General features: G+C 38.0%; 48 protein-coding genes and 4 pseudogenes (1 of these 52 cut by a window edge). 35 read left to right on the forward strand and 17 right to left on the reverse strand.

What is annotated here, in order from left to right; all coding sequences use genetic code 11:
* Both AZF08_RS11805 and hemQ read right to left on the reverse strand, forming a co-directional pair.
* Positions 1 to 992 (reverse strand): annotated as a pseudogene (locus AZF08_RS11805) (serine hydrolase); it reaches 288 nt to the left of the window's first position.
* Between the two features lie 194 nt (positions 993 to 1,186).
* A complete protein-coding gene (gene hemQ / locus AZF08_RS11810) occupies positions 1,187 to 1,930 on the reverse strand; it encodes a hydrogen peroxide-dependent heme synthase (RefSeq protein WP_033673425.1) in 744 nt (247 codons plus the stop codon).
* Positions 1,931 to 2,396: 466 nt separating this feature from the next.
* On the opposite strand from hemQ, the gene pta reads away from it, so the two are divergent.
* On the forward strand, positions 2,397 to 3,368 hold the full coding sequence (pta, locus tag AZF08_RS11815; RefSeq protein ID WP_033673423.1) for a phosphate acetyltransferase: 972 nt from the start codon (positions 2,397 to 2,399) through the stop codon (positions 3,366 to 3,368).
* A gap of 33 nt (positions 3,369 to 3,401) precedes the next feature.
* Here the strand turns inward: pta and AZF08_RS11820 are convergent, their stop codons facing one another.
* Together AZF08_RS11820 and AZF08_RS11825 are read right to left on the reverse strand one after the other, a co-directional pair.
* Entirely contained in the window at positions 3,402 to 4,247 is an 846-nt protein-coding gene (locus AZF08_RS11820; protein ID WP_033673422.1) for a lipoate--protein ligase family protein, read from the reverse strand.
* Between the two features lie 75 nt (positions 4,248 to 4,322).
* Positions 4,323 to 4,997 (reverse strand): RsfA family transcriptional regulator, encoded by a 675-nt coding sequence (locus AZF08_RS11825; RefSeq protein WP_033673421.1) that lies wholly within the window; start codon positions 4,995 to 4,997, stop codon positions 4,323 to 4,325.
* 301 nt (positions 4,998 to 5,298) lie between these two features.
* Here AZF08_RS11825 and AZF08_RS11830 point away from each other — a divergent pair, with 301 nt between their 5' ends.
* The 6 genes from AZF08_RS11830 (at position 5,299) to AZF08_RS11860 (ending at position 12,346) form a co-directional block, all read left to right on the forward strand.
* Complete coding sequence (locus AZF08_RS11830) at positions 5,299 to 5,523, forward strand: DUF1450 domain-containing protein (protein WP_033673420.1); 225 nt, start codon at positions 5,299 to 5,301, stop codon at positions 5,521 to 5,523.
* A 332-nt stretch (positions 5,524 to 5,855) separates the two neighbouring features.
* Positions 5,856 to 6,914: a FecCD family ABC transporter permease gene (locus tag AZF08_RS11835; RefSeq protein WP_033673419.1), complete on the forward strand. Its 1,059-nt coding sequence runs from the start codon at positions 5,856 to 5,858 to the stop codon at positions 6,912 to 6,914.
* On the forward strand, positions 6,911 to 7,927 hold the full coding sequence (locus AZF08_RS11840; RefSeq protein WP_033673418.1) for a FecCD family ABC transporter permease: 1,017 nt from the start codon (positions 6,911 to 6,913) through the stop codon (positions 7,925 to 7,927). Before AZF08_RS11835 ends, AZF08_RS11840 begins: the two co-directional genes overlap by 4 nt.
* A 15-nt stretch (positions 7,928 to 7,942) precedes the next feature.
* Positions 7,943 to 8,755: an ABC transporter ATP-binding protein gene (locus AZF08_RS11845; RefSeq protein WP_033673417.1), complete on the forward strand. Its 813-nt coding sequence runs from the start codon at positions 7,943 to 7,945 to the stop codon at positions 8,753 to 8,755.
* Positions 8,756 to 8,956: 201 nt separating this feature from the next.
* The gene (locus AZF08_RS11850; RefSeq protein ID WP_033673416.1) at positions 8,957 to 9,898 is read left to right on the forward strand and encodes an ABC transporter substrate-binding protein; all 942 of its coding nucleotides are present in this window, start codon (positions 8,957 to 8,959) and stop codon (positions 9,896 to 9,898) included.
* Between the two features lie 1,143 nt (positions 9,899 to 11,041).
* Positions 11,042 to 12,346, forward strand: coding sequence for an HD domain-containing protein (locus AZF08_RS11860; RefSeq protein WP_033673414.1), 1,305 nt, complete (start codon positions 11,042 to 11,044; stop codon positions 12,344 to 12,346).
* Positions 12,347 to 12,387: 41 nt separating this feature from the next.
* Here AZF08_RS11860 and AZF08_RS11865 read toward each other — a convergent pair whose 3' ends face one another.
* Positions 12,388 to 12,573 carry a 2-hydroxymuconate tautomerase gene (locus AZF08_RS11865; protein WP_001147171.1) on the reverse strand — a complete coding sequence of 62 codons (186 nt, stop codon included), beginning with the start codon at positions 12,571 to 12,573 and terminating at the stop codon, positions 12,388 to 12,390.
* Between the two features lie 111 nt (positions 12,574 to 12,684).
* On the opposite strand from AZF08_RS11865, the gene AZF08_RS11870 reads away from it, so the two are divergent.
* On the forward strand, positions 12,685 to 13,359 hold the full coding sequence (locus AZF08_RS11870; RefSeq protein ID WP_033673413.1) for a site-2 protease family protein: 675 nt from the start codon (positions 12,685 to 12,687) through the stop codon (positions 13,357 to 13,359).
* Positions 13,360 to 13,385: 26 nt separating this feature from the next.
* The gene (locus tag AZF08_RS11875; RefSeq protein ID WP_033673412.1) at positions 13,386 to 13,895 is read left to right on the forward strand and encodes a YwhD family protein; all 510 of its coding nucleotides are present in this window, start codon (positions 13,386 to 13,388) and stop codon (positions 13,893 to 13,895) included.
* Positions 13,896 to 13,935: 40 nt separating this feature from the next.
* Here AZF08_RS11875 and AZF08_RS11880 read toward each other — a convergent pair whose 3' ends face one another.
* Both AZF08_RS11880 and AZF08_RS11885 read right to left on the reverse strand, forming a co-directional pair.
* Positions 13,936 to 15,987 carry a transglycosylase domain-containing protein gene (locus AZF08_RS11880; RefSeq protein ID WP_033673411.1) on the reverse strand — a complete coding sequence of 684 codons (2,052 nt, stop codon included), beginning with the start codon at positions 15,985 to 15,987 and terminating at the stop codon, positions 13,936 to 13,938.
* Positions 15,988 to 16,081: 94 nt separating this feature from the next.
* On the reverse strand, positions 16,082 to 16,807 hold the full coding sequence (locus AZF08_RS11885; protein ID WP_033673409.1) for a glycerophosphodiester phosphodiesterase: 726 nt from the start codon (positions 16,805 to 16,807) through the stop codon (positions 16,082 to 16,084).
* Positions 16,808 to 16,958: 151 nt separating this feature from the next.
* Between AZF08_RS11885 and AZF08_RS11890 the strand changes: the two genes are divergently transcribed.
* From AZF08_RS11890 to speB, 4 genes are all read left to right on the forward strand, one after another.
* On the forward strand, positions 16,959 to 17,366 hold the full coding sequence (locus AZF08_RS11890) for a MerR family transcriptional regulator (RefSeq protein WP_033673407.1): 408 nt from the start codon (positions 16,959 to 16,961) through the stop codon (positions 17,364 to 17,366).
* A gap of 5 nt (positions 17,367 to 17,371) precedes the next feature.
* Positions 17,372 to 18,535 carry an MFS transporter gene (locus AZF08_RS11895; protein WP_033673406.1) on the forward strand — a complete coding sequence of 388 codons (1,164 nt, stop codon included), beginning with the start codon at positions 17,372 to 17,374 and terminating at the stop codon, positions 18,533 to 18,535.
* 186 nt (positions 18,536 to 18,721) lie between these two features.
* Positions 18,722 to 19,549 (forward strand): polyamine aminopropyltransferase, encoded by an 828-nt coding sequence (gene speE / locus AZF08_RS11900; protein WP_033673404.1) that lies wholly within the window; start codon positions 18,722 to 18,724, stop codon positions 19,547 to 19,549.
* Positions 19,550 to 19,913: 364 nt separating this feature from the next.
* The gene (speB, locus tag AZF08_RS11905) at positions 19,914 to 20,786 is read left to right on the forward strand and encodes an agmatinase (protein ID WP_033673403.1); all 873 of its coding nucleotides are present in this window, start codon (positions 19,914 to 19,916) and stop codon (positions 20,784 to 20,786) included.
* 243 nt (positions 20,787 to 21,029) lie between these two features.
* On the opposite strand, the gene AZF08_RS11910 is transcribed toward speB, so the two are convergent.
* Entirely contained in the window at positions 21,030 to 22,067 is a 1,038-nt protein-coding gene (locus AZF08_RS11910; protein ID WP_033673401.1) for a PTS sugar transporter subunit IIC, read from the reverse strand.
* Positions 22,068 to 22,300: 233 nt separating this feature from the next.
* Here AZF08_RS11910 and AZF08_RS11915 point away from each other — a divergent pair, with 233 nt between their 5' ends.
* Complete coding sequence (locus tag AZF08_RS11915; RefSeq protein WP_033673400.1) at positions 22,301 to 22,663, forward strand: YxeA family protein; 363 nt, start codon at positions 22,301 to 22,303, stop codon at positions 22,661 to 22,663.
* A 26-nt stretch (positions 22,664 to 22,689) separates the two neighbouring features.
* On the opposite strand, the gene AZF08_RS11920 is transcribed toward AZF08_RS11915, so the two are convergent.
* Positions 22,690 to 23,676 (reverse strand): S66 family peptidase, encoded by a 987-nt coding sequence (locus AZF08_RS11920; RefSeq protein WP_033673399.1) that lies wholly within the window; start codon positions 23,674 to 23,676, stop codon positions 22,690 to 22,692.
* Between the two features lie 203 nt (positions 23,677 to 23,879).
* On the opposite strand from AZF08_RS11920, the gene AZF08_RS11925 reads away from it, so the two are divergent.
* The gene (locus tag AZF08_RS11925) at positions 23,880 to 24,317 is read left to right on the forward strand and encodes a DUF1934 domain-containing protein (RefSeq protein ID WP_033673398.1); all 438 of its coding nucleotides are present in this window, start codon (positions 23,880 to 23,882) and stop codon (positions 24,315 to 24,317) included.
* A complete protein-coding gene (gene argS, locus AZF08_RS11930; protein ID WP_033673397.1) occupies positions 24,317 to 25,987 on the forward strand; it encodes an arginine--tRNA ligase in 1,671 nt (556 codons plus the stop codon). Before AZF08_RS11925 ends, argS begins: the two co-directional genes overlap by 1 nt.
* 275 nt (positions 25,988 to 26,262) lie before the next feature.
* Here the strand turns inward: argS and AZF08_RS11935 are convergent, their stop codons facing one another.
* From AZF08_RS11935 to map, 3 genes and pseudogenes are all read right to left on the reverse strand, one after another.
* Positions 26,263 to 26,640, reverse strand: coding sequence for a hypothetical protein (locus AZF08_RS11935; RefSeq protein WP_033673395.1), 378 nt, complete (start codon positions 26,638 to 26,640; stop codon positions 26,263 to 26,265).
* A gap of 147 nt (positions 26,641 to 26,787) precedes the next feature.
* Positions 26,788 to 28,188, reverse strand: a complete 1,401-nt coding sequence (locus tag AZF08_RS11940) for a M28 family metallopeptidase (RefSeq protein ID WP_033673394.1) — start codon at positions 28,186 to 28,188, stop codon at positions 26,788 to 26,790.
* Between the two features lie 488 nt (positions 28,189 to 28,676).
* Positions 28,677 to 29,469 (reverse strand): annotated as a pseudogene (gene map / locus AZF08_RS11945) (type I methionyl aminopeptidase).
* Positions 29,470 to 29,663: 194 nt separating this feature from the next.
* On the opposite strand from map, the pseudogene AZF08_RS11950 reads away from it, so the two are divergent.
* Both AZF08_RS11950 and AZF08_RS11955 read left to right on the forward strand, forming a co-directional pair.
* A pseudogene (locus tag AZF08_RS11950) lies at positions 29,664 to 29,945 on the forward strand (ATP-binding cassette domain-containing protein); the annotation flags it as partial.
* 71 nt (positions 29,946 to 30,016) lie between these two features.
* Positions 30,017 to 30,619, forward strand: coding sequence for a response regulator transcription factor (locus AZF08_RS11955; RefSeq protein WP_033673391.1), 603 nt, complete (start codon positions 30,017 to 30,019; stop codon positions 30,617 to 30,619).
* 42 nt (positions 30,620 to 30,661) lie between these two features.
* On the opposite strand, the gene AZF08_RS11960 is transcribed toward AZF08_RS11955, so the two are convergent.
* On the reverse strand, positions 30,662 to 32,422 hold the full coding sequence (locus AZF08_RS11960; protein WP_033673390.1) for a M4 family metallopeptidase: 1,761 nt from the start codon (positions 32,420 to 32,422) through the stop codon (positions 30,662 to 30,664).
* A gap of 167 nt (positions 32,423 to 32,589) precedes the next feature.
* Here AZF08_RS11960 and AZF08_RS11965 point away from each other — a divergent pair, with 167 nt between their 5' ends.
* Positions 32,590 to 33,444, forward strand: coding sequence for a helix-turn-helix domain-containing protein (locus tag AZF08_RS11965; protein WP_033673389.1), 855 nt, complete (start codon positions 32,590 to 32,592; stop codon positions 33,442 to 33,444).
* A gap of 99 nt (positions 33,445 to 33,543) precedes the next feature.
* Positions 33,544 to 33,690, forward strand: a complete 147-nt coding sequence (locus AZF08_RS11970; protein WP_033673388.1) for a quorum-sensing peptide PapR — start codon at positions 33,544 to 33,546, stop codon at positions 33,688 to 33,690.
* Between the two features lie 18 nt (positions 33,691 to 33,708).
* Here AZF08_RS11970 and AZF08_RS11975 read toward each other — a convergent pair whose 3' ends face one another.
* The 3 genes from AZF08_RS11975 to cls all read right to left on the reverse strand — a co-directional run bounded on the left by AZF08_RS11975 (position 33,709) and on the right by cls (position 38,649).
* Complete coding sequence (locus AZF08_RS11975; RefSeq protein WP_033673386.1) at positions 33,709 to 36,393, reverse strand: DUF4084 domain-containing protein; 2,685 nt, start codon at positions 36,391 to 36,393, stop codon at positions 33,709 to 33,711.
* Between the two features lie 78 nt (positions 36,394 to 36,471).
* Positions 36,472 to 37,425, reverse strand: coding sequence for a UV DNA damage repair endonuclease UvsE (gene uvsE / locus AZF08_RS11980; RefSeq protein ID WP_033673383.1), 954 nt, complete (start codon positions 37,423 to 37,425; stop codon positions 36,472 to 36,474).
* Positions 37,426 to 37,455: 30 nt separating this feature from the next.
* Positions 37,456 to 38,649: a cardiolipin synthase gene (gene cls / locus AZF08_RS11985; RefSeq protein ID WP_033673382.1), complete on the reverse strand. Its 1,194-nt coding sequence runs from the start codon at positions 38,647 to 38,649 to the stop codon at positions 37,456 to 37,458.
* 256 nt (positions 38,650 to 38,905) lie between these two features.
* Between cls and AZF08_RS11990 the strand changes: the two genes are divergently transcribed.
* The 8 genes and pseudogenes from AZF08_RS11990 to pyrG all read left to right on the forward strand — a co-directional run bounded on the left by AZF08_RS11990 (position 38,906) and on the right by pyrG (position 49,038).
* A complete protein-coding gene (locus tag AZF08_RS11990) occupies positions 38,906 to 41,017 on the forward strand; it encodes a heterodisulfide reductase-related iron-sulfur binding cluster (RefSeq protein ID WP_033673381.1) in 2,112 nt (703 codons plus the stop codon).
* Between the two features lie 9 nt (positions 41,018 to 41,026).
* Positions 41,027 to 42,311, forward strand: a pseudogene (locus AZF08_RS11995) (acetyl-CoA C-acetyltransferase).
* A gap of 18 nt (positions 42,312 to 42,329) precedes the next feature.
* Positions 42,330 to 43,181 carry a 3-hydroxybutyryl-CoA dehydrogenase gene (locus AZF08_RS12000; RefSeq protein ID WP_033673379.1) on the forward strand — a complete coding sequence of 284 codons (852 nt, stop codon included), beginning with the start codon at positions 42,330 to 42,332 and terminating at the stop codon, positions 43,179 to 43,181.
* A gap of 90 nt (positions 43,182 to 43,271) precedes the next feature.
* Entirely contained in the window at positions 43,272 to 44,402 is a 1,131-nt protein-coding gene (locus AZF08_RS12005) for an acyl-CoA dehydrogenase (RefSeq protein ID WP_033673378.1), read from the forward strand.
* 26 nt (positions 44,403 to 44,428) lie between these two features.
* Positions 44,429 to 45,568: an acyl-CoA dehydrogenase AcdA gene (gene acdA, locus AZF08_RS12010; protein WP_033673377.1), complete on the forward strand. Its 1,140-nt coding sequence runs from the start codon at positions 44,429 to 44,431 to the stop codon at positions 45,566 to 45,568.
* 76 nt (positions 45,569 to 45,644) lie between these two features.
* Positions 45,645 to 46,274 carry a TetR/AcrR family transcriptional regulator gene (locus AZF08_RS12015; protein ID WP_033673375.1) on the forward strand — a complete coding sequence of 210 codons (630 nt, stop codon included), beginning with the start codon at positions 45,645 to 45,647 and terminating at the stop codon, positions 46,272 to 46,274.
* Positions 46,275 to 46,645: 371 nt separating this feature from the next.
* Positions 46,646 to 47,173, forward strand: coding sequence for a DNA-directed RNA polymerase subunit delta (gene rpoE, locus AZF08_RS12020; protein WP_033673374.1), 528 nt, complete (start codon positions 46,646 to 46,648; stop codon positions 47,171 to 47,173).
* A 257-nt stretch (positions 47,174 to 47,430) separates the two neighbouring features.
* Entirely contained in the window at positions 47,431 to 49,038 is a 1,608-nt protein-coding gene (pyrG, locus tag AZF08_RS12025) for a CTP synthase (RefSeq protein WP_033673373.1), read from the forward strand.
* Positions 49,039 to 49,074: 36 nt separating this feature from the next.
* Here pyrG and AZF08_RS12030 read toward each other — a convergent pair whose 3' ends face one another.
* On the reverse strand, positions 49,075 to 49,602 hold the full coding sequence (locus AZF08_RS12030) for a DUF2529 domain-containing protein (RefSeq protein ID WP_033673372.1): 528 nt from the start codon (positions 49,600 to 49,602) through the stop codon (positions 49,075 to 49,077).
* 204 nt (positions 49,603 to 49,806) lie between these two features.
* On the opposite strand from AZF08_RS12030, the gene spo0F reads away from it, so the two are divergent.
* The 7 genes from spo0F (at position 49,807) to AZF08_RS12065 (ending at position 57,283) form a co-directional block, all read left to right on the forward strand.
* The gene (gene spo0F, locus AZF08_RS12035) at positions 49,807 to 50,175 is read left to right on the forward strand and encodes a sporulation initiation phosphotransferase Spo0F (RefSeq protein WP_033673371.1); all 369 of its coding nucleotides are present in this window, start codon (positions 49,807 to 49,809) and stop codon (positions 50,173 to 50,175) included.
* A 211-nt stretch (positions 50,176 to 50,386) separates the two neighbouring features.
* Complete coding sequence (locus tag AZF08_RS12040) at positions 50,387 to 51,244, forward strand: class II fructose-bisphosphate aldolase (RefSeq protein ID WP_033673369.1); 858 nt, start codon at positions 50,387 to 50,389, stop codon at positions 51,242 to 51,244.
* Between the two features lie 366 nt (positions 51,245 to 51,610).
* Positions 51,611 to 52,900 carry a UDP-N-acetylglucosamine 1-carboxyvinyltransferase gene (gene murA / locus AZF08_RS12045; RefSeq protein WP_033673368.1) on the forward strand — a complete coding sequence of 430 codons (1,290 nt, stop codon included), beginning with the start codon at positions 51,611 to 51,613 and terminating at the stop codon, positions 52,898 to 52,900.
* A gap of 342 nt (positions 52,901 to 53,242) precedes the next feature.
* Positions 53,243 to 54,208 (forward strand): class II fructose-bisphosphatase, encoded by a 966-nt coding sequence (gene glpX, locus AZF08_RS12050; RefSeq protein WP_033673367.1) that lies wholly within the window; start codon positions 53,243 to 53,245, stop codon positions 54,206 to 54,208.
* Between the two features lie 494 nt (positions 54,209 to 54,702).
* Entirely contained in the window at positions 54,703 to 55,974 is a 1,272-nt protein-coding gene (gene rho, locus AZF08_RS12055) for a transcription termination factor Rho (protein ID WP_033673365.1), read from the forward strand.
* Positions 55,975 to 56,342: 368 nt separating this feature from the next.
* Positions 56,343 to 56,588, forward strand: coding sequence for a type B 50S ribosomal protein L31 (locus AZF08_RS12060; protein ID WP_000643436.1), 246 nt, complete (start codon positions 56,343 to 56,345; stop codon positions 56,586 to 56,588).
* Positions 56,589 to 56,698: 110 nt separating this feature from the next.
* Positions 56,699 to 57,283 (forward strand): thymidine kinase, encoded by a 585-nt coding sequence (locus AZF08_RS12065; protein WP_033673364.1) that lies wholly within the window; start codon positions 56,699 to 56,701, stop codon positions 57,281 to 57,283.
* Positions 57,284 to 57,671 lie beyond the last annotated feature (388 nt).

Raw genomic sequence — 57,671 nt, forward strand, 5'->3', positions numbered from 1 at the left:
TTTTTCTGGTGTCACAGTTACAGTATCTTCTTTTCCTTTTATAACAGAAATATTGTTATTTTTATCTGTTTTTAATTTCTGTTTTTCGAAATTATTAAAACCGTAATCAATTAACTCGCGAGATTCTGTGAAACGCTCGTCCATTGACTTCGTTTTAATAATAACGGAAATAAGGCGTAAATCGCCGCGTTTTGCTGTAATGGTAAATCCATATCCAGCTGTATCAGAACTTCCTGTTTTTAAACCGTCTGTTCCTTCATAAGCAAAGGCAGCACCTGGTAGCATCCAGTTCCAGTTTTCCATACGGATTGGCATTGGATGATTATCTGGGAAGTTTCTAAATCGTTGCTTTGTGTCTTCTAACATCTCTGGGTATTTTGTGATGAGTGTTTTTGATAAAATCCCCATGTCACGAGCTGATAAAGAATTCTCTCCGTTTGGATCTGTTCCTTCAGGATGCTTTCCTTTTAAATCAGCATTATTTAATCCAGTTGCGTTCACAAATTTATATTTTTTTAACCCTAATTTTTTTGCGTGTTCATTTGCAAGATTTAAGAAGTTCTTTTCACTTCCTGCAAGAAGTTCAGCCAGTGCAATACTGGATCCATTTGCAGAGAAGATAACAATAGAATGATATAATTCTTTAACTGTATATTGGCGACCTTTTTCGAAAGGGACATTAGAAAATTCATTATTACGAGAAACTTCATAAGCGTAATCAGAGATGTTTACTTTTGTATCCCATGTGATTTTTCCTTCTTTAATTGCTTCCAAAATGGAGTAAATAACAATAAGTTTTGACATACTAGCAATGGCTAGCAACTCATCTGAATTTTGCTCATGTAGTACTTTTCCTGTATCTGCATCAAAAAGAATAGCAGCGGCTGCTTCTATGTGTATTTTTTTTCTTCTTCATGGGATATTGTTGCTCCTAAGGAAGAAAATGACAATAGAAACACTAGTAAAATAGATAAAATTTTCCTCATATAAATTATCACCTTCGCATCGTTATTAGCATATAGCTTGTACTATTTTAGCATAAGTTTGAATATAGAAAGGTTAAAATTTAATAGAAAGTTTGACAAGATTTTATCTATCTTTGTTTAAATTTGACGAAAATAGAGTGTTTTTGAAGAGTTTTTGCGGATTATGAAGAAAAAGGAACGAATTTCGTTCCTTTTTTGTATTATACATATAAAAATTTTGCTACTTTTTCGCTCGGTAAAATGTTTCCAACGAAGAATGTTCCAAATTCACCGTAACGAGCACTTACTTCATCAAAACGCATTTCATATACAAGCTTTTTAAACTGAAGAATGTCGTCAGCGAATAATGTTACACCCCATTCGTAATCATCAAAGCCGACAGATCCCGTAATAACTTGTCGTACTTTACCTGCGTATTGACGACCAATTTTGCCGTGACTGTACATCAGTTTCTTACGTTCTTCCATCGGAAGCATGTACCAGTTGTCATCACCTTGACGACGCTTGTCCATTGGATAGAAGCAAATATGATTTGCTGCTGGTAATTCAGGGTATAAGCGTGCTAGGACTTGTGGGTTTTTGTATGGATCTTCATCAGCTGGAAGGTAGTTACTTAGTTCAACAACAGATACGTAAGAGTATGCAGGAACCATATATTCAGCTAATGTTGTTTTATTTAATTCTGTTTCAATTTCATTTAATTCTTCCATTGTTGGACGTAAGATCATAAACATAATATCAGCCTTTTGACCAACGACTGTATACATTGCGTGGCTACCTTGTTTTGCAGACGCTGCTTTGTTCCATTTCTCAATGACGTTTAAAAATTCAAACATTGCTTGGCCGCGTTCATCACTAGATAATGTTTTCCATGCTGCCCAGTCGATAGAACGTAAATCATGTAAACAATACCAACCATCTAACGTTTTTGCTGCTTCACTCATTCTATTCACCTCAGTTAATGATATTTTACACGTTAACTATAGCATATATAGTTTTAAATTCATCTATGTAAAGCTTGTGCGCATAAAATTGTCACATTTAAAAGAAAAGATTTTACGTCGGTTTTTCAATTTGTGCTTATATAAAATTAAACTTCCATCATCAAACATGTTTTTTATTTTCGCATACAAATTCCGGCTATGAAAACCAAAAGAGCCCTGCACTCATTTTCTCCCTTTGTTTTCACTTGGCATGGGGCAGAAAAAGGAATTGACCGTCTCTATGCATAATCGGATGATCTCTCTCATCTAAAAAAGAGGTTTTTATAATAGATTAACCATGCTGAATTTTATGAAAATATAATCATTTTCATTTTACCTATTTTTTAGAAGCTATAAGTTTAAAATATAGATGAAAAGAAGTATTCTTAAAGATAGAGTTTTTTAACATTAGTAGGAGGGTTTATTCGTGAGCGATTTATTTACAGCAGTAAAAGAAAAAGTTCAAGGAAAAGGCATTTCTATCGTACTTCCTGAAGGAACTGATGAGAGAATTTTAGGCGCTGCAGAGCGTTTAGCAAAAGAAGAGTTAGTAAAACCAATTTTAGTTGGTAATAAAGAAGAGATTAACGCAAAAGCTGCTAGCATGAACTTAACACTAGCAGGCGTTGATGTTTACGATCCAGCTACATACGAAGAAATGGATGCAATGGTAGCATCTTTCGTTGAACGCCGTAAAGGTAAAGCAACTGAAGAAGACGCTCGCAAAATCCTTAAAGACGAAAACTACTTCGGTACAATGCTTGTATACATGGGAAAAGCACACGGCTTAGTAAGTGGTGCAGCTCATTCTACAGCTGACACAGTTCGTCCAGCACTTCAAATCATTAAAACAAAACCAGGCGTTACAAAAACTTCAGGCGTATTCATCATGGTACGTGAAGATGAGAAATATGTATTCGCTGACTGCGCAATCAACATTGCACCAAACAGCCAAGATTTAGCTGAAATTGGTATTGAAAGTGCGAAAACTGCTGAGTTATTCGGCATCGACCCACGCGTTGCAATGTTAAGCTTCTCTACAAAAGGTTCTGCGAAATCTCCAGAAACAGAAAAAGTTGTAGAAGCAACTCGTATCGCAAAAGAAATGGCTCCTGAATTAACATTAGACGGTGAATTCCAATTTGATGCTGCATTCGTACCATCTGTAGCTGAGAAGAAAGCACCAGGTTCTGTTATTAAAGGTGATGCTAACGTATTCGTATTCCCAAGCTTAGAAGCTGGTAATATTGGCTACAAAATTGCACAACGCTTAGGTAACTTTGAAGCAGTAGGACCGATCTTACAAGGCTTAAACATGCCAGTAAACGATTTATCCCGCGGTTGTAACGAAGAAGAAGTGTACAAGTTAGCTTTAATTACAGCAGCTCAAGCAATATAAGTGAAAAGCCCCGCTATTGTAGCGGGGCTTTTGTTATTTCTCAAGACCAAGTGCTTTGTTGTTACGTTCAATAATGCGTTCTAAGTTCATTTCATATAACGGTACTTCATCAATTGTTAACTGTGATGGTGTTAATTGCGGTGCAAAATGCTGCAATGTTTTTAATAGCCGCATCATTAAATCTTGAACCGTAATTGTTTCTCCGAGTAGTTCTGATAAAGAAGCCATTGTACTTGGAACAATTTCAGGATACGTAAATCTTGTTTCTTCTCCTTGAATTGCTAAGTTGTAAAAATCGCGAACAAGTGCCGCACGATCGAAGCCACTGCCTGTAGCACATAAATAAATTTGTACAGCAACACCTCCGCGAATGCGGCGCTGTGAGATACCTGCGAATTTCTGATCTCGAATGCTTAAATCATAGCTACCAGGACAATAAGAGCCAACGATTTCTTTTGCTTCAATACTAACATCGTAATCCTTTAACATTTCCTTAATTAAATGCCACATCGTATCGTATCCAAGATCGATATCAATTCCTTTTTCCGTTTCTTGAAATAGAAGAGATACATTTAAGACCCCTTCATCGAGTACGACTGCAAGGCCGCCTGAGTTACGAACAATAACATTAAAGTCATGCTTTTTTAAAAAGGAAACTCCTTCGTGTAAATGAGGGAGACGAGAGTCTTGAATGCCAAGAACAATTGTATTGTGATGAACCCACGAACGCATTGTTGCAGCTGACTTACCATTTCCAATTGTCGTGCATAATGTGTCATCCATTGCGAATGACTGCAAGGCATGGAAGGTCCTGCCTAAACTAGACTGATCAACAATACGCCACTCTGGTTGAGATAAAATCGAACGGGAATTGCTCATGTAACTAACCCCTTATCTATAAAATGACAATCTTTATTATAACAAAATAAAAAGGATGCGGTTATCGCATCCTTTTTATTCTGCAATCTTTTCTAAATTACCGTTTCGATCCATGCGAAAAGATGTTTGTGCACGCTCTTCATCATCCATTAATGCCAATTTACGAGCACGGTTCATAATATTCATGAGTGTTTCGTAATCTTCTTGTACTGTATTAGATTGTTGTTCTAGTTTTTCTAGCTTCTTTTCTAATTCTTCATTGCGAAGTATTTGTGCTTTCATTTCTTGTTTCAATCTCGTATTCTCGTTTTCCAGTGCTGTTACCTTTATATTTGAAGATCCAATTGTTTGTAAAAAGTAAATGACATCTTGCATTGTTATAGACGTTTTAGAAACAATTGGCTTTGAATATTGAAAGGCTGTTGTCTGTGTAACTGGTTCCTCATCGATATCGACGGTAATGGCTGCTGAAGCTGGCGGTGTATAAAGTAGGCGTTTTTTCGCTTGATCCCCGCCGGCAGCACGCATTTTATCCTTTCGATGTTTTTTTGCTAGCTGAAGAGCTTGTTCATAGCTATAACGAACAACAGCATTCCAACGAAAACCACAAGCAGCTGATGTGCGATTTAATTGATCTCCAACTTCTTCAAAGGCATTTAATTGTGTACTTCCTTCTCGAACATGGCGGAGTACGGTTTCAGCAAGTAATAAATCGTCCTCGTCTGTCCAAGCATCTTGTCTCACTTTCATAGATTCAACTCCCTTTCTTTTTATAAACTTCCTATTTTTATAATGGGCAAAAAAAATCGCTTTTATACAAAGCTTTTAAAAATATGGTAGATTTCAATGGAGAAAGGGAAAATTTACATGTATGGATGATGCATAGAAGTGGAAGAGTGACTAGGAAAAACACTTATTTTATAAGGGATTAAACGGGTGAAGAGCTACAGAGGAAAACTTGCATCAACCCTCAAAGAGCGGTAAAATACCATTTAGTGTTTACTTTTAAATGTACTTGTGAAAAGTTTAAATAGAGGAAGTGTTATATAAAATGGGAAATGAATTTCGTGTGTGTGATGATTGTCAGGCAACGAATATTAAGACGTTAATACCAAAGCTCAAAAAGGTAGATTCATGTGCGAGTATCGAGGTTGGATGTCAATCTTATTGTGGACCAGGTCGTAAAAAGTCGTTTGCTTTTGTGAATAATCGTCCAGTTGCAGCGCCAAATGAAGATGAATTAATTAAAAAAATTGAAATGAAACTAAATAAATAAGAAAAAGGAGAGTGAACATTTTACTCTTCTTTTTTATTTTATTTAAAAATAAAATTATTCTGAAATAAGAAGGGGGAGAAAGGAAGATAACAGCATCGATAAGGAATATATGAATGAATAAACTTCATATTATGAGATCGGTTTCGCAGCAACTACATTAGTTTTATATTGCAAAATAATGGTTGACAGTCTTTTGTGACGATAGGTAGAATAGAAGGTGTGATTCTGAGAATCATTATCAAAAAGGTATACTAACCTAATTTTATTTTGTTATTTCTTGAGAATAAATCTCATTATATTAAATATATGTTGTTGGTTAGGATGGTTGAGGGATGGAAGCAAGCACGAGGAGTATAAAGCAACAAGAAGAAGTAAATGTAAAAGAGATTAAGAGCAGGCCACTCATTGCTTCTATTATTTTAATAGCTGGCACAATTCTTTTGGCTTTAAGTATGGCACTCTCCATTTCGTTTGGCGCAGCAGATATTAGTTTGAAGACTGTATGGCAAGCTGTTTTTCAGTTTGATGGTTCTATAACCCATCACAATGTCATTCAAGAACTGCGTATGCCTAGGGCGATTGGCGGTGTTGTTGCCGGTGCCTTTTTAGCGGTATCCGGTGCGATTATGCAAGGGATGACACGGAATCCGCTTGCATCTCCATCATTAATGGGGATTACAGATGGAGCTGTATTTGGAATTGCAATTATGTATGCATTTTTCCCGAATTCACCGTATTTAATGTTTGTTATTGCTTCTTTTGCTGGCGCAGCGTTGGGGGCAAGCATTGTATATGGTATTGGTGCCTCTTCACCGGGTGGATTAACGCCTGTGAAACTAGCATTAGCTGGCGCAGCAATTAGTGCTCTACTCGGGGCTATTTCATCTGGTATTGCTTTGTATTTCAATCTTGCTCAAGAGGTGAGTATGTGGAATGCAGGCGGTGTTGCTGGCGTGAAATGGCAAAGTATTGATATGTTATTGCCTATCGGGCTTGTTTGTCTTGTTATAGCGATTATGATGTCGAGATACATTACAATTTTAAGTTTCGGTGAGGAAATTGCGATTGGACTTGGACAAAATACAACGTTAATTAAATTTATTGGAACAGTACTTGTTCTTGTGTTAACAGGTTCCGCAGTATCTATGGCAGGATCAGTTGGATTTGTGGGGCTAGTTATCCCTCATATGACACGTTTTCTTGTCGGTTCAGATTATAGATGGGTCATTCCATGTTCTGCTATATTAGGTGGATTGTTAATTGAATGTGCGGATATGTTATCTCGTATTATTAATCCGCCGTTTGAAACACCAATTGGAGCAATTACAGCACTAATTGGCGTTCCGTTCTTCCTCTACTTAGCACGTAATGAAGGGAGAGGAAAAATGTGAGGGCAAGCATCTTAACAAAAAAGAACATTTCAATTATAACAATTTTAGCTGGCTTAATTTTTTCAGTATTTCTTATTAGTTTAAATACAGGAACGTTTAAAATCCCACCGATGGATGTATTGAAATCGCTCGTTGGACTAGGTGCAGAGGATCAATCTGTTATTCTATTCGAATTTCGTATGCCACGTATGGTTATTGCCATTTTAGTGGGTTCAGCGTTAGCGGTATCCGGTGCAATTATGCAAGGATTATCACGAAACCCACTCGCTGATCCTGGGATTATTGGTATTAACGCAGGTGCAGGATTAACAGTTGTTGTTTTCGTATATTTCTTTTTCGGAAAAGTAGGGACGGGTACGCTTCTATCTGTATTCATCCTTCCATTCTTCGCATTAGTCGGTGCAATACTGGCAGCAGTTATCATTTATGTACTAGCATGGAAAGATGGCGTTTCGTCAACTCGTTTAATACTCGTTGGTATCGCGGTCGCAGCTGGATTTGGTGCCGTTAGTTTAATCTTCTCGATGAAAATGACTTCAAATGATTTTCGTTTTGCCACGATTTGGTTAGCAGGTAGTTTATGGGGAACAGACTGGAAGTTTGTAATAAGCGTTCTTCCATGGATGCTTATTTTCTTACCAATTGCGATTCGTAAAGCGCATGTGTTGAACGTAATGAATTTAGGTGATTCAGCAGCAATTGGACTTGGCTTAAATGTTGAGAAAGAAAGACGTAAACTATTATTTATTGCGGTTTGTTTAGCAGGGACATCTGTTGCTGTTGCGGGTGGAATCGGCTTTATCGGTTTAATGGCACCACATTTAGCGAGGCGCCTTGTTGGCGGGAAACATCAAATTATGTTACCGACAGCGGCATTAATCGGAACGTTCCTGCTGTTATTTGCAGATTTGATTTCAAGAAGCGTACTAACGACATCAGAAATACCGGTCGGTCTTGTTATTTCTGTAATCGGTGCACCATATTTCATTTATTTACTTATGAGGACAAAATAAAGGGAGGCTTTTTGTATGGCAACTTTAGCGGTTGATTCGGTATCTGTTGGTTATAATGAAGGGTTAATTATTGATGGATTGTCAGTTGAAATTCCAGAAGGAAAAATTACAACGATTATTGGACCAAATGGATGCGGGAAATCCACATTGTTAAAAACGGCTTCTCGTATTTTAAAAGCAAAACGAGGTACTGTTTATCTTGATGGAAAAGCGATTGAGAAGCAGCCGACAAAAGAAATCGCAAAGAAAATGGCGATTTTACCACAAACTGCAGAAGTGCCAACAGGTCTTACAGTGTTTGAACTTGTTTCATATGGTCGTTTCCCACACCAAAAGGGATTTGGCACACTGAAGGAAGAAGATTATCGTTACATTCACTGGGCGCTTGAAGTAACGGGGATGACGGAGTTTGCGAATCGTCCAGCGGAAGCTTTATCAGGTGGTCAACGTCAACGTGTATGGATTGCAATGGCTCTTGCGCAAGGAACGGATTTACTTGTGTTAGATGAGCCAACAACATATTTAGACATGGCTCATCAATTGGAAGTGCTAAATCTATTAAAGAAGTTAAATCAAGAAGAAGGCCGAACAATCGTTATGGTTATTCATGACTTAAACCACGCTTCTCGTTTTTCAGATCATATGATTGCCTTGAAAGCTGGTAAGTTAATGAAGCAAGGGACACCGGATGAAGTAATGACAAGTGAAACACTTCGTAACGTGTTTGAAATTGAAGCACAAATCGTTCCATGTCCTGTGAACTGTAAACCAATTTGCTTAACATATGATTTAATGATGATTAATAATCAGTTACGTAAGAAAGCATAGATGAATGATGTCCCTCCTATTTTGATAGGAGGGGTCACATTCTAATGGACGTTGAGCTTCTCATTTTAGATGGGAAGTTGAACGCCCGTTAGGACGGGTTACATACAACGATTAATAAATATATATTAATTTAAAGTTGTTTGTAGTTTCTTATAGTTATATACAACTTATAAGAGAAATACATCCAGAAGGAGTGGGAATATGAAGAAATTCAAAGCAGCATTACTAGCAATGGTACTAGTAGTTACTTCTGTACTATTTGCAGCTTGTACTTCTGATAAGAAAGAAGAAAAGAAGGCAGATGCAAAAGCTGAAGAGCGCACTGTACAAGATGCAAAAGGGGAAATTAAAATTCCTGCAAATCCAAAGAAAATTGCTGACCTTAGTGGTTCAACAGAAGAATTATTAATCTTTGGTATGAAACCAATTATTACTGCAAATACATCTCAGGAAAAAATTGATGCACATATTGCAGATAAATTAAAAGATGTAAAACCAGTTGGCTCTGCTTGGGGCGATAAAATTAACGTCGAGGCAGTAATAGCTGCAAAACCAGATTTAATCATTTTGAATAATCGTCAAGAAAAAATCTATGATCAATTATCTAAAGTTGTACCAACAATTATGCTAAAAACTCCAGTAGATCAATGGCGTCCAAAATTTGAAGAGTTAGGTAAAATCTTCGGTAAAGAAAAAGAAACAACAGCATGGTTCAAGAGATATGATGAAAAAGCAAGCAAGTTACATGATAAAATCGTTGCAAAAACTGGCGATGCGAAGTTCATGAAAATGGCTGCATATCCAAATGCGTTCCGTGTATACGGTGACTACGGTTACGGTAGCGTAATCTTCAAAGACTTAAAATTACCAGCAGTTCAAGGTACACCAACTGACAAACCGCTAGTACAAGTACAAAAAGAAGCGTTAATCGATTACAACCCAGATTACCTATTTGTATTTACAACTGGTGATGGCTCTCAACGTCTAAAAGAATTCCAAGAAGAAACAATTTGGAAAAACATGAACGCTGTTAAGAACAATCATGTATTTACAATCAAAAACGAAGACCTAAATAAAGGATACTTCCCACTTGGTAAAGAAATGATCTTAGACGAAGTTGCGGATTTCGTTTTAGGAAAATAATAAAAGAGAAATCACCTTCGCATTGGCGAAGGTGATTTTCTTTTTTATAGGCGTACCGCCGACATTTTAATGAAAATATACACTAAGAAAATTACGATACAATTCGCACTCGTTTTCTTACTCTGAGGAAGTTTTCAAAAAATGGTTACCCATTTTCTGGAGTGATACTTTGATTTTGGGAATGCGTTTTGGAACCGAAAAACAAGTATTTTTAAGGATGTTGGACAATTAATAATCTAAATACCATAAACGTCCGTTCCTGGTCAAAGAAACCTGCAGCATAGAGTTTTATCTTCTAGAAAATTTCTTAGTATACGATATCCGCGTTTTGTCAGTAAGACCTCTTGTATATCGTAATCATGCTAGAGTAACATAACCTATGATTATCGGTAACAAACTAAAAAGGCCTATCCTTTCTCTCAAAGAATGCCCATTTTTATAGAATTCTTCATTAAAAACAAAAGATCATTAACAATCTTACCAATGTTTTCGATCACAACAAACAACGAAAAATTTACAACAACACTTATGTTTCGGTTTAAAACACTTATCTTTCTTACACTTCCAACAATTACAATGATGTTTATCCTTAGACTTCCAACAATCAGAATGATGTTTATCCTTAGACTTCCAACAATCAGAATGATGTTTATCTTTAGACTTCCAACAATCAGAATGATGTTTATCCTTAGACTTCCAACAATCAGAATGATGCTTGTCCTTAGACTTCCAACAATCAGAATCCCAGCTCATTCTCTTATACCTCCTCTCAATTAAGGTTCATATTATTCTATGTTTTAGTAGAAAAACTGCTTGTTCATCAACCTATTATTTTATTTTTAACATGACAAATCATTCTCGGTAGTAAACAAAAAGCACTCATTTTGGGTGCTTTTCTCAGGTTATGGAGAAAGTCTTTTTCATCATTCTTTTCTATTTTTATGTATCCAAAAATAAATAAGAATCAGGGTGTTAAGAATTCTAAAGGGTTTCTAAACAATCTGAAAACCACTTTCGCCAAGGCGAAGGTGATTTTCTTTATATAGGGGAATTTTATGCATTTCTTTAGTCTTTCATTTCTTTCTGTTTCCTATTTCGTTTATAATATAAAGTAAGAATGCAGTAAGGAAGGAGGGTGTCGATATGGTATATTTAAACGACAAACTCAGCGAAACAAAAGTGTTTAAAGACCCAGTACATAAATATGTACACGTACGCGATCGCGTGATTTGGGATTTAATCGAAACGAAGGAATTTCAACGTTTGCGCCGTATTAAGCAGCTTGGAACGACATTTTTTACATTTCACGGTGCGGAACATAGTCGCTTTACTCATTCATTAGGTGTATATGAGATTATTCGTCGTATGATTGATGATGTATTTGATGGCAGACCAAACTGGAATGCAGAAGATAGATTGTTATGTTTATGTGCAGCACTCTTGCATGATGTCGGACATGGTCCATTTTCTCATTCGTTTGAAAAAGTTTTTTCATTAGATCATGAGAAGTTTACTCAAAAAATCATTGTTGGTGATACGGAAATCAATGATGTATTAAGCCGTGTAGACCGTGAGTTTCCGCAAAAGGTAGCAGATGTCATTGCGAAAACGTCTAATAATAAATTAGCAATTAGTATGATTTCAAGCCAAATTGATGCAGATCGTATGGATTATTTATTACGAGATGCCTATTTCACTGGTGTAAAGTACGGGAATTTTGATATGGAGCGTATACTGCGTGTAATGCGTCCGTATGGAAATCAAGTAGTGATTAAAAATAGCGGCATGCACGCTGTAGAGCATTATATTATGAGCCGCTATCAAATGTATTGGCAAGTGTATTTTCATCCGGTAACGCGCAGTGCAGAAGTGATTTTAACAAAAATTTTACATCGCGCGAAAACATTACATGAGCAGTACTATACATTTAAATATCACCCTGTTCATTTCTACTCTTTATTTGAAGAAGAAGTAACGGTAGCAGATTACATCAAGCTAGATGAGAATATCATGTACTACTACTTCCAAGTATGGCAAGATGAAGAGGATCAAATTTTAAGCGATTTATGTCGCCGCTTTATGAATCGAAATCTCTTTAAATACGTAGAATTTACAGAGAATCATGGTTTAGATAATTGGATGGAGTTAAGTAGTTTATTTAAAAAGATTGGACTTGATCCAGAATACTATTTAGTCGTTGATTCTACATCAGATTTACCGTATGACTTTTACCGAGCGGGAGAAGAAGAAGAGCGTCTACCAATCTTACTTCTTATGCCAAACGGGGAACTTCGAGAGCTCTCTCGTGAATCGGATATTGTGGAAGCAATTACAGGTAAGAAGAGAAGGGATCAAAAACTGTTCTATCCGCATGATTTAATCTATGAAGATGGAAGAAAAGGAAAATATAAAGAAAAAATTATTCGGCTATTAGAAGGAAAAAAATAAGAAGCAGCCTGATGACTGCTTCTTATTAAAGAAACCTGAAATTATTTGTCGCTTAAGCGTTTTCCGCCAACTGCATAATGATTTTTAGACATTTCTTCGATGAAAACAACGATGTTTTCTTCAGGAGCACCAGTTGTTTCGCTTACTGCTGCAGTTACTTTCTCAGCAAGAGCTTTCTTTTGTTCTTCTGTGCGTCCTTCTAACATTTTCACTGTTACGTATGGCATATACAATCGCTCCTTTTATGTAAGTTACCATCTTATTATAACGGATTCTAGGGAAGAACAATCGGAAAAACAAATATTTTCTTTTTTGACATAATGAAGAGGAGATGAACTATGGATCAATTATTTAGGTATCCACTGCACCAAATTCCATTGGTAGCAATGGCTATTATTATTGCTTTGTCTGTACATGAATTTGCCCATGCATATGTTGCATATAAGTTTGGAGATGACACAGCGAAAAGACAGGGACGTTTAACGTTATCACCAATATCTCATTTAGATCCTATTGGTATGATTGCCATATTAATTATTGGATTTGGTTGGGCACGCCCAGTACCTGTTAACCCGTATAACTTTAAAAAACCACGTCTCGCTGGAGTTTTAGTTTCTATTGCAGGACCGATTAGTAATCTTATTTTGAGTGCTATAGGCTTAATCATTTGGTACAGCTTGTTAAAGTTTGGAGTACTAGGTGCCGTTCCATTTGCAGTAGCGGATACGTTAGGCCAATTCTTTGAAATTTTCATTGTTCTGAATATCGTTTTACTTGTTTTCAACTTATTACCGATTCCACCACTTGATGGGTATCGTGTGATTGAAGATTTAGCACCGGCAAATGTTCGTGCGAAAATGACGCAGTATGAGAAATATGGATCAATTGCCTTATTGATTCTTGTTATTACACCATTGAGCAATTATACAATTCAACCGATTTTCCAAGTGGTAATACCATATGTATTAGGAGTTTTACAAAGTATAATTGCACCTATATTTGGGCTTATATAAGTAAATGAGTGAGGAGGAGTTTACATATGACAGAGAAAAAGAAAAAAATTGGTTTTAATATCGTGAAGAACGATTCGACAGATGGACATGGTGGCTTTGGTGTTGGAGCGCTAAGTCTTGAAAATATTTCACCTGTTTTCGTGGATGTAATAGAGCAAACTGCATTCGTTGATATTGGTGCGATGCACGCGCGTAGTACTGTGGAAAAAGGGATTAAGTTCTTAACAAATAAAGATGAAGTTCCAAACGGAAAGCCGTATTGGCTTGTGTGGGTAACGATTGAGAGAACGGCAACAGGTGCTTATTATGCAGGTGTAACAGCTTGTGAAATGACAGTTGATCGTGAAATTCGCCGTGGTTATAAATCACTTCCAGAGCATGTAAATAAGATGGATAAATCATTAAAACGTCACATCATGATTGACCATATGGACGAATCATCTAAGAGAGTGCTCGGCACATTCTTAAAAGAGCATAACGAAGCAATTTGGAACGAATCTAGCGAAGAGTTGCGTCATGCATTATTAGGAGAATGAAAAGAAAGGCTGGCGGATTTCCGCTAGCCTTTCTTTTTTTCTACCATGGAAAATATTTTTTCCACCAACTGTCCTTTTTCTTCTCTTTTCCAGCCTTTTCGAATTCTTCTTTATCATCAACATGATCCGTACAATATTCAGTCGGTTCTGTTCCTTTTGCAAAATACATTTTCACAGAAGTAGGGCACCCCTTGGTCGCAATTTTTCCGTTTTCAGGATTGATATTTAAAGAAACGATGTCACTTGGTTGTTTGAATTCCTTGTTAGGTTGTCCCTCTAATCCTTTTTCCATCGTACTGGCCCATATTTTTTTTGCGTAACCTTGTTCTGCCGGATTTGAAATAGATTTTGGCTGATCGTATCCTATCCAAACGCCCGTTACAAGCTGAGGAGTGAAACCAATCATCCAACTATCTGTTTCTGTAGAACCAGATTTTCCTGCATATGTGCGGGATAGTTTTGGAAGAAGGGATTGCCCTGTAACGGAGGCATATCCGCTTAGCTTTTTATTGAACATACCGGTCATCATTTCTTCCATTACAAACACATTGCCTTTATCGAGAACTTGTTTGCTTTCTAAATGTGCATCATATAAAATATTGCCTCCATGATCGACAACACGGCGAATGAAGGTCGGCTTTACTTGCTTCCCGCCGTTGGCAAACAGACTATAGGCACTAACCATTTCAATTGGTTTTACAGGAGAAGTACCAAGGGCAAGGGACGGTACATCTTTTAGAGAACTTTTAATACCAAACTGTTTGGCAGTTTTCGTAAGTGAATCTTCACCTAAAAATAAGTGTGTTTTCACAGCGTATACGTTATCTGATACGGCAAGGGCCTGCGCCATTGTTACAAAATCATCGGCGTAGTAGTCATTATAGTTTTTGGGGTTATATTTAGAAACACCATCACCTAATGTAAATACTGTATATTCACTTTTTAAGCGAGTTGCTGGTGTAAACCCTTTTTCTAATGCAGCGTAATATAAAAACGGTTTAAAGGTAGAACCCGGTTGACGAGCGGCTTGGATTGCTCTATTAAATTGGCTCTCTTTGTAATCTTTTCCGCCGACAAGAGCTGCTACTTCACCTGTTTTCGGGTTCATTGAAACAAGAGCCGTTTGTATATTTGTTGTGTCCGGGATTGTATCCTTTACAGCTTGTTCGGCTATTGTTTGCAGTTTTGGGTCTAATGTCGTATAAATACGAAGCCCACCTCGCTGTAATGTTTGTTCAGTTAACCCAACATCATGAAGGAGAGATGTTTTTACAGCATCTTGGAAATAAGGTGCGACTTCTGCAACTTCTTTCGTTTCTAGCGAAGCAAATGTCAGTTTTTCTTTTTTTGCAGAGCGTGCTTGTTCTTTCGTGATATAGCCTTGCTCTACCATTTCATCTAAAATGAGCAATTGTCGTTGTTTTGCTCGTGCTTCTTTTAAATAAGGAGAATATAAGCTAGGGCCTTTCGGAATACCAGCAAGCATACTGGCCTCTGCCAAAGTTAAATTTTCCGCTGTTTTATCGAAATACATCCGGGCAGCTGCTTCAATACCGTAAGCGCCGTGTCCGTAATAAATCGTATTTAAATATCCTTCTAAAATATGATTCTTACTGTAATTGACTTCAAGCCGAACGGTATACATTGCCTCTAGTAGCTTTCGTTTCCATGTCTTATCGTGATCTAAATAGAGGTTACGGGCATATTGCTGCGTAATGGTACTAGCACCTTGTACTTTTGCCATTGCTTTTAGATCTGCAACGATTGCGCCAGCAATCCGTTTTATATCGAAACCATGGTGATTGTAGAATCTCTGATCTTCAATGGAGAGTGTAGCCTCTCTAACATAAGGAGACATTTGATCAAGAGAGATGTTATAGCGTTTTTGCATCCCGTTGCTTTGTCCCATGACAGAATCATCATTAGCATAAAAGAAACTAGTCTGGGGGACGGCGATAGGAGGCGGTCCCATAATTTTCGCCGCAATAATGATAATAAAAAAGGAAAAAACAAAGAAAAGAACGCATGAAAAAAGTGCGGTGAAGAAAAGACGTTTATACTTTTTGAGCTTTGGATTCATAGTTTGATCCATCTTTTTCATCCCCTCGTTATATACTTCTATTAGTATTGAGGGTTTTTTCGTATTTTAAACAAGGAAGTGTACAAAATGAAAAAGAGCTCCTTTCTTAAGAAAGGAGCTCAAAAGCGCGCATTGGCCAATCTGTAATAATAACATCAACGCCGTAATCAATCATTGTTTGTAAGTCTTTCCGCTTATTGATTGTATACGGGCGGAACACATAGCCTTGTTCTTGTGCTGCCTGTACAAATTCTTTTGTTAACAGCTTGAAATTTGGGTGCAATCCAACTGCTTCTCTTTTTTGGGCTTCAATAATTGGATCAGAAAGTGGTTCATCGTATAAAATAGCTCTCGGAATTTCCGGGGCGATTTCTGCGAGTAATGAAACAGATTCATGGTTAAAAGATGAAAATATGATTTGATTAGAAAGATGGTACTCACGTACAAGATCAACAACTTTTCCCTCGATATTTGGATAATGAATCACATCTGTTTTTAATTCAATATTTAATTGTAAATTTGTTGTAGAGAGCCAAATGAATACTTCACGTAAGGTTGGAATCTTTGCTTCATGGAAAGAAGAATCTTTATGGCTTCCCGCATCGAGAGCTTGTAATTCTGCTACTGTTTTTTCAGAAACAAGTCCCATTCCATTTGTTGTACGATCAACAGTTTCATCATGAATTACAACAAGCTCACCATCTTTTGAAAGATGGACATCAAGTTCAATACCATGAGCGCCAACACGTTCGGCTTCTTGAAAAGCAATCATTGTATTTTCTGGATGTGTACCTTTGACTCCGCGATGGGCAAAAATAAGTGGTTGTTTCATTCGAAAATCTCCTTATCGTTTCATTTCTTTCATTATGAAACTGCTATGAGAAAAATACAATCTATATGACAAACATTTACAAAAGTATAACACTTGCATAAAAGTTAACGTTAACGTAAAATGTAATAATCTGATGAAGGGAGGAATAAACATGTATAAGATCGATGAAGTAACGAAACAAGTTGGATTAACAAAACGGACTCTTCGTTATTATGAGGAAATTGGTTTAATTCATCCACCGGAGCGTAGCGAAGGGAATATTCGTCTTTATACTGATGATGATATTGCACGTATTAAAAAAATTGTAGAAGCGAAAGAAGTATTAGGAATCACACTTCAAGAAATGCAGCATTTCTTATCGTTAAAAGAGCGTATGGAACAAAGGCGAAATAGTGACAATCCACGTGACCGTGAAGTGATTCAAGACATTCGGGATATGCTGGAGAGCCAAGTACAAACGCTAGATATAAAAATGAAGCAAATGCAGCGCGTGAAAGCAGAATTAGAGAATAGTTTAGATCGCGCAAGCAAATTTTTGGAGGAAACAAAAGGAGAGTAATGAATATGGAGAGCAAACAAAAATTAGGGAGACTGATTACAGTGCTGGCTACTTTCCTTGCCTTTTCAGGCATCGGAGTAGTTGATCCCATCTTGCCGATCATTGCTGAAAAAATCGGTGCAACACATTGGCAGGTGGAAATGTTATTTACAGCATATATTTTAACAATGGCAATTATGATGTTGCCAGCTGGTTTATTTGCAGCTCGGTTTGGCGATAAACGAATGATGACGATTGGTTTAGCAATTGTAACTGTATTTGCTTTTATATGTGGGATATCACAAACAATTGCCCAATTATCTATTTTTCGTGCTGGCTGGGGATTAGGAAATGCGATGTTCTTCGCAACAGCGATGACATTATTAATTGCTCTTAGTAAAGAAGTACATGAGGCAGTAGGTTTATATGAAGCAGCGATTGGTTTAGGGATGGCAGGTGGTCCATTGTTAGGTGGGTTACTCGGTGGACATTCTTGGCGTTATCCATTTTTTGCGACAAGCTTTTTAATTGTATTAGCATTTATTCTTGTTTTCTTTTTTGTAAAAGAACCGGAGCGCAAAGTAAAGCGTAAAGCAGCTGGCTTGGAGGAATTACTTAACCTTATTAAATATAAACCATTTATGCAAGGTGCAATTTCAGGCATGTTCTATTATTATGGATTTTTTGTTGTATTAGCATATTCACCACTTGTTATGCATTTATCGGCTATTCAACTCGGCTTCGTATTTTGCGGATGGGGACTTGCGCTAGCATATGGATCTGCGATATTAGCGCATAAATTAGAAGGAAAATATGAGCCGAAAGCATTGCTGCGTTTTAGTTTATTCGTATTTGCGATTGTATTAATTGCGTTATTCTTTGTCGAAGTTATGTGGTTACAAATTATTCTTATCGTTCTATCAGGATTAGCGTCGGGATTAAATAACGCTTTATATACAAGCTATGTGATGGATATTTCACCTTATGAAAGATCTATTACATCAGGTGTATATAATTTCGTTCGTTGGCTTGGCGGGGCAATTGCGCCAATTTTATCAGGAATTATTGGCCACGCGATTTCACCACAAAGCCCATTTTTAGTTGGAGGCGTTGTTGTATTAGTGGGCTGCGTTATGATTTTGATCCCTGTTCGTGAAACGGCGGAAGTAGAGACAAAAACCCTTTCTTAAGAAAGGGTTTTCTTTATTGTTAAATATAGTGTTTTTTTAATATGCGAACAAAAACGATCTGACTAAAATATATTTTCGGTATTTTTGTACTTTTAACTATACTTTTTGCATGTTTTGTTTTATTTTTGTTAGGGGACATTAATGATGTCCCTATTATAAATTTGCAGCGAAAGGCGTGATTGTACGATGGAACTATGGTTCACTGAAAAACAAACAAAACATTTTGGAATTACGGCGCGTATTAACCGCACATTACATACGGAGCAAACAGAATTTCAAAAGCTTGATATGGTTGAAACTGCAGAATTCGGAAACATGCTTATTTTAGATGGCATGGTTATGACGACAGAGAAGGATGAGTTCGTTTATCATGAAATGGTAGCGCACGTACCTTTATTTACACATCCAAACCCTGAGAATGTATTAGTTGTTGGTGGCGGCGATGGCGGTGTTATTCGTGAAGTTTTAAAACACCCAAGTGTAAAGAAAGCAACGCTTGTTGAAATTGATGGGAAAGTAATTGAGTACTCTAAACAGTACTTACCAACAATTGCAGGTGCATTAGATAATGAGCGCGTTGAAGTGAAAGTAGGAGACGGTTTCCTACACATTGCAGAAAGCGAAAATGAATATGACGTAATCATGGTTGACTCTACAGAGCCAGTAGGACCAGCAGTAAACTTATTTACAAAAGGATTCTACGCTGGAATCTCTAAAGCGTTAAAAGAAGACGGTATTTTCGTTGCGCAAACGGACAACCCTTGGTTCACACCAGAATTAATTACAACTGTGTTTAAAGACGTAAAAGAAATCTTCCGGATTACACGTCTATACACAGCAAACATCCCAACGTACCCAAGCGGACTTTGGACATTCACAATTGGATCTAAACAACATGATCCACTAGAAGTAAGAGCAGAACGTTTCCACGAAATCGAAACGAAATACTACACAAAAGAACTGCATAAAGCAGCTTTCGCGTTACCGAAATTTGTTGGAGATTTAATTAAGTAATAAAAGCGGAAGCCACCGAGTATTCTAGGTGCTGTAGCTGGACAATAGAAAAGCGGAAATGCCCCGTTTAGGGCCGATTGGCTAAAGTTCTTTCACACAGAAAGTGATTTTTACTTTCTTGTGTGGAAGGTTTTTAGACACGAGGTCCTGGGCATTGTAGCTAGACAGAATAAAAGCAGAAGCGGCTCATTTAAGGTGTACGATAGAACGGACATGCTAGCAGCTGAAGCTATTATAGAAAAATAATCTTCGCTTTTGTTAAAAGAAGATTGAGGTAAATCGAGAAAGAGGAGCACCGTGCTCCAAATTTGAGAAATAATGAAAGGTTGGGATACCTTAAGTTCCACATAAGGAGGAAAAGAATATGCGTTTTGATGAAGCTTATTCAGGTAAAGTATTTATTAACAGTCATCCAAGTTTTGAAGATGCAGAGGTAGTAATTTACGGAATGCCAATGGATTGGACAGTAAGTTACCGTCCAGGTTCTCGTTTTGGCCCTGCACGTATTCGTGAAGTATCGATTGGACTAGAAGAGTACAGTCCATATTTAGATCGTGAGCTAGAAGAAGTAAAATATTTTGATGCTGGTGATATTCCACTTCCATTTGGGAATGCACAGCGCAGCATAGACATGATTGAAGAATATGTAACAAAACTATTAGATGCCGGTAAGTTTCCACTAGGTCTCGGTGGTGAGCACTTAGTGTCTTGGCCAATTTTTAAGGCAATGGCAAAAAAATATCCGGATTTAGCAATCATTCATATGGATGCTCATACCGATTTACGTGAGTCCTATGAAGGAGAGCCTTTATCTCACTCTACACCAATTCGTAAAGTGTGCGATTTAATTGGTCCGGAAAACGTATATTCTTTCGGAATTCGTTCTGGAATGAAAGAAGAATTCGAGTGGGCAAAAGAAGTAGGCATGAATCTATACAAATTTGACGTGTTAGAACCGTTAAAAGAAGTATTACCAAAGCTTGCAGGACGCCCAGTTTATGTCACAATTGACATTGACGTATTAGACCCAGCTCACGCTCCTGGAACAGGAACATTAGAGGCTGGCGGTATCACATCTAAAGAATTATTAGATTCCATTGTAGCAATTGCAAATTCAAATATAAATGTAGTTGGAGCGGACTTAGTAGAAGTAGCTCCAATCTACGATCACAGTGACCAAACACCAATCGCAGCAAGCAAATTCGTGCGGGAAATGCTTCTTGGTTGGGTGAAATAAAAGCGAAGGCAGCTTGCTCAGAATCGCAGGTCATTGGAGCACTCGACCGAGAAGCGCTTTTGGCTTCGACCGAGAGTGTGAAATGGCCGGAGGTTCTAGCTGCCGCAGCTAGATAAAAATAAAAGCGAATGTCAAATTTTGCAGTATCCATATATCGGCGCTTTTGCAAAATTCGACATCCGCTTACGCAGTACGTATAAGAAAAAAGGAGCGAGTCCCACTGGGTGGAACTTGCTCCTTTTTTTATGCAATTTTCTCTTCTGAAGAGATTCCGCGAATTTCATCTGCGGACCGAATCGGATATTTACGGAATACGATTGTCCCAATATATCCAATGATTGTGGTCACGATTCCACATAGTACAGCGGCAATTGCTACTTTTATGACATCATTGAATCCAAAGAGAACAAGTAGTCCTGGAATTGGTGATGCTGTACCAGGCGCATTGTTTACAAGTTGGAATAAGGATGTAATAATCCCAGCCAGTGCACCACCGACAAAGTTTGTCGTATAGATTGGAATTGGATTTGCTGCTACCACATCAGCTTGTGTTAATGGTTCAATTGCTACAGCGATTGTATCTTTTTTTGAACAAATCTTTAAACGTTTAAAGAAAATAAAGTTCATTGGAGCGGAGGCGGCTACTGCCAGACTACCAATAGCCATTGGTAAACCTGTTAATCCTAGCATAGCGGTTAGTGCCATGGAGCTTAATGGAGATGTAGAAATAACTGTTATGAGTCCGCCAAGCATGATCCCCATAATAATTGGGCTTTCTGTCGTTGCGATTGAAATGATAGAGCCAATTTTTCCAAGTGTTGCATTTACAAGGGGATCCATAAGCATAGCCATTCCACGTGAAAGTGGTGCTGCGATGAATAAAATTGCTAAAAATTCTACACCAGCGGGCAATTTCTTTTCGAGGAATTTCACGACAAAGGCGCAAACATATCCAGCGAAAAATCCTGGTAAAATGCCAAATCCACTAGAGGCAATACCGATTAAAACAGCATATACAGGAGATACACCGATTGCGAGTGCCACTAAAATCGCAGCTGCGACACCGCTCATACTACCGGAAGCTTGTCCGACCGATTGTAAGAAACTGTTATGAAACATTTCGCCACCGATATAACGATGAAATGCTTCAATAAGAAAGCTTGCGATTGCAGCATTGGCTAAAGCACCCATCGCCTTCATTCCGTAAGGAGCACGAAAGCTAAAAAGTGTAAAAAGAAAAAGTACAACGAGTAGTAGTGCTAAACCTTGCAAGATAGCCATTTGAAAAATGTCCCCTTTTGATTTTTGTTATAAAAATTTGTATTATCCAATAATAATACAAAAATTGCTCGAACGGAAAATTTTTTTCTTAGGAAAATACTACAAACAATTCTCCTTACACGATTGTAAGGAAAGTGTAAGACATTTCGATAGAGTATAGTATGTCCTTTTCCGTATAATACAAATATGAGTATAGGAATGGTAAGGAAGATATACAAGCAGGAGGAACATATATGAAATTGGTAATTAGAGTTTTAGTCGTTTTTGCCATTCTTTTAGGTGGAACGGCATATTATTTACAATCAAAAACAGAAGGTGTAGAGGCCTTTGTCGATAATTTCTTTTCAAATAAAGAAATACAAGATTATTACGCGGTTATAAATAAAGGTGAGAAAAAAGATGATGAATATTTATATACATTAAAGGGCTACACAGAAGATGGAAAGCAACAAACCATTAAAAAGATGGTAAATCGTCAGCTACATCCAGGTGCTTTTATAAAAATTTATGCGAAGGGGATGCAAGGAAAAGGCTGGGCTGAAGTGTCAAAAGAAGAAATTCCAGAGAAAGCATTAAAACAATTACAGAAATCATAAAAAGGAGCGAATTATTCGCTCCTTTTTTAATGTGTTAACAACGTGATAGAAGATTGCTGTTGATTTGAAATGATTTTTACGCGCCCGCCAATTGGGAAAGTAAAAATAGGTGTCGTATGGCCAAAGTTGGCATTTGCAATTACAGGAATATGAGAAAGTTCTCCTTTTGAATAAATCATTTCTTGGATATCTTCTATTACAGCTTCGGATTCTTTTTGCATTCTTCCAATTACAATGCCTTTTACATGTTTAAAATCAGGCTGCTGAATGAGAGAGTGTAAATAACGGTCAAAGGTTTTAACAGTAGCTTTTCCTGTTAAAGCATCTTCTTCTAAAAATAATATTTTGTCTCGTAAGCTCGGCATATATGCTGTTCCTTGCAGCAAATTGAAGGTACTCATATTACCACCGACTATTTCTCCAACTGCTTCTCCTTCATGTATGGAAACATACCCTTCGTTTTGAAAGAAAGATCGATTTTCTTGGTCCATATACCAAGGGTCATCGCTCCATGTTTCCGCAGGCTGTATTTCTATAGGCTCTTCATATGCAAGACATTTTAAAAAGTAATCGATTGTATAATCTAGTCCTTTCTCCATTCCAAATGAAGAAAAGTGAGGACCTGAATATGTAATAAGATTAGTCTTTGTATAAATTGCATTGCCCAGAGCGGTAATATCGGAATAACCACAGAAGATTTTTGGATTCTTGCGGATTAAGTCATAATCTAGATGTTGCAACAGGCCGTTAGAATTATAGCCCCCGAGTGTTGTTAAAATTGCTTTTACGCTTTGATCAGCGAAAGCTTCATGGAAATCTTGAATTCGTGAAGAAACAGAAGAAGAAGCAAATCGATCAATTTCTTCTGCGTTTTTTGAAAAGGTAACGCGAAACCCCATATTTTTTAATCTTTTAATAGCGAGGTTACTTGTATAATCTGAAACGATACTTAAACTACAAGATGGTGAAATGACCCGAATTTCATCGCCTTGTTTTAATTTTGATGGTATCATTTGAAACGCCCCTTTTAATAAAAGAAAATTTAGATTTAACTGATATTTTAACATGGATGATACATACTTATAAATTGTTTTTTCGAAACGGGGTTTTCCTGATTTTTCAGCAGACAGACATAGGTTTTTTTTGATATGATAGGAAAAGTGATTTAATATAAGATTTATTTAATATCTATAACATATTGAAAGGTGTGCAAGACGTGGAGAAACAACTTGCAGGCTTGCCAGTACACGTTCATTTCGTAACAGAAATCCGTGAAGGGGCACGAAAGGAAACTATTGCTTTTGACGCAAATGGTCAATACTATGTAAAGGGTCAAAGTACATATGTAACGTTTCAAGAGCCGAACGAACAAGGCGAAGTAAAGACAATCATCAAAATTCAAGATGAACAAGTTCTCATTATGCGTTCAGGTGCTGTTTCTATGCGTCAGGCGCATGCAAAAGGTGAATGGACAACTGGTACGTATACGAGTGAACTTGGTACGTTTGCATTGCAAACGAAAACTGATAATGTTCTTTTTAAATGGTCGGACGAGAAGAAAAAAGGACAACTCTTTTTAACGTACGCATTGCTTCTAAGTGAACAAGAAGCGGGTCGATATACAATTACGATTAATTTGAAGGAGGCAAAATAATGAATTCTTTAGAACAAGTAAAAGAACTAATTAAGGAAGAAATTAAAGCTGCTGTATTAAAAGCAGAGTTAGCAACAGAAGAACAAATTCCAAACGTTGTATTAGAATCTCCAAAAGATAAAACACACGGTGACTTCTCTACAAACATGGCGATGCAACTTGCACGCGTTGCGAAAAAAGCACCTCGTATGATTGCAGAAGAATTAATTGCAAACTTCGATAAAGCAAAAGCTTCTATTGAAAAGATTGAAATTGCTGGTCCTGGTTTTATTAACTTCTACATGGATAACAGCTATTTAACAGACTTAATCCCAGCAATTGTTACTGCTGGCGAAACTTATGGTGAGACAAACACTGGTAAAGGTGAAAAAGTACAAATTGAGTTCGTATCTGCAAACCCAACAGGTGACCTTCACTTAGGCCATGCACGTGGCGCAGCAGTAGGTGACACGTTATGTAACGTACTAGCAAAAGCAGGATACGATGTATCTCGTGAATACTACATTAATGATGCTGGTAACCAAATTCATAACTTAGCGCTTTCTGTTGAAGCTCGTTACATGCAAGCGTTAGGTTTAGAAAAAGAAATGCCAGAAGACGGTTACCATGGTGCAGATATCATCGGAATCGGAAAACGTTTAGCAGAAGAGTTCGGCGATCGTTATGCAAAAGCTGATGAGAAAGAAAGCTATGAATTCTACCGTGAGTACGGTTTAAAATATGAATTAGCAAAACTTCAAAAAGACTTAGAAAGCTTCCGTGTGAACTTCAATGTATGGTTCTCTGAAACATCACTATACAAAAACGGAAAAATTGATGAAGCACTTGCAGTATTAAAAGAGCGTAATGAAATATTTGAAGAAGACGGAGCAACTTGGTTCCGTTCTATGACTTACGGCGATGATAAAAACCGTGTGTTAATTAAAAACGATGGTTCTTACACATACTTAACGCCAGATATCGCGTATCACCGTGATAAATTGGAGCGCGGCTTCGATAAATTAATTAACATTTGGGGTGCTGACCACCATGGTTACATTCCTCGTATGAAAGCTGCAATCCAGGCACTGGGCTATGATAAAGATACACTAGAAGTAGAAATCATCCAAATGGTACAACTATACCAAAACGGTGAAAAAATGAAAATGAGCAAACGTACAGGTAAAGCTGTTACACTTCGTGAGCTTATGGAAGAAGTGGGCGTGGACGCAATGCGCTACTTCTTTGCAATGCGTAGTAGTGATTCTCATTTAGACTTTGATATGGACTTAGCTGTATCAAAATCTAATGAAAACCCTGTATACTATGCACAATACGCTCATGCACGCGTATGCAGTATCCTTCGTCAAGGTGAAGAGCTTGGATTAACTGCAGGCGGAGATGTAAACTACAAACTTGTTGCTTCTGAAAAAGAAGTAGACTTACTGAAAAAACTTGGTGAATTCCCAGTGGTAGTTGCGGATGCAGCACAAAAACGTCTGCCACACCGCATTACAAGCTATGCGTTTGAATTAGCTGCAGCACTTCACAGCTTCTACAATGCAGAAAAAGTATTAAACCAAGATAACTTAGAGTTAAGTAAAGCTCGTTACGAATTAATGCGTGCAGTACGCATCACACTTCAAAATGCATTAGCATTAGTTGGTGTATCTGCGCCGGAGAAAATGTAATAACGAAAAGCGGAGCCGATTGTTTAGTCGCGGTGGCTAAGGTTCTTTTCCACAGAAGTTGCTTTTTACCTTCTTGTGGGGAAAGTTCTTAGACTCAAGGGACTAGGAGGCAGAGCTAGACAAAGAAAAGTGGAAGCAGCTTGCTCAGAATAGGAGGTGGATGGAGCTCCTGACAGAGAGGCGTAGTGTGCCTCGGAGGAAGGCGCGAAACCACCGAGTATTCTAGCTGCTGGAACTAGATAAGAAAGAGACCATGAGTGGTCTCTTTCTTATTATTATCGAATTGTATAATCAACCGAAAACGTAACAGGACTATAGTAAACAAAAGGAGCATGGAACTGTACGTACATATTTCCGTCTGTTTTTGCAGTGAAAATTCTTCCGTAGCCATCAGAGTAATGACCGATAAGTTTATCGTTTACATCATAAACGCTGTAGCTAGGTGTTCTGCTGTTAAGTTGAATTGTTAGTTCTTGCCCCTTTTGGAGATAAACAGCTTCTTTTTCAGAACTGCTACCTGTACGAAGAGAATAGTACTTTGTAAAGCTTTGCTCTTGGATCGTTGCCGCAGCAGCTTTTGTTTCAGGAATGAAAGCGGTAGCGCCTGTAATTCCAGCTAAAGTTAATGCACCTGCAAGAATCATTTTTTTCATAATCTCAATTCCTCCTTGTTTAGTGTAACTATTTTTGTTACAGTTAGTATTTTACATGATAATAGCCTGGAATAAATATGCTTTTATGTATATTTATTTTTTCTCAATAGAAAAGCCACCGTTTTCAAACGGTGGCTTTGATTATTATTAAGCAGCCTTTTGCCCTGTTTGTCCAGCTGGTTTTTGAAGAACATCATAGACACCAGTACCAATAACTTCTAACGCCATTTTCATACGCTCTGGTGAGATGTTTTCTAAAACGCTATCTTGTGGTGTGTGGTATACCTTTTCAATGTGATAGATAAGTGGATCCCAACTGTCGACCCCCATCCAAATAAATAGTGCAGAAGGGATGCCCGCGTAAGCAAATGGTACATGGTCACTAGAGCCGAATTTTCCTTGAAGAACAAGGTCATTATTTAGCTGTTTACTAGCATTTAATGCTGCGTCTGTTACAAGATTCGTAGAACCATCAGGTGTCATCGCATATAAATTTTTTGCTTTATCATAGTTTGTAGCAACCATATCAGCATTGAACACGCCTAAAATACGATCGCGTTCTTGTTGTGATAAGTTATCAACGTAGTGTTCAGAGCCAATTAGGCCCATCTCTTCTGAACCGAAAGCAATAAAGCGGATTTCTTTGTCAGTTTCTACATTTTGAAATGCTCGAGCGAGTTCTAATACCAATCCTGTTCCAGAAGCATTATCATTCGCCCCTGGTGCTCCAGCAACGCTGTCATAATGGGAACTTACAATAACAGCTTGTTCATTTCCTGTGCTGTTTTTTGGTTTCTTTTTCGCAATAACATTTAGAGATTGTAAGTTTGATTCATGGCGTGCTTTTAAAGAAAGAATTGTACTACCCTTTTTAGCTAATTCTTCTTTGAAGGCATTACCTTGTGCATAAGCAAGACCAAATACAGGGATGGATTGTTTCTTTGTTAATCTTGGATTGAAAGTTTGTCCATAGTTGCCGCGACCACCAATTAAACTATATAAGAGGACACCTTTAGCACCTTTGGCTACAGCATTTTCTACCTGCTTGTTGTAATCTGCTACTGTCGCTCCTCTTTCGAATAAAACAATTTTTCCACTTACTTCATTTGGAATTTCAGCTAGTTTTGTCCCGTTTTTAACAAAAATGAGGGGAGCTGTAACAGCCTCAGTTGAAATCAGAGAATTTGGGGCAGCGCCTGCTTGCCAATTTCGTGATTGAGACATTGGTGAGTCGATGAAGCCAACATATTGATCTGGTACAGAAAATGGCTGATATTCCACTTCATATCCCATTGATTTTAACTGCATCCCAACGTATCGGGAAGCCCATTTTTCTGATTGTGTCCCGCCAGGGCGTGGGCCAATTGTTTCTGATAAAAAACGGATGTGTTCAATTGCACGGTTAGTATCAATTTGCCCTGTAACAGGCGAGGTTTTGACGGTTTCTGACGGGGAATCAGCTTTTGCTTGTCCAATCGGAGTTAAGCTAAAAGCGAGTGTTGTAGCAAGCAAGGAGCTTACTATTTTTTGTTTCAGTGATTTTCTCATATTTTCCTCTCCTATTCTTCTATTCTCTCTGACTGACAAAAGAAGACGGATAACGACTCTATTCTACCTTTAATTATCTGTATTTTCAATTAATTTAAGTTGAGAAATAAGGTAAACCCTAATCAGTAGGGGGCTTACTGCCTACGAATAGCGTGATAAAAATGTGAATATTGTTGTATGCATATTTTTAGAAGGGGTGTATATGCTATTATCTTAGATAAAGGTTCGCTTTCAATTTTGAAGGCCCCTAAATTGCATGAATCTAGTGTACCCAAGCTTTAGATTATGTAGCGAAAAAGAAATCCTAGGTGGGATTTCTTTTTCTTATGCTTGAACCTTTTGAAGACGATGAGTGTCATGTTTCCACATTTCATGATTATCATCAATATATGTAAGGCATCCATATGAAAAAAGAGAAATCACCGTTGATTTCTCTTTTTTTGTATAGAAAAAGGAATGCATCTTTCTACTTGCATTCCTTTCATTTCCTACACTTCAGTTAATATAATTGGTTCGCCACGTGTTACGACAATTGTATGTTCACATTGTGCAACAAGACTCTTATCTGGTGTTACGAATGTCCAGCCATCATCACCACGTTCAATGATGTGGTCAGCTTTCATAGAGATGAAAGGTTCTACCGCGATAACAAGACCATCTTTAAGAAGTGAATTATCCATTGGATCATAATAGCTTAAAATGTGATTTGGTGCTTCGTGTAAGCTAAGACCAATGCCATGTCCTGTTAGGTTTTGGATGACTTGATAGCCATTTTTGTGTGCGAAATTAGAAACCGCACGGCCAATCTGGTTTTGTTTTGAACCAGCTTTGATTTTTTTCATTGCTGCCCAAAATGCATCTACAGCAGCTTGGCAAAGTTTTTCTTTTTCCTCATCTTGCCCAAGAACGAAAGAAATACCTGTATCTGCATAATAGCCATCAAGTGCAGCAGATACGTCAACGTTTACTAAGTCGCCTTCTTTTAGTACACGATTTCCTGGAATACCATGGGCTACTTCTTCATTTACACTAATGCAAGTTACACCCGGAAAATTATATTCTTTTTCAGGTGCCGAAATAGCACCGTGCTCATCTAATACTTTTTTACCAATCAAATCAAGCTCTTTCGTTGTCATACCTGGCGTCGCTTGTTTTTTCATTTCTTCGCGTGCAAGTGCAACGATACGGCCGATTTTTCGTAAAGCTTCTAAATCTTGTTCGTTACGAATAATCATAAAAACCACTGTCCTTCCTCAAATATATCTTACACGATTGTATCATGTTTATTTTTGTCCTGCTACTTGTGTACAAGTAGTCTCCTTTTGGGGGTGTTTTGAAAGGGGGTGTATTAATTATTTGATGGGTCTCATAGGGATTTCATGACAATTGTCATATTCATGTCATGACGTATTTTACTGTTTTCCATCTCTTGCAATTTATACAATGTAAATATAAGGACCGACGGAGGTGGAGAGATGGAAAAGATTATTGAAGTAAATGGTGTTTCGAAAACATTTAAACATAAAAAGGCTGTAAATAACGTTTCATTTCATGTGGAGAAGGGACAGATTGTTGCACTACTTGGGCCGAATGGCGCAGGGAAAACAACAACAATCTCAATGATGCTTGGGCTAAAGGATCCATCAGAAGGAAGTGTTTCTATATTTGGAAAGAGTCCTAAACATCGGGCTGTTCGTAATCGCCTTGGTGCAATGCTGCAAGAAGTAAGTGTAATCGATAGTATATCGGTGGAGGAAACAAATTCAGGAACGTTGTTAACAGTAAAAGTTCCAATTGTCATTAGAACAGGAAAAGATGGGGTGAGAGCATGATTCGAATTATTATTGCTGAAGATCAGCGGATGCTGCGCGGGGCACTAGGAGCCTTGCTTGATTTAGAAGACGATATTGAAGTGGTTGGGCAAGCTGAGAATGGGGAAGAGGCTTTGAAGCTAATTGAATCATTGCAGCCGGATGTCAGTATTATGGATATCGAAATGCCGATTCAAAGTGGATTGGATGTTGCTGAAACATTACAGAAGAAAAAATCACCATGCAAAATGATGATCTTAACAACATTTGCGCGGCCAGGTTATTTTGAAAGAGCAATGAAAGCTGGCGTTCATGGGTATTTATTAAAGGATAGCCCAAGTGAAGATTTAGCAGCCGCAATTCGCAATGTGATGAAGGGGAAACGAGAGGTTTCTCCTGAATTAATGTTTGGGTTGTGGCAAGAGAAAAATCCATTATCAGATCGTGAGAAAGAAGTACTTCTGTTAGCGAAAGAAGGAAAAACAGCAAATGAAATTGCGAAGGCACTTTATCTTTCGCCTGGTACAGTGCGGAATTACATTTCAGAGGTACTAACGAAATTAGATGCTAAAAATAGAATTGAAGCTATTACAATTGCAGAAGAAAAGGGATGGATATAGAAAAAGATGTTTACCGACATGCATGGGTAAACATCTTTTTTGTTAGTTTCCTTTTTGTATTTCTACGACTTTATTTACTTTTGCTAAAGATTTATATCCATGTGCTTGGAATGCTTTTTCAAATTCTGTTGAAGTAGTATTACCATATAAATCTTTTGCAGCTTGTACAATGTGAGATTGTAGGGATTCGAAATCTTCTGCTGAAGTAGCATAGTTTTGTAAAGCACGCATAACCACTTTACTTACTTTTTCGTTTCCTTGCTTTTGAACAGATACACCGTTGTATGTTTTTCCTTCAGCTAATTGGTATAGGACATGGCTAATAATACCTGAATTCACATGGGATTCTTGATCATTTCCATCATTATAAAATTCTTGTAAGTTTGTATATAGCTTTTGTCCACCGTCGCCAATTTCTTTCGGGATATCTCGGATTGTTAGACCACCTAATGTATCGCCCATAATCCAATTTCCTTTATCTTTTTTTACATAAAATTCGATTTGTGTACCCCAGAAATCTGCAAGGCCTTCATTCAGTGCATCTGTTTCAGTATTTGGATATTTGATCATATTATTTTTTGTTGTGCCACTAAATACAGCATGTCCGAATTCATGAGCCGTTACATCAAGAGCAGAAGTTAATTTACCATTTAAACCATCTCCGAAAACCATCTGATTCCAAGCCGGATGCCAAAATGCATTTACATAGTTTTCTTTGATACCATCACTCACTTCAGTAGAATCAAATCCATGCACACTTGCAACAACTTTTGTGTCTTTATTATCGTAGCTTTTTAAATTGTGTTCTTTCTTAAAGTAATCATAAATATTGCTCATGTTTTTCATAGCGCCAGCTGCTTCTTTATCTGCAAAATTAGTCGTGTTACTAGAAATAAGCGTACCAGGGTAACCTGCTTGACTCTCGCCACCTTTTGCATCCGCGTAATTTGCATTATAAATATAAATGCCCTTACCACGAGATAAGTCGGCTAAATAAAACTTGCCATCAGCACCTTTTGCGATATTAAATAATACATTTTCTTGTAATGCATTTATGCCAGTTCCCTGTTCTTTAGCTGGAGATAGCGAAGGGAGGGTTGCTTTGTTAATAGGGGTATTCTCTTTATTTTTAATAAATTTCTCCTGAAACAGTACGTCTCTATTTCTTAAATCAATGATTGCGTTGCCACTTATAACTTGGGCATTGTTTTCATATGTAAAAGTAATGACTTCTGCATATGTGAAACTCTCATCTTTTTTCTTATAAATGACAGTTTCACTAGAAAACTCTTTTTCAATTGCATCACTCGAAATTTGTAATGTATTACGTAATGAAGATTTTACTTCATTTTTCGACAAAAAATTTGTTATAGTAAGATTAGGTTGCTGTTCTAAATTTTGGGCGACCTTACCACTAACAGTCGTAATTACCCCATTTTTATCTACTTTAACAATGATGTCTTGACCGTATACTTTATAGCTTTTATAAGTTTGGGCAAGACGTACTTCTGTTTGATTTTCTTTTATTTCTTTGTTAGTAGGTTGAAAATCAACATTTTTTTCAGTGGTAACTTGTTCTTGTTGCGCTTTTGCCCCATCTACTTCACCTTTTAAGTATTTTTTAGCAATGTTTTCTTTTGTATCATTTTGCGGTTCGGTTAATTTACCAATTGTTAATCCAGGCTGAGCAATTTCAACTTTGACATCATTTTTATCAACTTCCTGGGCATGAATAACTTCTGTCGATAAAGGACAGAGTAGCCCGAAAGTGAGAAGTGCACTAGTAATTTTTTTATAATTCATCTCTAACACTCCCAATCTAGTATTTGTATGAGATGAATTTTAAAGAAAATTCGATAAATTTCATATATATTATGCAATATTACATATCAAAAAATGTCGAAAAACCATTATTGTAGTGGTATGACAACTTAAAAAGTTAGATTTCTGTAATGGGATGGTGAGCTATTATGCACGCAGAAAAGCTAGGAGCCGAAATAAAGAAAATTAGAATATTGAGGGGTTTAACACAAAAACAGTTGTCTGAGAATATATGTCATCAATCAGAAGTGAGTAGGATTGAGTCAGGAGCAGTATACCCAAGTATGGATATACTTCAAGGAATTGCAGCAAAATTACAAGTTCCCATCATTCATTTTTATGAAGTTCTCATTTATTCTGATATTGAAAGAAAGAAGCAGTTTAAGGATCAAATTATATTACTTTGCAAACAAAAGAAGTATAAGGAAATTTACGATAAAGTTTGGGCTGAACTCCAAAAAGGTAAATATCATTCTGAATTTCAACAATTTCTTCAGTGGCAGTATTATTTATCAGCGTATATGTTAAAAAAGGTGAATTATGAATATTGTATTTTGGAACTAAAAAAATTACTAAATCAGCAATTAGTAGGGATTGATGTATTTCAAAATTTGTACATAGAAAATGCCATAGCAAATATTTACGCAGAAAATGGGTATTTCAAAAAAAGTATTGAGTTATTTGAAAGTATTTTAAAACAATTGGAATCTCTACATAGCAATGAAGAATTTGCTGTAAAGATTAGGTATAATCATGCTAAAGCGCTATACTTAGATGAACGATATGAAGAGGCATTTTACCAAGTTAGAAAGGCGATTGCAATTTCTTGTCGTATTAACAGCATGGCATTAATTGGACAATTATATTATCAAAAAGGTGAGTGTCTTGAAAAATTAGGATATGCAGAGGAAGAGATTAAAGGAGCCTATGAAAAAGCACTGTTCTTCTTTGATTTATTAGAGTTACATGCGTATAAGGAGACACTATTAAAAAAATTAATTTAAAAGGATATGTGAATTGGGGTTTTATGGATATGCATTATTGCATATAATATGGATAAATTTTCATGGTATAGTGAAAGAAAAATGTGTGGGTGATGGAATATGAAAAAGCTACTTATTGGTAGTGTGTTGACGTTAGCAATGGTATGGGGTATTTCTTTAGGAGATACATTTGTAGAGAAAAGTCAGGTAATAACTGATAATAATCAAGAAGTACAATTAGCTTCTGATTTACCGTTTGAATATTAATAAAAAGAAACAACCGCTTTATGATTGTAGTGGTTGTTTCTTTTTTAATAGATTCCATACATCTTTACTAGAAACAGGTTTGCTAATTAAGAAACCTTGAATGTGATCACAATTTTGGTTGTGTAAGAATGACCATTGTTCCTCAGTTTCAACCCCTTCAGCAATGACACTAAGTTGTAAATCTTTTGCCAGTGTAATAATCGAAGAAGTGATAGCTTCTTCTAGTGGGTTTTTATTAATTTCGCTTATAAACTCCCTAGCAATCTTCAAGGTATGGATTGGATATTTTGTTAAGTAAGACAACGAGCTGTATCCTGTTCCAAAGTCATCTATTGAAATTTGAACACCAAGCTCCTGAAGGCGCTCTAGTTTTTCAATAACGGATTGTTTTTTGTTAAGTGCGATACTCTCAGTAATTTCTAAATCTAATGCTTCCGGAGGTAACTGCGTTCTTTCTAATACCTCTGAGATGATAGGGATTAAATCTATATGATTAAATTGTACAACTGATAAATTGACACCTACTTTTAAATAAGTAAACCCTTGATCGTGCCATTTTTTTGCTTCCTGACATGCAGTTTGAAGAATCCACTTTCCAAGCTCGATAATAAACCCTGTTTCCTCCGCAAGAGGGATAAATTGTGTAGGTGATACAATCCCAAGCTTTGGATGTTTCCAACGAATCAAGGCTTCGAAGCCGATGATACGTTTTGTCTGTGTATGAACCTGAGGTTGATATTGTAAGAAGAATTCGCTTTGTTGTAATGCTTTTGAAAGCTCTCCTTCTAAAAATTGTGTTTCTTGTTCGACAATACTCATTTCTTTTGAGAAGAAAACAAATTTGTTTTTTCCTGTTGCCTTTGCGCGGTACATAGCAATATCTGCATGTTTCATAAGCTCCGTTACATTTGTTCCAAGCTCTGGATACATTGCAACGCCAATGCTAGGTGTTACAGATAACTCTTCATTTTGGATAAAGAAAGGTTTGTTTAGTGCTGTTAGTAGTTGCTCTGCTATACATTTGGCATCTTTCTGTGTATAAATATTTGGTAACAGGATTGTGAATTCATCTCCTCCTTGACGCGCGACAACATCTTTTGGGTGCAAAGAAGCTTGTAGCCTTTTGGAAACTTCAATTAATAACATATCTCCAACGTTATGTCCAAGTCGATCATTAATCTTTTTAAAGCGATCTAAATCTACAAATAATACTGCTAGAGATGTTCTTCTTCTACTAGCTTCATGTAGAGCATCATGTAAATCTTTTTCGAATTTTCGGCGATTCGGTAAACCTGTAAGTGCGTCATGAAATGCTAAATGTTCAATTTGTAATTGCTTCTCATTCAATTCAGTAATGTCACGAGCGATGCCGAACATCCCTACTACGAATTCTTCAACTAAAATTGGAATGAGTGTAATGTGTAGATGATAGTAATAGTTTTCTTTCATTTTTGTACGTGTTTCTAAAGTTTGTGGTGTACCATCTTTTGTGTGCTGTAATGCAGTTTCTACCAATTCATAATCCTTTTCATCAATGAAATGTAAAAGGGAATAGCTAGTATCTTCGCAATAGTATGCTTTAAATAAGTTGGCACAAGCCTTATTTGTACTTTGAAATTTTCCATTTAGATTGAGTGAAAAAACGGCATCAGGATGATCCTCAAATAGTGATTTATATTGTTGTTCGCTTCTGGAAAGAGCAATAATGCCTTCTTTTACTTTATCCTCTAGTTTGGTAGTTAGGTCTTCGTATGTATGAACTAAATTTTGATTACCTTTCCACATATAAAATTGGCGCAAGAATAATAAGAGAAGGGAAGCTCCGAAACCAATGAACATAAACTTTTCTTGTGAAAACCTCGAGATGATAAAAATTGAGACCATAAATATGCTGAAATATGGCAAAATAAATCGAATATAATCAAAGTGATAGTATTTTACTTTTGTCTCATTTACAACAGGCCTATCTAAAACATATAGTAATGCAGATAAGCCAATTGATAAGAGAGAGATTGTATGAATGAAATAAGTTACTTCCGCAGAAATTTTTATGCCTCTATATAGCTGGTGAATATAAATATATCCGTAAATGAGTATAGTAGAGAAGCCAATGATTAGTGCCATCCTACTAGTAGAGTGTTGTTCTCTTCTATATAGACTAATAACAGCATATACAACTAATGATTGTGCGATAAAATAACCTGTTAATATCCACATTTCTATTGTGAGAGTATAAATGTTTGAAATGTTAAGAATGACGGTGAATGTAAAGTATGCAGTCATAATGGTTATGAATATACTATCGAATAAAAATTGCAATAAACCTTGCATAGAATAATTTCTTGTGAATTTTACCGTGAATGCGATAAACAATAGAACGTACTGTATGATAAAAAATGGCATCGCTTCGTATGAAAAAACAGCTTGTTTATAAATAGAAAATGAATAGAAATACAATGTAACTTCCATTACAAATCCAAACAAGCAGGTACATAAAATAAGAATCCAAAAAAAATTTTCACCACCAGAAAGTCGGTGAATTGCTTTATATAAGCAATAGCAGGTTAGGAGAGCCGAGAAGCAAAATAAGAAAAGGATCCCAACTTCTTTCCCCGCCCAATTTTTGGGAAGTAAGATAATCCATAAGAAAAATATAAAACAATATAAGATAATAAAATTTATGTATAGTTTATGTTTAGGCATTGTATAACTCCATCTCGATAAGATATTAATCTAAATAATAACATATAAAGAATAACGGAATCGCAAAAAACGTTACAATTACCATTGTAACGTTGCACCACTTATTCGTTTTATTCCTCGTATAGCAGTGAGCTCATTGACTAATTGAAAAAGTGCTAATTCTTTTTGCTTACTTTCAATCATAATATCGAAATCCTGATTTACTGCTTTCGTAATGTGTAAAAAAGGCTTTATAAATGCGGCATCAATATAATTAGCATGGGATCTGAATTCCTTTTCTGATTTCGGTGAAGAAATATGAACTTTAGGGATGGTATTTGTATGATGCCATGTTTTAAAAATAGCCGGCAGTAGTTCTTCTAACGGTTCATCACAAAGGTTTGCCGTGTGATGATGATAATCAAAGACGAAAGGGATTTTTTCTTGTTGGCAAACAGTTAATGTTTCAGAAGCTGTATATGTTTTATCATCGTTTTCAAGTGTCATTTGTTGTTTGATATATGAAGGAAGTTTTTTTATATTTTCATGAAAGCGTATAAGGGCTGCTTCCTTATTACCATATGCACCGCCTACATGGATATTGATATAGGAGGAATCTGCTAATCCCATAGCGTTCAAAATGTTATAATGATATGTCATGTCTAAAACAGCATTGTCTGTAATATGAGGTTTTTCACTCGTAAATAATGTGAATTGATTCGGGTGAAAACTTACTCGTAAGTTATGTTCTTGAATTGAATCTACCGTATTTTTCCAAAGTAGTGCGAATGTATGAATATAATCGAAATCTACTTCAGGATGTGTTGCGAGTGGAACGATAGAAGATGATAATCGATATAATGGAATTTCATGTGCGATATTGTAATGCAGGATACGTAATGTATGCATAAGGTTTTGTTCGGTAACATTATAGAGCTTTTCCTCTCGTTCTTGTTTTTTTAACTTGCTCCAAGTTGTAAATGTCATTGTTTTTGCAGGAGAGCAGTCATGCAGTGCAACTGCATGTGAGACATATCCAAAGCGCATAATCATATGAAACACCTCTTTCTTTTATAAGTTGTTTTATAAGAAAAATGATAACATTGTCCCAATCCACTCTTTTCCTTTATCAACAAGAGAGCGGGAGTTAACATCCTTCCAAGAAAGTAGTGCCGCCCCCTCTATATCCTTGCTAATTTTGGTCTTAATCTCCTTTATAAAAGTCGAATCGTATAGGAGACAATTTATTTCGTGATTGATATATAAACTTCTCATGTCAACATTGGCTGTTCCGATATCGCAAGTATGGTCATCTACCATAATAATTTTTGCATGGAAAAATCCTTCTTGAAATTCATAAATGTTACAACCTGCCTTCATCAACTTCCGGCAGTATGGTAATTTAGCTTCTCGAACGAGTGGGTGATCTGCTTTTTTCGGAACGAGAATGGTGATACGAACGCCTCGTTTTTTCGCTTGTAATAGGGCATCCATAATTCTTTTTCCAGGAATAAAATAAGGTGTGCCAATATATAATTCTTCTTTGGCACTTTCAATAAGGTTTAAGAACGTTTGTTGTAAGTAAGCACCGTCTGTTGGGATGAAGCGATGTAGTACGGTGCCTGGTAATTGCTTTGGAAAATAGATCGTATCCCTTAGTAAATTTTCAGCAGTATCATCGCGCCAATCATGTAAAAACTGCGTTTGTAAATCTTGTACGCCTTCTCCAGTCAGACGTAAATGATAATCGCGCCATGGTCCCAACCTAGCATCGTGTCCCAAGTATTCTTCCCCGATGTTGAAGCCCCCAATATAGCCAATCTTTCCATCAATGATTGTAATTTTTCTATGGTTTCTTTGATTCGCAGAAAAAAAGAGAAATGGAAATTTAATGTTATGGCAAAACGAAAAAGAGACACCGTGTTTTTGTAACGAGTGGATGGATTCTCTTGATAATTGGTGACTTCCAAGACGATCGAGGAGGAGGCGAACTTGGACTCCTTGTTTTGCTTTGTCGATAAGTAGTTGTAAAAAGGTTTGACTTATTTCATCATTTTTAACGATAAAAAATAAAATATGAATATGGTGCTGTGCTTGTTTGATATCGGTAAATAAGTCATTATATAAATCCTTTCCATATGTATAAAGTTGAAAATTGCTTCGGCGTAAAGGAAACGAGCGAGGCTTGATTCGTTTTAAATGAAGCTTTCTTCCATATGAAAGGTCTATCGTGATCCATAGGGCAAAACATAGTAGTAAGAGAGATAAAAAAATCATTACCGAACTCCCTCCTTTGTATTCATTTTCACCTTGCTATTTGTGGGCAATAAGACCTCTTGTTGATTAAAGCTTCACTTTTTACTTTCCCCCAAATAAACAGCTTTATGAAAAAATGTGTTGTTGTATAACAAAAAAACTGTTGACTGAATGCTCACTCATTATATAATGGAGGTAGGGGATATAATTCAGAAAATTTATTATTTTCTAAGATTCTGAAAGAGAAAGGACTTACAAAGAGAGGGGTAGCATAAAAATGAATAGCTTACTGATCATGAATTGGCTGGCTGCCATTGCTGTTATTGCTTATGCAGGATATTTGTTTGTGTATCTTATACGAACGAGGATGGCCTACATACAATTAGGAAAAAAGGTAGAATTTGATCGCCGCTTTAAAGAACGATGGGACATTCTTAAGGTCAATGTTTTTGGTCAAAAAAAATTATTGAAAGATAAAAAAAGCGGTATTATGCATGTTATGTTTTTTTACGGATTTATTCTTGTCCAATTTGGAGCAATTGACTTCGTTTGGAAAGGATTAGCACCAGGATCACATCTTCCACTTGGACCACTATACCCTGCATTTACATTCTTCCAGGAAATTATCACACTTATGATTTTAATCGCAGTTTTTTGGGCTTTTCATAGAAGATACGTTGAAAAACTTGTTCGTTTAAAGCGTAACTTCAAATCAGGTCTTGTTCTTATTTTTATTGGAGGCTTAATGCTTTCTGTACTACTAGGTAATGGGATGGGCATTATATGGCATGGCGAAGAGCTTTCGTGGAGTGAACCAATCGCTTCTGGAATCGCTTACGTTTTCTCGGGAATAAATGAAACCGCAGCCATTTCTGTGTTCTATTTCTCTTGGTGGGTGCATCTACTTATTTTGTTAACGTTTTTAGTTTATGTACCACAGTCTAAACATGCACATTTAATTGCTGGACCAGTTAATGTATTCTTTACTCGTCTTTCTAATCCAGGGAAACTTGAAAAAATTGATTTTGAAGATGAAACACAAGAAACATTTGGGGTTGGGAAAATTGAAGACTTCAGGCAGACACAGCTTATCGATCTATACGCTTGTGTAGAGTGTGGCCGTTGTACAAATATGTGCCCGGCAACGGGAACGGGCAAGATGTTGTCGCCGATGGATTTAATTGTAAAGCTTCGTGATCATTTGACTGACAAGGGGGCAGCAGTGACATCACGGGCGCCGTGGGTTCCGACAGTTGCTTTTAATAATACACAAGGAAATCAGTTAGCGATGATGGCATCTCATACAGGCCAACAAGAGTCGGCTGCTACAGCACTTGCATACGATCCAAGCTTGATTGGTGACGTTATTACAGAAGAAGAAATTTGGGCATGTACAACGTGTCGGAACTGTGAAGATCAATGTCCAGTTATGAATGAGCACGTTGATAAAGTCATTGATCTGCGCCGTTACCTCGTGTTAACAGAAGGAAAGATGGACGCGGAAGCGCAGCGTGCTATGACGAATATTGAGCGCCAAGGTAATCCGTGGGGTCTGAACCGTAAAGAGCGTGAAACATGGCGCCAAGGTGATGATGAAGTAACAGTTTCGACTGTAAAAGAGAAAACAAAAGCTGGCGAGGAATTTGAATATTTATTTTGGGTGGGCTCGATGGGATCTTATGATAATCGCAGTCAGAAAATTGCAATATCATTTGCGAAGCTGATGAATAAAGCAGGCATTTCCTTTGCGATTCTTGGTAATAAAGAAAAGAACTCTGGAGATACACCGCGTCGTCTTGGGAATGAATTTGTATTCCAGGAGATGGCTACAAAAAACATTGAAGAATTTGAAAAAGCAGGTGTGAAGAAAATCGTTACGATTGATCCGCATGCCTATAACACATTTAAAAATGAGTATCCAGACTTTGGCTTACAAGCGGAAGTCTATCACCATACAGAACTATTAGCAGAGTGGGTGAAAGAGGGGCGCTTAACGCCAGTTCACCGAATTGAAGAAACAATTACGTATCATGATTCCTGTTATTTAGGAAGATACAACGAAGTATACGAAGCGCCGCGCAGTATTTTAAAAGCGATTCCAGGCGTAAGTGTTGTTGAAATGGAACGTAATCGTGAAACCGGAATGTGCTGCGGCGCAGGCGGCGGGCTAATGTGGATGGAAGAAACGACTGGCTCGCGTATTAACGTTGCGCGTACAGAGCAAGCACTTGCAGTGAAACCATCAATTATTGGTACTGGATGTCCGTATTGCTTAACTATGATTAGTGACGGTACGAAAGCAAAAGAAGTAGAAGAACAAGTTCAAACGCTAGATGTAACAGAGATTTTAGAACGCTCTGTTATCGGGCCTAAGAAAGAAGCGATGTAACTTTTGAGAATATATACAACTTTAGAAGGAGGTGCAAGATTTGCACCTCTTCTCAACGTATGGATATTGAGCGGACGCTCAGCTCCGAAAAAAAGAAATGGGGGAAAGAAACTTGGCAAAAACAGTTATTTTAAGTGCGGCAAGAACACCGGTTGGAAAGTTTGGGGGAACTTTAAAGGATGTAAAGGCAACGGAACTTGGAGGAATTGCAATAAAAGCTGCGCTTGAGCGAGCGGATGTTTCTGCAAATGCCATTGAAGAAGTTGTATTTGGAACTGTTATTCAAGGCGGACAAGGACAAATTCCTTCACGCCAAGCTGCAAGAGAAGCAGGGCTTCCTTGGGAAACACATACAGAAACAGTAAATAAAGTTTGTGCCTCTGGACTTCGTGCTGTAACGTTAGCGGATCAAATGATTCGTGTTGGCGATCAAACGCTTATTGTAGCGGGCGGAATGGAATCGATGAGCAATAGTCCTTATATCTTACAAGGCGCACGCTGGGGATACCGAATGGGACATAACGAAGTTGCTGATTTAAATGTAGTAGATGGCTTAACGTGTTCATTTTCTGGCATACATATGGGTGTGTATGGCGGAGAAGTCGCGAAGGAAGATGGAATCTCTCGCGAAGCGCAAGATGAGTGGGCATATCGCAGTCATCAGCGTGCCGTTGCCGCGCAGAAGGAAGGACGTTTTGAAGAAGAAATCGTTCCTGTTTCAGTGAAGCAAAGAAAAGGAGATCCAATTGTTGTAGCGCAGGATGAAGCACCTCGTGAAGATACAACTGTTGAAAAGTTAGCAAAGTTAAAGCCTGTATTTGATAAGACGGCAGCGGTAACGGCGGGGAATGCACCAGGGTTAAATGACGGTGGTGCGGCGCTTGTGCTAATGAGCGAGGACAGAGCGCAGCAAGAAGGAAGAAAGCCGTTAGCAACGATTTTAGCGCATACAGCAATTGCGGTAGAAGCGAAGGATTTTCCGAGAACACCAGGTTATGCGATTAATGAACTATTGAAGAAAACAGGTAAGAAAGTAGAAGAAATTGATTTATTTGAGATTAATGAGGCTTTCGCAGCAGTTGCGATTGCAAGTGCAAATATTGCAGGGATTGATCCTGAAAAGATAAACGTAAACGGCGGAGCGGTGGCAATGGGGCACCCAATTGGAGCGAGTGGAGCACGTATTATTGTTACGCTTATTCATGCACTGAAGCAGCGCGGCGGAGGAATTGGAATCGCTTCGATTTGTAGCGGCGGCGGTCAAGGCGATGCAATTATGATTGAAGTTCATTAACAAAAAGGGGGAGAAAAAATGAGTGTACAAAAAATTGTTGTAATTGGTGCTGGGCAAATGGGTTCGGGTATTGCACAAGTATGTGCAATGGCAGGTTATGACGTATATATACAAGATTTGAAACAAGAGCAATTAGACAGAGGGCTAGCTATTATTACAAAGAATCTAGCACGCCAAGTAGAAAAAGGAAGAATGGATGAAGAGTCAAAGGAAGCCGCGTTAAATCGTCTTACGGCGACGCTTGAATTAGATTGTGTAAAGGAAGCGGATCTTGTCATTGAGGCAGCCGTTGAAAAAATGGATATCAAAAAGAAAATTTTCGCGAATTTAGATGAAATTGCACCAAAGCATGCAATTTTGGCAACAAATACATCGTCTTTACCAATTACAGAAATTGCAGCGGTAACAAAGCGTCCCGAGAAAGTAATTGGCATGCACTTTATGAATCCTGTTCCAGTTATGAAGCTTGTAGAAATTATCCGCGGACTTGCAACAGACGATGCAGTGTATGAAACAATTGAAGACATTACAAAGAAAATTGGGAAAGTACCAGTTGAAGTAAATGACTTCCCAGGATTTGTTTCTAATCGTATTTTATTACCGATGATCAATGAAGCGATTTATACGCTATATGAAGGTGTGGCGACAAAAGAAGCAATTGATGAAGTAATGAAGCTTGGTATGAATCACCCAATGGGGCCACTTACATTAGCAGACTTTATCGGTTTAGATACGTGTTTATACATTATGGAAGTGCTACATGAAGGACTAGGGGATAGCAAGTACCGTCCATGTCCATTACTGCGTAAATATGTGAATGCAGGTTGGTTAGGCCGAAAAACAGGTCGTGGCTTCTACGTATACGAATAGGGAACAGAAAAGGTAGGTCTTCCTCTTTTTTTCAAAGTAGTGGTCTTACCAAATTGTTAAAAAAGATATATAGCAAATGGGGGCGGGCATATGAATTTTCAGTTTACAGAAGAGCAACAAATGATGAGAAAAATGGTTCGAGATTTTGCTCAAAAGGAAATCGCCCCCTTTGTTCCAAGTATGGAACAAGGGGTGTTTCCTAGGGAGATTTTAAAGAAGATGGGTGAGCTAGGACTGATGGGGATTCCAGCGCCAGCGAAATATGGCGGGGCAGAAATGGACTTTATTTCTTACATTTTGGCCATTGAAGAACTATCAAAAGTAAGTGCGACAATTGGTGTTATTTTAGCGGTACATACATCTGTTGGTACAAACCCAATTTTATATTTTGGAACAGAGGAACAAAAACAAAAGTATGTTTCTAAACTCGCAACGGGTGAATATTTAGGAGCATTTGCTTTAACAGAGCCGAATGCAGGGTCTGATGCAGGGAGCTTAAAATCTCGTGCGGTAAAACAAGGTGACCATTATGTTATTAATGGATCAAAAGTGTTTATTACCAATGGAGGCGAGGCGGATACATATATTGTATTTGCTTCTACGAATCCAGAGGCAGGAAAGAGTGGAATCTCCGCATTTATTATAGAGAAAGATACACCGGGTCTAATCGTTGGAAAAGATGAACATAAGATGGGGCTGCTTGGTTCTCGTACAGTGCAGCTGACATTTGAAGATATGAAAGTACCAGCCGAGAATTTGCTTGGTGAAGAAGGACAAGGCTTTAAGGTAGCGATGGCGAATTTAGATGTTGGTCGTATTGGCATTGGAGCACAGGCGCTTGGAATCGCTGGGGCAGCGCTCACATGTGCAGTGGATTATGCGAAGGAACGCGAGCAGTTTGGGAAGCCGATTGCTGCGCAGCAAGGACTCGGCTTTAAGTTAGCGGATATGGCAACAGGTGTAGAAGCTGCAAGGCTACTTGTATATAGAGCAGCTTCGCTTAGAGCGCAAGGACTTCCGTGCGGGAAGGAAGCATCTATTGCGAAGCTATTTGCTTCCAAAACAGCGGTTGATGTTGCAATTGAAGCGGTGCAAGTATTTGGTGGTTACGGTTATACGAAAGATTATCCAGTGGAGCGGTTTTTCCGCGATGCGAAAATTTGTGAAATTTATGAAGGAACGAGCGAAATACAAAGGCTTGTTATTAGCCGAGCGTTATAACGAGAAGAGGGCGGGGAGGAAAGAACATGCATTTTAAGTTATCAGAAGAACATGAAATGATACGAAAAATGGTTCGAGATTTTGCGAGGAACGAAGTAGCACCGACAGCGGCGGAGCGCGATGAAGAGGAACGATTTGACCGCGCTTTATTTGACCAAATGGCAGACCTGGGTTTAACAGGGATTCCATGGCCTGAAGAATACGGTGGTATTGGAAGCGATTACTTAGCGTATGTAATTGCCGTAGAAGAGTTATCGCGTGTCTGTGCTTCGACAGGTGTAACGTTATCTGCACATACTTCGCTTGCTGGATGGCCTGTTTATAAATTTGGAACAGAGGAACAAAAACAAAAGTTTTTACGTCCGATGGCGGAAGGAAAGAAAATTGGTGCATACGGTTTAACGGAGCCTGGTTCTGGTTCTGATGCGGGCGGAATGAAGACGACTGCAAAACGTGATGGTGACCATTATATTTTAAATGGTTCAAAGATTTTTATTACAAACGGCGGCATCGCTGATATTTACATTGTCTTCGCATTAACTGATCCAGAATCAAAGCAGCGCGGCACGAGTGCATTTATTGTAGAAAGTAGTGCACCTGGATTTTCGGTTGGGAAGAAAGAAAGTAAGCTTGGAATTCGCTCTTCCCCAACGACAGAAATTATGTTTGAAGAATGCCGCGTTCCTGTAGAGAACTTACTTGGCGAGGAAGGACAAGGATTCAAAATTGCGATGCAGACGCTAGACGGTGGCCGTAATGGTATCGCAGCGCAAGCTGTTGGTATTGCACAGGGAGCGTTAGATGCTTCTGTGGATTATGCGAGAGAACGACATCAGTTTGGGAAACCGATTGCCGCGCAGCAAGGAATTGGTTTTAAACTTGCGGATATGGCTACGGGTGTAGAAGCTGCGCGCCTATTAACATATCAAGCAGCTTGGTTAGAATCAGAAGGACTTCCATATGGGAAAGAATCGGCGATGTCGAAAGTGTTTGCTGGAGATACAGCGATGAAGATAACGACTGAGGCAGTGCAAGTGTTTGGTGGCTACGGTTATACGAAGGATTATCCAGTAGAACGCTTTATGCGCGATGCAAAGATTACGCAAATTTATGAAGGAACACAGGAAATTCAAAGACTTGTAATTTCTCGTATGTTAACGAAATAAAGAGAAGCAGTAATGGACAAAAGCGTAGGTGTTTCCTACGCTTTTTCCTTCCAAATGATAGAGAGAGGTGAAGGGGATGGTTAAGCACAATGTGCATGCATCTGTAAAGGATGAGAAGTTGGTTGCGCTGCGGCGTGAACAAATGATCAAAGGAGCGGTGCAGCTTTTTAAGCAAAAAGGGTTTCCACGTACGACAACGAGGGAAATTGCAAAAGCAGCAGGATTTAGTATTGGTACACTTTATGAATATATTCGTACGAAAGATGATGTTTTGTATTTAGTATGTGATAGCATTTATGAACACGTAAAAGAGCGATTAGAAGAAGTGGTGTGCACAGAGAAAGGAAGCGCCCAGAGTTTAAGAGTGGCAATTACAAACTATTTTAAAGTGATGGATGAATTGCAGGAAGAAGTATTAATTATGTATCAAGAAGTCCGCTTTCTGCCGAAAGAATCTCTCCCATATGTATTAGAAAAAGAGTTTCAAATGGTAGGGATGTTTGAAAATATTTTAGAGCAGTGTACGCAAAATGGTACATTTACATTAACTTTGAAGGAAATTCAGTTGCTTGCTCATAATATTTTTATTCAAGGACAAATGTGGGGCTTTAGACGCTGGGCTTTGCAAAAACTTTATACATTAGAGGAGTATACAGAAATGCAAATAAGGTATGTATTACATGGAGCACATATGCTTCCAAAATAAAATCGGGTTTTGTGTTTCTTACTAATGGCGAGTCATTAGTAATCGAGATTTTTCGGTTAATTACTCTCTTAATTTCTTCATAATCTTGAGAAGTGTACTGTACTGTCTGTGAACAGAGAACTGAAAGGGGTATAATGGTAATTCCCTATACACGTGATAAGTTCCTTAATTGAGACATGCTACAAAAAGGCATCGTTGAAAGAATGTCCCATAAATAATAGCCCATCATAACTTTTATCAATTACTCATGAAAGTTTCCCGTTTTTTTTGTAGCATATTTGTTGAAGTTTTGTTTATAATGAATAGTATGGATTTTTTTAACTAGGTCGTTATATATAGGATTATATTTTAAGAAAGGAAGTGCCGCATAAGTGGATTTTAAGAAATATTCACCAGAAGAGCTAAAAGAATTATCCATGATTGAAGTTGTACATAGTGTTTTAGAGGATAAAAGACAAGCAACGTCATTCCATGATTTAGTTCAAGAGATCGCTCAAGTGCTGGGACTGTCTAAAGAGCAAGTTGCTGCGAAGATCGCACAATTTTATACAGATTTAAATATCGATGGACGTTTCATTAATTTAGGAGAAAATCGTTGGGGAATACGCAGCTGGTACCCGTACGAGCAAATTGATGAAGAAATCTTACCTCAAGCTAAACCTAAGAAAAAGCGTAAGGTTGAAGATGACGAAGATTTTGATGACTATGTTGAAGAAGATGAAGATGACTTCGACGGTGACGCTGAAGACGAAGATAATGATGTAGAAGATTTAGACGAGGTTCTTGAAGATGACGAAGACGATGATCTTGACGATTTAGAAGAAGATGATGAAGAATTCGCTGAAGAAGAACTTGAGTATGATGAAACAGAAAAAGAAGAAGAAGAGGAAGAACTGTAGTTCTTGACTTTTCATTATCGTCCATGTAGAATCATTTTTGGGCTCTTTAAAACAAGACGATAATACTTTTAAAGTGTAAATATAAAAGAAAATTGCTCCCTACTTATTACTTTTTGTGATGAGGGGAGCAATTTTCTTTTTTGTTTTTTGTTTAGAAAATAAAAAGAGTCTAACAATAAGATAGATACAGTGTTATCTACATACGTTGCGCTTTGCAACGGTGATTATATAACAACAAAGTAGAAGGGAGTATTTTCATGACTAAGTATATTTTTGTAACAGGCGGTGTAGTATCGTCTTTAGGAAAAGGGATTACAGCAGCATCTCTTGGAAGACTTTTAAAAAATCGTGGTTTAAACGTAACAATTCAAAAGTTTGACCCGTACATTAACGTAGACCCAGGGACAATGAGCCCATACCAACACGGTGAGGTATTCGTAACGGATGATGGCGCAGAAACAGACTTAGACCTTGGTCACTACGAGCGTTTCATTGACATTAACTTAAACAAATACAGCAACGTAACAACAGGTAAAATCTACTCTTCTGTTCTTCAAAAAGAGCGTCGTGGTGAATACTTAGGAGGAACGGTTCAGGTTATTCCTCACATTACAAATGAAATTAAAGAGCGTGTATATCGTTCAGGCCGCGAAACAAATGCGGACGTTGTTATTACAGAAATTGGGGGAACTGTTGGGGATATTGAGTCTCTACCATTCCTAGAAGCAATTCGCCAAATTAAGAGTGATATTGGCCGTGACAACGTAATGTACATTCACTGTACATTAATCCCGTACTTAAAAGCAGCGGGTGAAATGAAAACAAAACCAACGCAACATAGCGTTAAAGAACTTCGTAGCTTAGGTATTCAACCAAATATTATCGTTGTTCGTACAGAGTTACCTGTTTCTCAAGATATGAAAGACAAGCTTGCATTATTCTGTGACATCGATACAAAAGCAGTTATCGAAGCACGTGATGCTGATACATTATATGCGGTTCCATTATCTCTTCAAGAGCAAAACATGGACCAAATCGTTTGCGACCACTTAAAACTAGACAATCCAGCTGCGGATATGACAGATTGGACTGCATTAGTTGAAAAAGTACGCAACCTATCTAAGAAAACGAAAATCGCTCTTGTTGGTAAATACGTAGAGCTTCAAGATGCATATATTTCTGTTGTAGAAGCACTTCGCCATGCAGGTTATTCATTTGATACAGATGTAGAAGTAAAATGGGTAAATGCTGAGCACGTAACACCAGAAAACGTACAAGAATTAGTTGGTGACACAGATGGTATTCTTGTACCAGGTGGCTTCGGCGATCGCGGTGTAGAAGGAAAAATCGCTGCAATTCAATATGCACGTGAAAACAAAGTTCCATTCTTAGGAATTTGTTTAGGTATGCAACTTGCATCAATCGAATTCGCACGTAATGTATTAGGATTAGAAGGAGCGAACTCTTCTGAAATTAATCCTGAAACACCATATGCAATCATTGACTTATTACCAGAACAAAAAGATGTAGAAGATTTAGGTGGTACACTTCGTCTTGGTCTATATCCATGTAAGCTGTCGCCAGAAACAAATGCTTACAATGCTTATAGCGAGCCGGTTGTATATGAGCGTCATCGTCATCGCTATGAGTTCAACAACCAATTCCGTCAAGACATGGAAAACGCAGGATTCATCTTCTCTGGTACAAGCCCAGATGGTCGTTTAGTAGAAATCATTGAATTACAAGATCATCCTTGGTTCGTGGCAGCACAGTTCCATCCAGAACTTGTATCTCGTCCAAACCGTCCACAACCATTGTTCCATGATTTCGTAAAAGCTTCTATTACGAATAAAGAAAGTAAGTAAGATAAGAAAAGGCGCCCGAACTTGGGCGCCTTTTTGTTATTCATATTCGTTTATCATTTCATCAATTGTGAATTTTAATCCGTGATAAGCAAATAGAGATAAGATTAAACTTGGGAATCCATAACGATGGCCTTCATCATCTGGAATTAAGCCTTTTAGCAATCTTATATCAATATGTACATCTGTATATTGTTCTAGGGATTCGGCTCCCTCTTGCACAGCTGAAATACCAACAATGGATTGCCCTTCTTCTTGAAGTTTTTTTGCGATAGAAGTAATTTCTTCATCTGTTGAAAAACGACTGATGAGAAGTACGCGGTCTGCAGAAGTAACTTCTGCTTGCTTTCCATTTTCTATTAAGCGTTTTGCATGTTTCATTGGTTCTGCGCCATGCAGGGCTTCAGAAACAACACCCTCCATTTCATTTGTACCATGTAAATAAACAATACCATCACCAATTAAGGCTTGGGCAAGTAGACGTGCACTATCTTCTATATTCATTTCTTCTTTTTGAGAAATTCTTGTGAAATAGCCGCTCAGCTGGGTAGAAAAAATTTTTAACATTGTGATACTCCTTTCGATCGTTGTAAGGCGGCTTTTATTATAGCTTATTTTTTTCGAAAGGCGAAGTAATAGAACTAGCATAACAAAATAGGAGACGGTAAAATAAGATAGAATAGGAAGGAATTTGGTAAAGGATAGCGAAAGTAAATCGAATAAGATATAAGAAGCTTTTAATCTTGTATTTACACAGAAAGGTTGGGGGTTATGGAAGGGAAAATTTTAATCGTTGATGATCAGTATGGCATTCGTGTGTTATTGCATGAAGTGTTCAAAAAAGAAGGTTATCAAACGTTCCAAGCAGCGAATGGATTTCAAGCTTTAGATATCGTAAAAAAAGATAATCCTGATTTAGTTATTTTAGATATGAAAATTCCAGGTATGGATGGTATAGAGATTTTAAAACATGTAAAAGAAATTAATGAAGACATTAAAGTGATTTTAATGACTGCTTATGGAGAACTTGATATGATTCAAGAAGCGAAAGATTTAGGAGCTTTAATGCATTTTGCGAAGCCGTTTGATATCGATGAAATTCGTCAAGCGGTGAGAAATGAAATCGCTGTAGAAGCATAAAAAGTGAAATTTTTATAAAAAATATGGAAAAAAGCGTTTACATGGACTGATGAGCAGGTGAATACAGTTGAGTTTTTGAGTACAAGTTGTTATCCTATTGAGTGTAGAAAAAAGTCCGGTATGTAAATATACATATTTTACCTTATTCTGGTCATACTACCAGCGATAAGAACTTATCGGATACAAAAAATGTTTTTTAGGAGGATTCATCATGCCTTTAGTTTCCATGAAAGAAATGCTAAACAAAGCACTAGAAGGAAAATACGCAGTTGGTCAATTCAACATGAACAACTTAGAGTGGACTCAAGCTATCTTAGCTGCTGCGGAAGAAGAAAAATCTCCTGTAATCCTAGGTGTATCTGAGGGTGCAGCTCGTCATATGACTGGTTTCAAAACAGTTGTAGCTATGGTTAAAGCTTTAATCGAAGAAATGAACATCACTGTTCCTGTAGCGATTCATCTTGACCACGGTTCAAGTTTCGAAAAATGTAAAGAAGCAATCGATGCAGGTTTCACATCTGTAATGATCGACGCTTCTCACCACCCATTCGAAGAAAACGTTGAAACTACTAAAAAAGTAGTAGAATACGCACACGCTCGTAACGTATCTGTAGAAGCTGAGCTTGGTACAGTTGGCGGACAAGAGGACGACATCATCGCTGAAGGCGTTATCTACGCTGATCCTACAGAGTGTAAACACCTTGTTGAAGCAACAGGTATCGATTGCCTAGCTCCAGCTTTAGGTTCTGTACACGGTCCTTACAAAGGTGAGCCTAACTTAGGATTTAAAGAAATGGAAGAAGTTCGTGACTTCACTGGTGTACCTTTAGTACTTCACGGTGGTACTGGTATCCCAACTGCTGATATCGTGAAATCTATTTCTTTAGGTACTTCAAAAATCAACGTAAACACTGAGAACCAAATCGAGTTTACGAAAGCTGTTCGTGAAGTATTAAACAAAGACCAAGAAGTTTACGATCCTCGTAAATTTATCGGACCTGGCCGCGAAGCTATCAAAGCAACTGTTATTGGTAAAATGCGTGAATTCGGTTCTAACGGTAAAGCGTAAGAATAAAATTCCGTTTTGGAAACCGTCTAGTCTTTTAGGCGGTTTCCTTTAGTTGTATAATGAAAGCGTGAACATGTTGTAAGATTTCATAAATTCTTTCATGTAGGCCTGGTATGACGCGTATATAAGAGAGATTGATAAGCGTCGCTTGACGGACAGTTAGCCTTCATCTATTCGCCCGGGGACTTATCTGTTTTAAGGTGGGAGCTTACTGCTTGTTAAGTTTAGAGTGAAGAAAAATAAAAAATATTAAGAACTTTTTATTGATAGTTTGCTGAACGAATGAGATTCTTAAGGAAAGCCTTGCTTTTTTTACCAAGTAGGAGAAAGCAGAAGGTAAATACATTCACAAGAAGGGAGCTCAACATGGAAAAGTTACTGATTGAAGGTGGACGACCTTTAAACGGATCAATTCGCGTGAGTGGTGCGAAAAACAGTGCTGTTGCTCTAATTCCAGCGACGATTTTAGCTGATACTCCAGTGACCATCGGTGGTGTACCTAATATTTCAGATGTAAAAATGTTAGGAGACTTATTAGAGGAAATTGGAGGAGTTGTAACGTATGGTCAGGAGGAAGAGATGACAGTTGATCCTTCCAAAATGGTTGCGATGCCTTTACCAAATGGGAAAGTAAAAAAATTACGTGCTTCTTATTACTTGATGGGCGCTATGCTTGGTCGTTTTAAAAAAGCTGTAATTGGGCTTCCTGGTGGATGTCACTTAGGACCTAGACCAATCGATCAGCACATTAAAGGGTTTGAAGCACTAGGTGCACATGTTACAAATGAGCAAGGTGCTATTTATTTAAGAGCGGATGAACTGCGAGGAGCGCGTATTTATTTAGATGTTGTTAGTGTAGGAGCAACAATTAACATTATGCTGGCAGCTGTACGAGCAAAAGGCAGGACAGTGATTGAAAATGCTGCAAAAGAACCAGAAATTATTGATGTTGCTACATTGTTAACAAGTATGGGCGCAAGAATTAAAGGTGCTGGTACAGATGTGATTCGTATTGATGGTGTGGATTCTCTACATGGCTGTCACCATTCTATTATTCCAGATCGCATTGAAGCTGGTACGTATATGATTTTAGGAGCTGCAGCTGGTGGAGAGGTAACGGTTGATAATGTCATTCCGCAACATCTAGAATCAATTACTGCAAAGCTAAGAGAAGCTGGTGTGCAAGTGGAAACGAATGACGATCAAATTACGGTGAACGGTAATAGGAATTTGCGGATAGTTGATGTAAAAACACTTGTATATCCAGGGTTTCCGACAGATTTGCAACAACCTTTTACAACGCTACTAACAAAGGCGCATGGTACAGGAGTTGTAACAGATACAATTTATGGAGCCCGTTTTAAACATATCGATGAACTGCGCCGGATGAATGCGCAAATTAAAGTAGAAGGCCGTTCTGCTATCGTAACAGGTCCTATTGCTTTGCAAGGAGCAAAGGTAAAAGCGAGCGACTTACGAGCGGGAGCTGCACTTGTGATTGCAGGATTAATGGGTGAAGGAATTACAGAAGTTACAGGGCTCGAGCATATTGATCGAGGCTATGAAAATATAGTAGACAAGCTTAAAGGACTTGGTGCAAACATTTGGCGGGAACAAATGACGCAGCAAGAAATTGAAGAAATGAAAAATGCATAAGGTTTTATGAATCAATTGATTGCGAGTCGTGTATCACCTAGCAGAAAACTAGCTAGTGTAAAATAAAGATGAAGTGGTGGTGCTTCCGTTAATGGGGGACGAAGAATCACTACTAACGGAAGCTACACTTTACCCAGCATTAACGGGCAGTAAGTCCCTCATCTTAAGGTTAAGAGAGAAACGTGGAAGATAGGTGAGGGACAACTGTCCGTAAATGCCCGATTCGTTCAACTAACCATCGGTGGGGGGAAGAACGCCTCACCGATGGAAGTTTCACTTTATAGAAAGAAACAGTTCACAACATACGGCATAAATATTAAGACTTAAAGGAGAGGGATTATTGTGGAAAGAAGTTTATCTATGGAGTTAGTACGTGTAACGGAGGCTGCTGCATTATCATCAGCGCGTTGGATGGGACGCGGGAAAAAAGATGAGGCAGATGGCGCGGCAACATCGGCAATGCGCGATGTGTTCGATACAATTCCGATGAAAGGTACAGTTGTAATTGGCGAAGGGGAAATGGATGAAGCGCCAATGCTATACATCGGGGAAAAATTAGGTACAGGATATGGACCACGTGTCGACGTCGCTGTTGATCCGTTAGAAGGAACAAATATTGTGGCAGCTGGAGGCTGGAATGCACTCGCTGTTATTGCAATCGCGGATCATGGTAATTTGTTACATGCTCCTGACATGTACATGGATAAAATTGCGGTTGGCCCAGAAGCAGTTGGCGCAGTTGATATTGATGCGCCTATTATTGATAACTTACGCGCCGTTGCAAAGGCGAAAAATAAAGATATTGAAGATGTTGTTGCAACAGTTTTAAATCGCCCACGTCACCAAGCGATTATTGAAGAAATTCGTAAAGCTGGTGCTCGTATTAAATTGATTAATGATGGCGATGTAGCTGGAGCGATTAATACAGCATTTGATCGTACAGGCGTAGATATTCTATTTGGCTCTGGCGGTGCACCTGAAGGCGTTCTTGCCGCGGTTGCATTAAAATGCTTAGGTGGAGAAATTCACGGAAAACTTCTTCCGCAAAATGAAACTGAATTAGCACGTTGCAAAAAGATGGGTATTGAAGATATCAATCGTATCCTTCGTATGGAAGACTTAGTAAAAGGGGACGATGCGATCTTTGCGGCAACAGGTGTAACAGATGGAGAGTTATTACGTGGCGTTCAATTTAAGGGCAGCGTGGGTACAACAGAATCCCTTGTTATGCGTGCGAAATCTGGTACAGTTCGTTTCGTTGACGGACGTCATAGCTTAAGTAAAAAACCGAATTTGGTTATTAAATAAAAAGTGGAAACGGCTTGATCAGCTCTGGTTGGCTAAGGTTCTCTCGCACAAAAGGCGCTTTTTGCCTTTAGTGCGGGAGGTTCTTAGACATGAAGAGCTAGCCGTTGGAACTGGATTACAATAAAAGCGGAAGCGGCTCGCATAGAATGGGAGGGGGATGGAGCTTCTGACATAGAGGCGCTTTTTGCCTCGCAGGAAGAAGCGAAGTCACCGATCATTCTAGCTGCTGGAGCTGGATAAATAAAAACGGAAGCAGCTTGCTTAGAATGAGATAAATAGAAAAAATGGAAGCAATGTAAAAAGCGGAGACAAATTTTCTTGTCTTCGCTTCTTGTATTTGTGTTACAACGTATTGATTAAAACTAGATAAAAGGGTTACAATAGTGAATATTACTCTACTTGAACTTATTGCCTTTCATTATTATGTATTTGCCTTCCGTATTTTTTCCCTTTACCCATGTGAAAAGAGAATAACATTAAAGTGTGGTGTCTGAATGAATTTGTCAATTGCAGCATTAGAAAACATGAAATTAAAAGAGTTATATGAGCTTGCGAAAGAATTCAAGATTTCGTATTACAGCAAATTAACAAAGAAAGAGTTAATTTTTGCTATATTAAAAGCTCGAGCAGAAAAAGAAGGTTTCTTTTTCATGGAAGGTGTACTGGAAATTATTCAATCAGAAGGGTTTGGATTCCTACGTCCAATCAACTATTCTCCAAGCTCGGAAGATATTTATATTTCAGCTTCGCAAATTCGTCGTTTTGATTTGCGTAATGGGGATAAGGTTTCTGGTAAAGTACGGCCTCCTAAAGAAAATGAACGCTATTTTGGATTGCTACAAGTTGAAGCGGTAAATGGAGATGATCCAGAATCAGCAAAAGAGCGTGTGCATTTCCCTGCACTAACACCTCTATATCCAAATCGTCAAATGAAATTGGAGACAGAGCCGAAGAAACTATCGACACGCATCATGGATTTAATTGCACCAGTTGGATTTGGACAACGTGGTTTAATTGTTGCGCCTCCAAAGGCTGGTAAAACGATACTGTTAAAAGAAATTGCTCACAGTGTCACAACAAACCATCCAGAAGCTGAGTTGATTGTACTTTTAATTGATGAGCGTCCAGAAGAAGTAACAGATATTGAACGTTCCGTCAAAGGTGATGTTGTAAGTTCTACTTTCGATGAAGTGCCGGAAAATCATATTAAAGTAGCTGAGCTTGTATTAGAGCGTGCGATGCGTCTTGTTGAGCACAAAAAAGACGTTATCATTTTAATGGATAGTATTACCCGTTTAGCACGTGCTTACAACCTTGTTATTCCACCAAGTGGACGTACACTATCGGGTGGTATTGACCCAGCTGCGTTCCATAGACCGAAACGATTCTTCGGAGCTGCTCGTAACATTGAAGAGGGTGGTAGCTTAACAATTTTAGCAACAGCCCTTGTCGATACGGGTTCTCGTATGGATGATGTGATTTACGAAGAATTTAAAGGAACAGGAAATATGGAGCTTCATTTAGATCGCTCATTAGCTGAGCGTCGTATCTTCCCGGCGATTGATATTCGTCGTTCTGGAACGCGTAAAGAAGATCTATTAATTCCGAAAGAACATTTAGACAAGCTATGGGGTATTCGTAAAACAATGCGTGATACACCAGACTTTGTTGAAGGGTTCTTACGTAAACTTCGTCAAACAAAAACAAATGAAGAATTTTTACAAAACATTGTTGCAGATTCTAAAAGATATGTAACAACGAAGTAAAGGGATACGGTGATGACTCGCTTATTTTATACTAAGCGAGTTTTTTCATGCCTTTTTTGAGAGGGAATTCGAGCTGAATAATCAGTTTGCGATTTTAGAGTAGCTAGTTTTGTTGGCAAGAATGGTCGGTGGCTTCGCGTCTTCCTGCGAGGCAAAAAGCGCCTCTGCGTCAGAAGCTCCATCCCCCTCCCATTCTGTGCGAGCCGCTTCCACTTTTAATTTATAAAAAGACAAAAACAGGTAGTTGCAAAATGAAGTTAGCCTTGTTATAATTTCATCATATGTGTTTCATCATTATAGTTGTATTTGCAGCTAAAGATGAAAAACTCTGTTTCGAAAATGATTCAGGGCGGAAGGAGATGAAAAGAATGAAAGCAGGAATTCATCCGGATTACAAGAAAGTTGTATTCATGGACACAAACACAGGCTTCAAATTCTTAAGCGGATCTACTAAAGGATCTAGCGAAACGGTTGAGTGGGAAGATGGAAACACTTATCCATTACTAAAAGTTGAGATCAGTTCTGATTCTCACCCATTCTATACTGGACGTCAGAAGTTTGCTACTGCAGACGGACGTGTTGACCGCTTCAACAAGAAATACGGTCTTAAGTAATAAAAAACATAAAACAGGCAAGTGTATCTATTCGCTTGTCTGTTTTTTTTGCGAAAATATTAAACCTTTACCCTACTTTGGATAAGAAAAGTAGATGAAAGGAGAGCTCAATGTACTTAATAAATCAAAACGGTTGGATTGAAGTGATTTGCGGGAGTATGTTTTCTGGAAAATCAGAAGAGCTCATCCGCCGTGTACGCCGTACACAATTTGCAAAGCAACAGGCAATTGTATTTAAACCATGTATTGATAACCGTTATAGTGAAGAAGATGTTGTATCACATAATGGATTAAAGGTAAAAGCAGTTCCTGTTTCAGCTTCAAAAGATATCTTTAACCATATAACAGAAGAAATGGATGTTATTGCAATTGATGAGGTGCAATTCTTTGATGGGGACATTGTGGAAGTGGTGCAAATATTGGCAAATCGTGGCTATCGTGTCATTGTAGCCGGTTTAGACCAAGATTTCCGTGGTCTACCATTTGGACAAGTTCCTCAGCTGATGGCGATTGCCGAATATGTAACAAAGCTGCAAGCAGTTTGTTCTGTATGCGGATCTCCAGCAAGCCGTACACAACGTTTAATTGATGGAGAACCAGCTTCATTTGATGATCCAATCATTTTAGTTGGAGCTTCAGAATCGTATGAACCTCGTTGTCGTCATTGTCATGCTGTACCTACAAAACAAAGATAAGTGAAACTCGCTACATAGAGCGGGTTTTTTTCGAAGATAGATGAAGAGTGGTGGAGGTCGTCTGGACTTTTAAGATATATCTAGCTACGCCTCTTAGACCCTTGCGTCTAATAACCTTCCCCACAAGAAGGTAAAAAGCACCTTCTGTGGGAAAGAACCTTAGTCACCGGGTCTAAACAGTCGGCTGCGCTTTTAATTATATCTAGCTTCAGCGGCAAGAATGGTCGGTGGCTTCGCTTCTTCCTGTGAGGCAAAGAACGCCTCTAAGTCAGAAGCTCCATCCCCCTCCCATTCTGTGCGTGCCACCTACGCTTTTAAATGATATCTAGTTCCGGTGGCAAGCTCTTCGCGTCTAATAACCTCCCGCACTAAAGGTAAAAAGCACCTT

The sequence above is a fragment of the Bacillus gaemokensis genome (assembly GCF_001590835.1).
Lineage (GTDB): Bacteria > Bacillota > Bacilli > Bacillales > Bacillaceae_G > Bacillus_A > Bacillus_A gaemokensis.

What these genes read in the sequence shown, in the direction of transcription:
- speE (WP_033673404.1), top strand. Translation starts at nt 18,722, where the DNA reads ATGGAACTATGGTTCACTGAAAAACAAACAAAACATTTTGGAATTACG.
- AZF08_RS12000 (WP_033673379.1), top strand. Translation starts at nt 42,330, where the DNA reads ATGAGTGTACAAAAAATTGTTGTAATTGGTGCTGGGCAAATGGGTTCG.
- AZF08_RS12065 (WP_033673364.1), top strand. Translation starts at nt 56,699, where the DNA reads ATGTACTTAATAAATCAAAACGGTTGGATTGAAGTGATTTGCGGGAGT.
- AZF08_RS11845 (WP_033673417.1), top strand. Translation starts at nt 7,943, where the DNA reads ATGGCAACTTTAGCGGTTGATTCGGTATCTGTTGGTTATAATGAAGGG.
- AZF08_RS11895 (WP_033673406.1), top strand. Translation starts at nt 17,372, where the DNA reads ATGGAGAGCAAACAAAAATTAGGGAGACTGATTACAGTGCTGGCTACT.
- spo0F (WP_033673371.1), top strand. Translation starts at nt 49,807, where the DNA reads ATGGAAGGGAAAATTTTAATCGTTGATGATCAGTATGGCATTCGTGTG.
- murA (WP_033673368.1), top strand. Translation starts at nt 51,611, where the DNA reads ATGGAAAAGTTACTGATTGAAGGTGGACGACCTTTAAACGGATCAATT.
- uvsE (WP_033673383.1), bottom strand. Translation starts at nt 37,425, where the DNA reads ATGATTATGCGCTTTGGATATGTCTCACATGCAGTTGCACTGCATGAC.
- AZF08_RS11850 (WP_033673416.1), top strand. Translation starts at nt 8,957, where the DNA reads ATGAAGAAATTCAAAGCAGCATTACTAGCAATGGTACTAGTAGTTACT.
- AZF08_RS11890 (WP_033673407.1), top strand. Translation starts at nt 16,959, where the DNA reads ATGTATAAGATCGATGAAGTAACGAAACAAGTTGGATTAACAAAACGG.
- AZF08_RS12060 (WP_000643436.1), top strand. Translation starts at nt 56,343, where the DNA reads ATGAAAGCAGGAATTCATCCGGATTACAAGAAAGTTGTATTCATGGAC.
- AZF08_RS11860 (WP_033673414.1), top strand. Translation starts at nt 11,042, where the DNA reads ATGGTATATTTAAACGACAAACTCAGCGAAACAAAAGTGTTTAAAGAC.
- acdA (WP_033673377.1), top strand. Translation starts at nt 44,429, where the DNA reads ATGCATTTTAAGTTATCAGAAGAACATGAAATGATACGAAAAATGGTT.
- AZF08_RS11920 (WP_033673399.1), bottom strand. Translation starts at nt 23,676, where the DNA reads ATGATACCATCAAAATTAAAACAAGGCGATGAAATTCGGGTCATTTCA.
- AZF08_RS11885 (WP_033673409.1), bottom strand. Translation starts at nt 16,807, where the DNA reads ATGAAACAACCACTTATTTTTGCCCATCGCGGAGTCAAAGGTACACAT.
- AZF08_RS12015 (WP_033673375.1), top strand. Translation starts at nt 45,645, where the DNA reads ATGGTTAAGCACAATGTGCATGCATCTGTAAAGGATGAGAAGTTGGTT.
- AZF08_RS11965 (WP_033673389.1), top strand. Translation starts at nt 32,590, where the DNA reads ATGCACGCAGAAAAGCTAGGAGCCGAAATAAAGAAAATTAGAATATTG.
- AZF08_RS12040 (WP_033673369.1), top strand. Translation starts at nt 50,387, where the DNA reads ATGCCTTTAGTTTCCATGAAAGAAATGCTAAACAAAGCACTAGAAGGA.
- AZF08_RS12005 (WP_033673378.1), top strand. Translation starts at nt 43,272, where the DNA reads ATGAATTTTCAGTTTACAGAAGAGCAACAAATGATGAGAAAAATGGTT.
- AZF08_RS11825 (WP_033673421.1), bottom strand. Translation starts at nt 4,997, where the DNA reads ATGAAAGTGAGACAAGATGCTTGGACAGACGAGGACGATTTATTACTT.
- AZF08_RS11915 (WP_033673400.1), top strand. Translation starts at nt 22,301, where the DNA reads ATGAAATTGGTAATTAGAGTTTTAGTCGTTTTTGCCATTCTTTTAGGT.
- AZF08_RS11880 (WP_033673411.1), bottom strand. Translation starts at nt 15,987, where the DNA reads ATGGATCAAACTATGAATCCAAAGCTCAAAAAGTATAAACGTCTTTTC.
- AZF08_RS11835 (WP_033673419.1), top strand. Translation starts at nt 5,856, where the DNA reads ATGGAAGCAAGCACGAGGAGTATAAAGCAACAAGAAGAAGTAAATGTA.
- AZF08_RS11975 (WP_033673386.1), bottom strand. Translation starts at nt 36,393, where the DNA reads ATGCCTAAACATAAACTATACATAAATTTTATTATCTTATATTGTTTT.
- AZF08_RS11830 (WP_033673420.1), top strand. Translation starts at nt 5,299, where the DNA reads ATGGGAAATGAATTTCGTGTGTGTGATGATTGTCAGGCAACGAATATT.
- speB (WP_033673403.1), top strand. Translation starts at nt 19,914, where the DNA reads ATGCGTTTTGATGAAGCTTATTCAGGTAAAGTATTTATTAACAGTCAT.
- AZF08_RS11935 (WP_033673395.1), bottom strand. Translation starts at nt 26,640, where the DNA reads ATGAAAAAAATGATTCTTGCAGGTGCATTAACTTTAGCTGGAATTACA.
- AZF08_RS11990 (WP_033673381.1), top strand. Translation starts at nt 38,906, where the DNA reads ATGAATAGCTTACTGATCATGAATTGGCTGGCTGCCATTGCTGTTATT.
- AZF08_RS11960 (WP_033673390.1), bottom strand. Translation starts at nt 32,422, where the DNA reads ATGAATTATAAAAAAATTACTAGTGCACTTCTCACTTTCGGGCTACTC.
- AZF08_RS11955 (WP_033673391.1), top strand. Translation starts at nt 30,017, where the DNA reads ATGATTCGAATTATTATTGCTGAAGATCAGCGGATGCTGCGCGGGGCA.
- hemQ (WP_033673425.1), bottom strand. Translation starts at nt 1,930, where the DNA reads ATGAGTGAAGCAGCAAAAACGTTAGATGGTTGGTATTGTTTACATGAT.
- AZF08_RS11970 (WP_033673388.1), top strand. Translation starts at nt 33,544, where the DNA reads ATGAAAAAGCTACTTATTGGTAGTGTGTTGACGTTAGCAATGGTATGG.
- AZF08_RS11820 (WP_033673422.1), bottom strand. Translation starts at nt 4,247, where the DNA reads ATGAGCAATTCCCGTTCGATTTTATCTCAACCAGAGTGGCGTATTGTT.
- AZF08_RS11875 (WP_033673412.1), top strand. Translation starts at nt 13,386, where the DNA reads ATGACAGAGAAAAAGAAAAAAATTGGTTTTAATATCGTGAAGAACGAT.
- AZF08_RS11865 (WP_001147171.1), bottom strand. Translation starts at nt 12,573, where the DNA reads ATGCCATACGTAACAGTGAAAATGTTAGAAGGACGCACAGAAGAACAA.
- rho (WP_033673365.1), top strand. Translation starts at nt 54,703, where the DNA reads ATGAATTTGTCAATTGCAGCATTAGAAAACATGAAATTAAAAGAGTTA.
- cls (WP_033673382.1), bottom strand. Translation starts at nt 38,649, where the DNA reads ATGATTTTTTTATCTCTCTTACTACTATGTTTTGCCCTATGGATCACG.
- AZF08_RS11910 (WP_033673401.1), bottom strand. Translation starts at nt 22,067, where the DNA reads ATGGCTATCTTGCAAGGTTTAGCACTACTACTCGTTGTACTTTTTCTT.
- argS (WP_033673397.1), top strand. Translation starts at nt 24,317, where the DNA reads ATGAATTCTTTAGAACAAGTAAAAGAACTAATTAAGGAAGAAATTAAA.
- pyrG (WP_033673373.1), top strand. Translation starts at nt 47,431, where the DNA reads ATGACTAAGTATATTTTTGTAACAGGCGGTGTAGTATCGTCTTTAGGA.
- AZF08_RS11870 (WP_033673413.1), top strand. Translation starts at nt 12,685, where the DNA reads ATGGATCAATTATTTAGGTATCCACTGCACCAAATTCCATTGGTAGCA.
- AZF08_RS11940 (WP_033673394.1), bottom strand. Translation starts at nt 28,188, where the DNA reads ATGAGAAAATCACTGAAACAAAAAATAGTAAGCTCCTTGCTTGCTACA.
- AZF08_RS12030 (WP_033673372.1), bottom strand. Translation starts at nt 49,602, where the DNA reads ATGTTAAAAATTTTTTCTACCCAGCTGAGCGGCTATTTCACAAGAATT.